Raw genomic sequence first — 57,671 nt, forward strand, 5'->3', positions numbered from 1 at the left:
GGGATTTCAGAACAGAGGTTAATGGGTTATTGCTCCTATCTAAAACCAGGATATACAGACATATTCCTTTAAAACTGCAAATGAATCCATTTCTTAATACGGATTACTTCCACGAACGTCAAAATAAACTTTGTTGTTGAAAGGATCACTCCATTTGAAAAAAAAAAGATTGCTGCCTGATACAGAAAGGGTTATAGAATGCTTGAGCCGTATGAAGGGAAACTTTCACGTACGGTTCTTAGAAGAGGGAGAGCAAGTAATCGCTCTTTCTTATTCAACATGTACACAGATGTAGAAATTATTTGCCGCTTTGCCTGCCCTTATCCAATAAAGGCGAGATCACCATTTAAACTACTGCCATATTGGGAAAATTAGTGGCATTTTTGTGGACATCTGCGGAAGTGGGATGGAGAGAACTAACAAGGAGATTAAAAGAAGAAGCAAGGTGGTAGTGGCATTCCCTAATCAGGAGTCAGTATTGAGACTAATTGTCTCAATACTGATTGATATTAATGAAGAATGGATCACAGGAAATAAGTATTTAATAATGGAACAGTAATCAAAAACAAGAGGAAAAGGGTATACCCACTTTCCGCAGTAAATTTTCGCATATTCGCATTTTTTCCTGCTATCGATTTTCAATAAAACGTGGATTTATTGGACTTTTATGCAGGAGGTAAAGCAGCTATATGGTGTATCAAAGAGACCAAAAAACAATATCATTCAATTTTCACCAGGTTGCAATAAAAGTCCAAATTAATTTTATTTGTTTCAAAAACGCTATCAGGAAAAATAGTAGTTTTTGAAAAAATACTGCGGAATGTAGGGTATAGAGAATTTTACAGAAAATTAGGCACACTGCCGTGATCTAAAACTCGATTGGTATATTCGGAATACTGGATTTAGATAAGCGGCTTTGAGTTTTGGGATCAGCTTTACAACTTAAATTTGAAACCAACACACCTACTATCCAAATGTATAAATGGTTTGAATTTTAAGACAGCCTCTTAAAGAAAAAATACAAAAAAGTTTATCATTTTTCCTTATTCTTTTTCAATATGCTAGATGTTAGCGAACAGAGAGATCGGAATCATAGATTCCTATTGATCACGAGCTTGCTATAATTGCGAAGGATGACAGGCAGAGGAGAGATAAAAAAATCCCCCTTAAAGGGAATAATAGAGATTTCTGCCACCTTTTAAAGGCAGGTAAGTAAATTTACCTTCACGAAGAAAAAAGTCTTTAAAATCGCTTATAATTGGATATTTATTATCAATAGCTTTGCTATATCGCACATAGATCAATTTTTAAAATAGATACAAATAAACATTTTAATCATGTCAGCTGCACAGTGTGGATACTGCGAGATAATGAAAGGACTGTAGATGACTGCATCGGAGCAACAGTAGGTGGTGGTGCAAACTGCCTCAAATTGCTTAAAATCCATAGTAAAGAACCTGCTTTCTTTTTCACACCTATATACGCTCAATTATGGAGGGAAATTCTAAACATAGACAAACTTCATTCTGATCCTGAAAAAGCATTGAAAATGGCGAAAAAGTCAATGACTTAGCAGGATACTCAAGGGCTGCAAAGGTCAATACAGGTCATATGTATGTAAAAGATATCGATGAAAAGATCCAAGAATACGCAAAGCTGTTTGGATACTGTACATTTGAGTTCAGCGGAAACCAAGAGACATTCGAAAAATGCTATCTCTCCATCAAAAAAGGAATCATGAACACGGTTTGATTAAAGGGTCTTTCAATGCCTGTATTAAGTATAGCCAATGCCTCTTTCCTGACAATCTCGATGTTATCCATTCTTCTTTTTAAGCACTGACCTGTGAGCACATTCAATTCGATCTCTTCCATATTCAACCAGCTTCCATGTTGAAAGGGTTATAGAATGCTTTAGCGGTATGACGTGAAAATGTCATGTACCGTTCTTGGAGAAGGGAAGCGGATAACCTCTTTTTCTTATCCGACGCCCCAATTCCTTCGGTTCCTATAAACGATCATAAATTGTGGATCGAAACTCCTGAGCTAGAAGCCGAGCTTAAAAGTGAGGATATAGAAAACATCGATCCTGATATTATAATAGATGAATATCTGGCAGCCATAGCGAATATGGAAAAGGTTTTAAACAGTCCATGTGCAAATACTGAAAGGGCTCATAAGCAATATTGTGTATTGTTTGCTCTTGAAGATAAAATTAAAATATGGGCTTTCATACAAGCCTGTAAAAACCAAAATGTAATTCCGGATCCGGATTTACACAAAAAAAATTGATAACAGGGCCATAAATTTGGCGGCTTTTAAGGCAGGCTTGTTAACTATAAAAAACAAAGACGAATCATGGTAGTAAATACACTTTGAAAACACTCAGAGGGTCCGCGTCCAATCTCAAGCTTTAAGTATAGATGAAATCCAAATTGAGGGAAATTTCAAGTGACCTCAAAAGTTGATTATGGGCTTCGAATTATTCCTTTTTTTTCAGTCTTTTTGTTTGTCTTAAACTTTGATGGGAAATTTAAAAATTATATATTTTTGCCTCTCATTTTATACTGAAATCTGGACTGCATAAGATTCATTATCTTACTTAGGAATGCGAAAATATAATTTCAAACATTTATACTCTATATTGCCATTAATGATATTTGGGAGTGCAATTATAGAGCCATTGCCAAAGTGAAAACTTGAAGTCGTATTTCAACCATTCCTTAACAATAATTTCTCAAGGCTATCCTTTTTCTTCTTTAACTAAATTTTCCAATAAGAGCACTTATGCTCTCACTTGTAACAATACCTATTACGCGATGCTCGGAATCTATCACGGGAAGCGCGGAAATTGAATGTTTTTCCATAATTGAAGATGCATGTTCAATTCTTTCGTCTTCGTAGACATACTTTACATCCCGTGTTATGATTTCATTCAGCTCATAAATTTTACACGCTACTGCTTTTGTGATATCCCAGGAAGTGACTATGCCTTCAAGTTTTCCGTCCTCTAATATGACAGGCAGGTGACTTACGCATTCTTTTACCATCAGCCTTGATGCGTGCTCGATTGTTTCGTCTCTGGAAACCGTATAAAAATTCCGGTTCATGACATCGCTTACGAGGACCTCGGATAGAAAGCTCCTTATCATGTAGCTAAGCTGCCCCTCTTCAAGCAGGAAGGCATCATGCCCGTACTGTGACCTGATTTCTTCGTATCTGGCATCTACTCCATTTGTAGTAAGAGCGGATACAATCTCCTGAGACTGGTATGGAGGATAGAGCCAGTCTGAGGATATGGAAATTACGAGGAATTTTGCAGTAACTCCGGAAAAACCTTCAATAAGGGAGCCGTTCTTTGAAAGGTCAAAATAGTCCACGGCTTTTGTAATGTATAGATATGAATTGGCATCAAAGCGCTTTGTGAAATTATCTCCCTGATGGTTAAGGTAGCTTTCAACCTGGAAGTTCGGAGAGAATCCGTGGGAAAGCTCAGGAGAGAGTTCAGATAAATTAGCGTCTGCCGTACCTGTTGTGCTTGAAGTGCTTGAAGTGCTTGTATTGCCCTCTATATCCGCATCCTTCTGTAACCTCCCGAATTTCTTCTGCATTGAAGCGTCGCTCAGATATGTGATGTGTCCTATCATTCGAGCAAGTGCGAGGCCCTGTGAAGGGATTTTTTTTCCGTAATAGTCCCCTCCGTTCCATTTAGGGTCATCGGTTATGGCTTTCCTGCCGATTGCACCGAATGCGATCTGCTGCGGGGTTGTTGATGCAGTCGTTGCGATTGCAATTGCTTTTTTCACCATTTCGGGATAGCTGACCGTCCACTGTAGCACCTGCATTCCCCCCATGGAGCCTCCCGCAACCGCAAAAAGCTGTTTTACTCCAAGGTATTCAACCAGTTTTTTCTGAGCAGTTACCATGTCCTTGATAGTGATTACAGGAAAGGAAATGGCGTAAACTTTTCCGGTCTCAGGGTCTATGGAAGACGGGCCTGTGGAGCCTTTGCAACCTCCTAAGATATTTGAGCAAATAACACAGTATTTCTCAGTATCAAATGCCTTGTTAGGTCCTATTACAATATCCCACCAGCCGGGTTTTCTGTCACCCTGATGGAAACCAGCAGCATGGGCATCTCCGGTCAGAGCATGGCAGATAAGAATAACGTTGCTTTTATCGGCATTCATTTTCCCGTAGACTTCGTACTCTATACTGACGCCGTAGAGGGTTTTTCCGCTTTCAAGTTCAAAGGGTCCGGGTATTTTATAATTCATGGAGCGGACTATTCCGACACTCTGACCTTTTTTTCCCGAAAAAAGATTTTTAAAAGAAGAGCTTCCGGAAGAAATTGCCATGTACTGTCTCCTTTTTATTTCCGTTTTCGTCCACCATCTCATCTCCAGAATGTATTCAAAAATTTCCTCTGTATTTTTAGGAGCAAACAGGATCTCAGGTATAATCCATATCTGATGCCTGCCATTGCCCTATCTACCTTTCTCTCACGTTTCCTGTTCTGTCTCCTCTAGTTTTCTCATAAACTGTTAAAATGTAAGAAGTGAGAATCGAACTCACATAATTCCGGGTTGCAGCCAGAAGCATAGCCACTTTCCCATTCTGACAGGTTTGTCTTATATAGTCACAATTGTGATTATGTCTTCACAATTGTGATATAAATATAAATAATTATCTCTTCACAGGAGAAAATATAACAGGATAAAAAAGGCGATCTTCTCGTTGATCAGTTATTATTCCCTATTTGCCAAAAAAGTTGCCCGATAACCTTTTTTCCGCAATATATTCGACTGCATCCAGTGGAAAAGAGCAACTGAAAAAACAGCCACATCCCAGGCGCAATTAAGTCCTTATATAATCAGTATCCCAGCCGGCTTGCCTGCAGCCCTGCCAAAAAGAAATAAAAATAAAGGCTAAAAAAGAAAAGCTAAAACGCCCGGGATGAAGTAAAAAAAAGTTTAAAAGAGGGAAGAAGCCCTCATTCCTGCTTTAACTCAGCTTCCGCTGATTTCAATCATCCTGTCAAGCGCCTTTTTTGCTTTCGCTCTTACATGTTCCGGAACATTGGCCTCATATTCCATATTCTCAAGGCTGTTCAGAATTGATTCTAGTGTGATTTTTTTCATATTATAGCATCGAGCCTTTTCTGAAGGAAGATAGAACTTCTTATCCGGGTATTGTCTTTTCAGTTTTTCAAAAAGTTCCTTTTCAGTCCCGATAATAAATTCTTTGGAACCTGATTTTTCCACCTGTTTCACTATTCCGGTGGTGCTTAGAATATGGTCTGCAAGACACAGGACTTCAGGCCTGCATTCAGGATGTGCAAGAAATTCTGCATCTGTGTACAGGTTTTGTAAATGTTTTATGTCGTCTTCGCTGATGTTATCATGAACATGGCAAAATCCGGGCCAGAGATGGATCTTTTTATCGGTATGCAGAGACACAAATGCACCAAGGTTTTTGTCCGGGACAAAAATAATTTCCCTGTTTTTTATCGAATTTACCACATTTACCGCATTTGCAGATGTGCAGCAAATGTCTGATTCCGCTTTTACAGCAGCCGAACTATTTACGTAACAAACAACTGCTGCATCAGGGTGTTTTTCTTTTTCTTCCCTGAGAGCCTTTACTGTGACCATATCTGCCATAGGGCAGCCTGCATCCGGGACAGGTAAAAGGACTAATTTTTTAGGGGAAAGGATAGATGCGGATTCAGCCATAAAATGGACGCCTGCAAAAACTATGACGTCAGCTTTTGAATTCACTGCTGCTTTACAAAGTGAGAGGGAATCCCCTACAAAATCCGCAACTTCCTGCACTTCCCTGCGTGTATAAAAATGTGATAGAATTATCGCGTTTCTTTCTTCTTTGAGTTTTTTAATTTTTTCTACAATTAACTGATTTTCCATATAAATCTCATTCCTAAAATCAAAGGTGTTAACCTGCGAAAAACTGTTTTTCAATCTTATCCATTTATTTTGGTCTGCATCTTATCTATAATCCCGCAGACAGGGCAATTTTCTTGTCTATTAATACTCAGTTCACTGAAAGAGCAGGAAGAGCCGTCCCATAAAAGGAGGCGGTTTTCCAGGAGCTGGCCCTGCCCTGTGAGGTATTTAATTGCTTCATTTGCCTGAATTGAGCCTATTACTCCAGGGGTTGTTCCCAGTACCGGAAATACTTCTTTCTTAAAGGAGTGGAAAATACAGAAAAGGCAGGGAGTTTTTCCCGGAATCACTGTTGTTGCCTGACCTCTGTATCCTGAGACTGCGCCATGGATAAGAGGGATTTTTCTCTTCACGACAAGCCTGTTCAAAACATGCCTTGTCTCAAAATTATCCAGAGCATCTATTATCAGGTCGCAAGAAGGAACTATTGAGTCTGCATTTTCGTCTGTGATCTTTTCTTTAATTGTTTCTACCTTTATGTCGGGGTTCATCGAAAGAAGTTTTTCTTCTGCTGATATGACTTTCTCTCTTCCGAGATCCTTTTCATGATGAAGAAACTGCCTGTTAAGGTTACTTTTTTCTACGCAGTCAAAATCCGCAAGGATTATTTTCCCGACACCTGCAATTGCAAGGTAAGTAGAAATCGGAGATCCGAGCCCCCCTGCCCCGGCAATGAATACAGTTGCTCTCTTCAGTTTTTCCTGGCCTTCTTCTCCAAATAACATTATCTGCCGGACATACTTTTCAGTCTCAATCTTTTCCATATGTATTCCCCAGGCTCCTGTTTATGATATTTTAACAATCAGAGTTATTCTGTCCACGGCTCAAGTCCGCTTTTCTTAAGATAATCATTAATTGCTTCATGAATTGCCTCTTCTGCAAGCATTGAACAGTGCATTTTTATCGGAGGGAGACCATCGAGTGCCTCTGCAACCGCTTTATTTGAAAGCTTCCAGGCTTCTTTTAGGGTTTTTCCTTTGATAAGTTCGGTTGCCATGCTGCTCGATGCAATTGCAGCCCCGCACCCAAAAGTCTGGAACTTCACATCGACAATCCGGTCTTCTTCAACTTTAAGGAAGATTTTCATTATGTCTCCGCACTTTGCGTTCCCTACCTCTCCTACTCCATCACAGTTCTCAATGCTTCCCATGTTTCTGGGGTTCGAAAAATGGTCCATAACTTTAACGCTGTAATCCATGAATTGTCCTCCTGCACTGTATTTCAATATTCATATTATTAAAACGGTTTACTTGATCGGAATTCCTTTTTGTTCAAAGGTTCCTGTATTCCTGGGGGGTCAATGGCGACATATTCCTGAGCTTCTGAACAATCTCAGGCAGGACTTCAAGCACCCTGTCCACGTCTTCCTGAGTATTCATTTTCCCAAGGCTCAACCTAAGAGAACCATGAACGATTTCATGCGGAACTCCACAGGCTGTAAGCACATGTGAGGGCTCAAGGGATGTGGAGTTACATGCGCTTCCTGTGGATGCAAAGATCCCTTTTGCATTCAAGAGCAGCAGAAGAGACTCCCCTTCTATGAATTCAAATGTGATATTCACATTGTTTGCAAGCCTTTCTGTGGGATGACCGTTGAGATGTGTTTTAGGGATTTTCAAAAGCCCTTCAATCAGGCGTTCTCTCATTTCCAGAAGGGTTTTATTCTCTTCTTCAAGCTCATTTGTTGCAAGTTCTATGGCTTTTCCAAGACCCACAATAGCCGGGACATTCTCTGTGCTTGCCCTGCGCTTTCTCTCCTGAGCCCCGCCGTGCAGAAGTGCTTCTATTTTTGTCCCTTTTCTTATGTAAAGCGCCCCGCAGCCCTTCGGTCCTCCGAACTTATGTCCTGAAAGGGATAGGAGGTCAATATTCATTTTTTTAACATCTATAGGGACGTGCCCTATTGCCTGCACCGCATCAGTGTGGAAATATATTCTTTTCTCTCTTGCGATTCTTCCAATTTCCTCAACAGGTTGAATCGTCCCGACCTCATTGTTCGCAAGCATTATGGAAATGAGTATGGTGTCGTCTCTAATCGCATTTCTCAGATCCTCAGGCGATACCATCCCGTATTTGTCTACCGGAAGGTAAGTGACCTCAAACCCCTGCCCTTCGAGCCATGCACAGGCGTGCAGGATGGCATGATGCTCGATAGAGCTTGTGATTATGTGCTTTCCTTTGTTCCTGTTTGCAAAGGCAATTCCCTTTAATGCCCAGTTATCAGACTCCGTGCCTCCTGATGTGAAATAGATCTCGTTCTCTTCAGCCTCTATGGCATCTGCAACCTTTTTTCTTGCTTCTTCTATTGCACGTTTTGAGACTTTGCCCAGGTCATATATGGAAGAAGGGTTTCCGAAGTTTTCTGTCAGGTAGGGAAGCATCTCTTCGACAACTTCTTTTCTTACAGGAGTCGTAGCAGAGTTATCCATGTAAATGGTCCTGTTTTCCACTATCACACTTACACCTTCACAATTGTGAATAATCATAACAATTGTGACTATTTAAGTTTTATCCCTGAAAATATCTGAGATGACGGCCTGATGAAACAGTGAAACCTCAAAATCCGGCAGTTTTTTTAAAATATTGCTTTGCGTGGCAATCTTATTATTATTTTTGATACTGGTAATAAATATATATGTATATAAGATATATTCGTTCTCAATTGTAAAATCTCAAAAAGTGATGGTAATTATGGAAACTCCGTGTCAGAAGATTGTGTGGGATCTGGTTCCCGCAATAAGGGCCAGTCTTGCAATCGAACTTGTAAATAAAGGACAGTCGCAGGCGGCTTCCGCAAAGCTGCTGGGGATTGCCCCGTCGGCAGTTTCCCAGTATATTTCGGGAAAAAGAGGATACAGGATCGAGTTCCAGGGCGAGACAAAGGAATTGATCGAAAAACTTGCTCAAGACCTGATCGATAATACAGCCGACGACTTTGTGGTAAGGGTATGCAAGATTTGTGCAAGTGCAAGAGGAATTGAGAGTAACTGCAGTAGCACCTGCGGCCCTGAAGAGTAAGACAGCAACAGAATGAAACCTAGACCAGATGTTCTCTAAAGTCTCTTTTTGACGGTTCCTAGATCGTTTTCAGACCAATTTAAAATCTTTTAAGTCAAGAAGCTTCTCGATAACTATATATCCAAGATAACCTAAGATAAACATAATTCACAATTGTGAATTTTCATGCAAATTCTATTATGTTGCATGAATGGCATTGCAGAGTTCAAACTCTCTCAAAGCAAGGAACTTGAGAAAAATTCCCTGATGGCTGTAGGTCTGCATGAAAAAAACATGCACTATCGGCCGTTTAAAAATACGCTTGAACGGAATTGACATATAAAGAATCTGGAAAGAAATAAACTGCAAGAAAAGGTGAAAAGTACGGGGCGAATATATTCCGATATAACCTGGACAATAGGCAATACACCGCTTGTCCGGCTGAACCGCATAACGAAAGGTCTTCATGCAGATGTGCTTGTTAAACTGGAATCTTTTAACCCGATGGGGAGTGTAAAGGACAGAATCGGCCTGGCAATGATCGAAGAAGCTGAACGTGAAGGGAAAATCAAGTCTGGAACTACTATTGTTGAACCCACAAGCGGCAATACAGGCATTGCACTTGCAGGCGTATGTGCTGCCCGGGGCTACAAGCTCATACTGGTCATGCCTGAGACAATGACTGTAGAAAGAAGAAAACTGTTGAAGGCACTGGGTGCAGAACTCATCCTGACCCCGGGTCCTGAAGGGATGAAAGGGGCAGTCAACAAAGCAGAGCAGATGGCTGCAGAAGATCCCGCTCTTTACTATCTGCCCCAGCAATTCCAGAACCCGGCAAACCCTGTAGTTCACATAAGAACAACTGCCGAGGAAATATGGAAGGATACGGACGGAAAAGCAGATGTGATTGTAGCAGGCGTGGGAACAGGAGGGACAATTACAGGTGTTGCCAGTGTTCTCAAAAAAAGGAAGCCTGATTTCAGGGCATTTGCTGTCGAACCTGAAGAATCCCCGGTGTTAAGCGGTGGAAAACCGGGACCACACAGGATCCAGGGGATCGGCGCAGGTTTCGTCCCTGATGTGCTTAATTTAGACCTTGTTGATGAAATTATCAGGGTAAACGCAGACGATGCCGTTGCCACAGCCAGAAGGCTTGCAAAGGAAGAAGGCATCCTTGCAGGAATATCATCAGGTGCGGCTGCATACGCGGCATTGCAGGTAGCGTCCAGAGAAGGGATGAGCGGAAAGACAATTGTTGTCATCCTGCCGGATACTGGAGAACGTTATCTGAGCACCGATTTGTTTGATTGATTTATTTAATTGAACTATTTGACTGAACATTTGACAATTAATACCGGAAGATTTCGATGGGTATCAGGGAAGATATAGGAACAGTTTTCAAAAAAGATCCTGCAGCAAGGTCCACACTCGAGGTCCTCTGCTGCTATCCGGGCCTGCACGCTATCTGGATGCACCGCGTGGCACACTCTCTCTGGAATAAACAATTCTTTTTCCTTGCCCGTTTGACGTCTCATATCTCAAGGACGATTACAGGCATTGAAATCCACCCCGGAGCAAAGCTCGGGAAGCGGGTTTTTATTGACCATGGGTCAGGAGTGGTAATTGGAGAAACTGCTGAGGTTGGGGATGATGTCCTCATATACATGGGAGTAGTGCTTGGAGGCACAGCACTTGAGAGGAAAAAGCGCCATCCGACTGTTGAAAATGACGTTGTTCTGGGCTCAGGTGCAATCGTGCTCGGACCGATTACAATAGGAAGAGGAGCAAAAGTAGGCGCAGGCTCGGTTGTGGTCCGGTCAGTTCCTCCAGATGCTACAGTAGTCGGAGTCCCTGCCAAGATTGCCGGAACGCCTCAACCATCCAAACCTTCAGAGCAGCTGGATCACAATAAGCTACCGGACCCTATGCTTACCGTGATGAGTCAGATGCTTGACCGCCTGAGCAGATTAGAGGAACGGTTTCAGGCTCATGAAAAAGCCTCACCAGTACCCGTACAAGTATCCGTTATAACCTCTAAAAAAACCTTGCTCAAAAGAGATGAGCAAATATATTCCGTACTAAAAGACGTGATAGATCCTGAAGTAGGGGTAGATATCGTCAATCTGGGCCTGGTCAAGGAAGTTATTGTGGACGGAGCAAATGTAGACGTAAACCTTGTATTAACAACAACTGCCTGTCCCATGATTGATTACCTTAAAGATCAGGTAAAGAGAAAGGTCATGAGCGTTAATGGGGTAGAAAATGTTACTGTCAATATCCTTGATGAGCCCTGGAAATTGGATAGAGCCAACAGGCAGGCATTTCATTAAGATACGTTTAACAGTTCAGACACCCTAATTTCTTTATCAGAATTTCACTTCGGGAGTATACAGTCTTTTTCGGTTTACTGGCGGTTCGACAATGTGCGATCCTCTTCCAGAAAAAAGTCAGCAAATAAAAATACACTAAAAGGCGTTAGTACCTCCCTCATCCAGTGAGGGAATCTATCGATTTTACGAATAGATGTAATCCCAATCTGAGAATTTTTTTACAGCATTAAGATCACGATCAGCTTGAATTTTTTATTTCCGAATAATATTAATGAATTTAATGAATTTTCTGGTTTCCTTTCTTACATCGTCGCTATATACTACTGCAGAAATTGCAGCAGGGCTATCAGCCCCATTTTCAACAACGCTCCTGCATTTCTCTTTGTTTATTCCGCGGATAGCAACTATGGGAACTTTTATCGTACTCTTCACTTCTTTTATTCTGGAAGGCCCTATTACCTTTCTTGTGTCTTTTGTTTAATCTGGCAAATCGTCAGCGTTTCTAATCAATCGTCAGAGATCTGCAGCCAAGCACTGAAAACTTTTAATCAGGCTTGCTCCTGATTCCTGACTCTTTCTGCGCCTGTATAGATGTTCATCTTCTGGCTTCGGACAAAACCGATAATAGTAAGGCCGGCTTTCTCTGCCATGCTTATTGCAAGTGTTGTGGTTGCACCTCTGGATGCGATAACAGGGACATTAGCCATAAGGCACTTCCTTACCATTTCAGAGGAAAGTCTTCCCGAGCAGGTCACAATTGTCCTGGAAAAGTCCACACCATGCTTCAGCCCATAACCTATTACCTTGTCAAGAGCGTTGTGCCTGCCTATATCTTCTATTACACATATCTTTCCATCCGGCTCGAAAAGCCCTACAATATGTATGCCGCCCGTTCTTATATGGAGGTCTGAAATCAGGGCTTCTTTCATAATACTTTTTATTGTTGAGACATCGATAACCAGATCCGATTGGATTTTAGGAAGTCTCTCAGCATCCACATACGATGTATCGCCACCACATCCTGACAGGACGGTTTTCCCTGAAAGCATTATCGAAAAAGGGTCTTTTGTCAGGACACTGGCACTTAAAGCAGGAGCACTATTTTCGTCTTTATTTTTATCTTTTCTTTCTTCTATACGCAGAGATTCGATATCTTCAATTTTCCGGATAATCCTTTCCGTGTATAAAAATCCTGTTACAAATTCTTTAAGCATTGTCGGGCTTATCATTGCAGTAAGAGCATGGCGGCCGTTAACGAAGACCGCAAGGGGAACTTCCATTACAACCTCATGAGATGATAGGACCATTGCTCCGTTATCGTATTTTATACAGGGAACCGTAATGTACATCTTACACCATACTCCTCATACCATGCGAACTATTTCTTCGATTATTTCAATAAGCAGGTCAACCTCTTCCAGGGTATTATACAGGTAAAGGCTTGCCCTCACAGTTCCGTTTTCAAGCCCGAGATACTTCATTAACGGGATGCAGCAATGATCTCCCGAACGGACGAGAATTGCTGCTCTTTCGTCAAGCAAATAAGCTGCTTCATGAGGGTGAATCCTGTCTATAGTGAAAGAGACAACTCCTATTCTGTTTTTAGTATCCTGAGGTCCGTAAATACTGACATTATCTATTCCGGCAAGCCCTGTGAGAAGACGTTCAGATAACTTCTGTTCATGCCTGAATATGTTATCCATTCCCAGATTTTCAAGATATTTCACTGCCTTTGCCAGCCCGATTGCTCCAGAAATATGTGGTGTGCCAGCTTCATAGCGCTTATAGCCCTCAGTTAAAATATACCCTTCAGAAGTAGCATCTTCGATATCCACATCATCAACTGTGCCTCCCCCTACCATAAAAGGAGAAATTACCGCATCCTTCATCCACAGAGCACCGGTACCGGTTGGTCCAAGCATTTTGTGCCCTGAAAAACACAGAAAGTCACATCCCATATCCTGAACATTTATGGGAAAATGGGGGACGGACTGCGCCCCATCAACCAGGAAATACGCCCCGCGCTCTTTGCAGAGTGCAGAAATTTCGTGGATAGGCTGCACGGTACCAAGGGCATTTGAAACATGGCTGATTGCAACCAGTTTCGTGTCAACAGTAACTGCTTCACTGAAGGCTTCCATATCAAAGATGCCTTCCGAATTCGGCTGAAGAACAACTACTTCAACACCTCTTTGACGCAATCTGAGCCAGGGAAGCAGGTTAGAGTGGTGCTCCATAACTGTTGTCACTATCCGGTCTCCGGGCCGCCAGTCAAGTCCTGCTGCAACCATGTTGATGGCTTCTGTGGTGTTTCTGGTAAAGACTGTTGTGCCTTCCATCCCGCCAATGAAATTGCTGACTATGTCGTGTGCGTCCTGATATTTCTGTGTTGCAACCCTTGTAAGCCTGTGCATCCCTCTTCCCACGTTCGCGCGGTACTGCCGGTCATATTCGTTCATTGAAGTTATGACTGGCTCAGGGATAAGGCTGGTCGCGGCGCTGTCCATATAATGGAGGTGCTGAGGTATCTGGAAGTCAGCCAGACAGTCCTCAATATTCATAATACTTCATCCATGCTGCCGCTTCTGTATCCTTTAAGGTCAAGTGTAATATATGAAAATCCGAAGCCTTCCAGTGCTTCAACGATTTTATGCCGGACGCCCATTGCCCTTTCAAGTTCTTCAGGTATCAGTTCTATCCTTGCAATCTTGCCATGAAGCCGTACACGCAGCTGGGAAAAGCCCAAATTCTGCATGAAATCTTCTGCCTTTTCTATCATCTGCAATTTCTCAGATGTAATTTCTTCCCCATATGGGATCCGGGATGCAAGGCATGAGGAAGAGGGTTTGTTCCAGATCTCAAGCCCGCAGTCCTGAGCTATCTTTCTTATTTCTGCTTTCTGAACTCCTGATGAGAGAAAGGGGTGGATGATTCCTTCTTCGATGCTTGCTTTAAGCCCGGGGCGGTATTCTTTAAGGTCAGAAGCATTAATGCCGTCCGCGATATTTGGAATTCCAAGCTTATCAGCATAATCTCGCAGCATCTTGGCAGATAGTTTTTTGCAGATATAACAGCGGTCAGGACTGTTTTTCCTGAACTCTTCATTTTCCATTACAGAGAAATGCATTATTTCGCAGGATAAACCCAGCTTGTGCGCATTTTCCACTGCATCGCTGACACCTCTTCGCGGGACAATGGGAGCATCAAAGAGTACACATTTAACCCTTTCAGGGAGCGCTTTTTGAGCAAGTACTGCAAGCAATGTGCTGTCTATGCCCCCGGAATATGCGATAAGCAGGCATTCCATTCCTACAAGCTCTCTTATCAATTCATCACGTACATTTTCTTTTTGCATGAATATATGCCACCCATTTGATTTGATACCAATCGCTTGATTTGGATTGTTTTGTTCTGCCAGTTCCACAAGCTTTAAATTTTCGAACCGCATTCACAATTGTGAATATTCTGGAAAGGGCACTTATTGGTAAAATACTTTTTGTCACAGGACAGCCCGCACTTTAAGAATATGCTACTACGAAGCTATGTACAATGCCAGGTGAGAACCATGAAAATCAGGATACGAACCTTTGCTAAAGTAAAGGACATTCTCGGAGCGGATAGTTTTCTTGAATGTCAGGACGGCACCTCAATGAAGGAACTTCTTAAAGCACTTCGCGAGAGAGCCGGAAAATCTGAAGATCAGCTATTTTCAAGGGATGGAGACCTGCACAGTAATCTGGTTTTGATGATGAATGGTGCACGAATTTATGAAGAAGACATCGATTCTCTAACAGTTTCAGAAGGAGATGAAATTACACTTTTTTCTCCGGTATCAGGAGGATAATCCTTAACGAAAAAATATCGGAGAACAAAATCAGTTTCCACATAAATCTTATTCGTAAAAATTGAACTTGAGAATTAGCCTATACCCCATTTATATGATAAAATACTAAGAGATGACTTTTATGACAGATGCAAGAGTGCTTCTTATGATGGGATGTCCTGAGGTCCCGATTCAAACCAGTATTGCCCTGTACCTTTCGCATAAGCTGACTACCTCAGGATTCGATGTAACCGTTGCCGGGACAGCAGCTGCAAGCAAGCTTTTGAAGGTATCTGATTCTGACGGATATTATGCAAAAAAGCTGGTGGATCTCGATAAAACCATAGAGGATATAATTGAAAAAAGAACGGATTTCGATAAGTGCTTCGCCTTTATGCATAATGATGCCGGAATGACTTATGCAGCGACCATGAGCTCCATTTCTAAGGCAAAAATTTATTCAATTGTCTTTGGCAGGCACGCTGAAGAATTAGCCCAGACAATAGAGTTCGATTGCGATAAAATCGTTACACCGGATGTTCACAATCCTGTTCGTCTCAAGAACAAGCTGGATAAAATAATGGAGGAGATAGCAAAATGAGCTGTATTGAACAGATGAAGTACACGATCCTCCTGGAAAGGATAAGCTTTAAGGAAGCCAGAGAGTACATTGAGAAAAACTCGGATGAAGTCTATTATGTATCCCCGGGTTACAAGATCTTCAAGGACTACTATATAATAGGAATACCACCCGTTGCTGTGGGTTCTAAGGGCAACGCTCTCGTTTTTACCTATACTAAGCCCTGTCACGGAAGTTTTGTCCTTAGCATAGACAATGAAGATAGTATAAAGGAGATAAATCGGCTCAGGGAATCGGAAAAAGAAAAGGCAACAGCTTCAGTAAAGAAGGGAATAACTCCTGAAAGCTCCAGGGCATCCACAACCAGCTACCAGGATCTATGGAAAGAGTAAAATCTCTGGACGCAATGATGATAACAGAAATAGGTCCAATATAGAGTAAATATAGAGTAAAAGGAATTTCCTCTCTATGTTCTACAAACTTTTTGGATCAGTTATCGCGTAAATCTTCTTTTTTGCATTATGCCGACTATTCAATTTGATGCTACCGTCTGATTTGGACAGTTCTGTTTTGCTATTCCATAACCTTTAAATTTTTGAATAGCATTCACAATTGTGAATATTCTGAAAAAGGGCACTTAATGATAAAATACTCTTTGCTACAGGGTAGCCCGCACTTAAGAAGATGCTTGACAATCCGAGTACAAGCGATGTGAGAATAATGAAAATCAGATGCGAACCTTTGATAAGGTAAAGGAGATTCTCGGAGAGAGTAGTTTTCTTGAGGATTTTTATTCAGATCTGCTGGAGCGATAAGTAACTAAAAAATAGAGGTGTTTGTTCTGGAAAACGCTGTATCAAAATTATCATTTCTGGATCGTTATTTAACCTTATGGATTTTTCTGGCTATGTTTGCAGGTGTAAGCTTAGGCTTTGTTTTTCCCGGCTTTGCAGACTTTTTAAAAAGCCTATCAATTGGTACCACATCTATTCCCATTGCCATTGGTTTAATAGTTATGATGTATCCTCCTCTGGCAAGGGTTAAATATGAGGAATTGGGCAAAGTGTTCAAAAATCGTAAGGTGTTGAGCTTATCCTTGTTACAAAACTGGATTATTGGCCCGGTTCTGATGTTCATCCTGGCGGTTATATTTCTCAGAGAATATCCGGAATATATGGCAGGTATCATTCTAATTGGGCTGGCAAGGTGCATCGCCATGGTGATAGTCTGGAATACCCTGGCATATGGAGACAATGAATATGCAGCTGCTCTGGTCGCCTTCAATTCTATATTTCAGGTAATTTTTTACTCAGTATTTGCTTATGTATTCATAACTCTGCTGCCTGAATGGCTGGGGCTTAGCGGTATGGAAGTAAATGTTTCTATGGGAGAGGTTGCCCAGAGTGTTGCCATTTATCTCGGTATCCCCTTTGCCGCTGGTTTTTTAACCCGCTACTTCTTGCGTCCTTTTAAGGGAGTCGAATGGTACGATGGAAAATTCGTTCCAAAATCCAGCCCGATTGCTCTTTACGCCTTGCTGTTTACGATTATCGTGATGTTCTCTTTAAAAGGTGAATATATTGTTACCCTGCCGTTAGATGTGGTAAGGATTTCTATCCCTCTCTTAATCTATTTTGTAATTATGTTTTGTGTCTCTTTTTTTGTCGCTAGGAAAATAGGGATAAACTACGGACAGACGACATCACTTTCTTTTACAGCGGCAAGTAACAACTTCGAACTGGCAATTGCCGTAGCGGTAGCTGTTTTTGGCATAAATTCCGGGCAGGCGTTTGCAGCAGTTATAGGTCCTTTGATTGAAGTGCCTGTAATGATCGGTCTTGTAAACGTAGCCCTCTACTGGAGAAACAGGTATTTTACAGAAAACTACAATCCAGACTTAAATTACAGTTCAGCCTGAAAAACAGAAACAAAAAAACCCTGAAACTGGTTTTGAAGTCAACTATGCTGCATATATCTATCAGTAGGATTTACACACTTGAGGACAAAATCAAGTACATTAGACATAAGTACAATAGATATCGCGATTAAATGTGTGTTTTAGAGAGTTAAAGGTTTAAAGCATACTAATTTTTCAGTTCAACCGCGTAAGTCCTATATCAGTAAAGAGGATCTCAAATTAATCCTTATAACCTCTCATAAAATTGGAGTCTTTTTAATTTTTTATGGTTCTTCTCCAATTTTAAAAAAACAATTGAATTTCACCCAAATCCCTTAACATTTTTCCTCATTTTGGAAAAGTCGCTCCACTAATATCTAGATTTTGTACATCAATTTCTTATTTTTGCCATAATTATTCGATAGCTACCGCTGTAAAGCTGCAGATTAAAACTGAAAGTTTCCATTTACTCTTTACTTTTATCCATACTGGAATCTTGCCCTCATTAAGGGTGAGAATCCTTTCCATTTACCAGTACTGAAACACCGTTTGTTGAAATAAGTAAATAAATTGTAACAAAAATTAGTTAGGCCACTATCGGTTTTAAATGATCTTGCTTTGTCTACGATATCACCTATCAAAGAAAATATCTGTTCCATTGTATTATCTGTCTCAGGTGTAAACCCTTTTTTCAAGAAGCTTACATTTTTCTTGAAAATCTCTTCTGCATAAGAAATCGCTTTCTGAGACGCTTTTGAAAGTTCCAGATTAGAGTAGAATTCTCGTATCTTTTGAATACATACAACAGCACTGATGACCGTATCAGAACGTATCAACTGATATATTTCATTGGACACAACCTTATCATTATCTGGAATATCTTCAACAGAGTTGAATTCTTCATAGTATCTCTTGCTAACGTTTTTTAATTGATGAAACACACAAAAGGAGTGAGCTACTTCAGGGAAGACACTCTTTACAGCTCCAATGATTGCTTTATCTTCATCAGAAACAATTTTTTGTATTTTGCCTTCAGGAAATCGGTTTTTTATTCGTCTGAAAAGAGGAATCAGAGCTTCAATCGTTGGTAATCTGTCAGTTACCTCAAAATCCAAAACTACCTTTTCTTTAGTAGCAATAACGTAAACAGATTGATATCGCATTTTTTTCCATTCTTTTTCTGTAAGCTTTCTTCCAATCAACTCTTCAAGTCTCTTTTTCCAGCCTTTTTTGATCCAATCCCCATCAACATACAATGTTTCATCAAAGCCAATCTCTTGATCTAAAAGTTCTTGCTTTGAAAGTTCTGCATGTTTCTGTTCATATAACCATAATGAAGTTGCACAAGGAGCTCTACCACAGAAGGCTGTCAAGCCTTCTGTATATGTTTCTCCAATTTGCCGAGAATTGTGTAGACTGCATCGTCCATCATATCTAACATTCATTTGTTTATCATAATATTCAGAACTGTAATTTGCAGAACCAGGAACACCAATAATCTGATCATGAAAAGGTTTCTTACAAACAGGACAAAACCAGTATGTAACATTGAGAGCTATAGTGCCGTGACTTGATAAAATAAAACGAGTGTAGTGAGAGTTCACATGTAACTTATTGCCACAATCAGCACAATGAGTAGGAGATAATACGGAAAACATAGGATAGTATCGATTTCCAACCAAAACTTTTGGCAAAGGAATCATTATTTTACCGTCAACTACCGTTTTTATCATTGACTTATCTATTGCGACATTTCCTTTTCCCATAAATAGAAAATTTATCTCAATATAATTAAAATTTTATTGTTTTGCATGATTTATGGAGAAAATATGAAGACCAGAAAATAATAAAAAGTCTCGAATTTCTTGAATGGACTTATTTATTGAATTCACAGCTGTCACCAAGTAACAAAAAAAATAAGCTTGAGAAATTACTTGATAAATATAGTTATAATTATTTTTATCAAGATTATATTTTCATACCTGGAAAGCAGCAAAAGTTAATATTTCCATCAAATCCCCGTAATAGAGATGACGTAATAAACTATCAATTAAACGAATATTTCGGGGATTATTTTGAGTTTAATATCGACCCGATTGTCCGGAAAATTACACCGGATGTACTTAATTGGTTACTGTGGAAAGTTAAAAGGATCGATGGTGGATTTGTTGGAATACCTCTTCAAATTACTGATATAGATGAGTATGACTCATCAGCTCGATTAAATGGTGGAACACTTAGAGTTAGTACCAATGGAGTTGAAGATAATCCACATTCTATGTTATCAATGGCATGTGAAGGGCAGTGTCACGGACTTGGCTTATCATTGATATACAACGGAGATCGATTCTCATTTGATTTGTTTGTAGAAGGTGGCTATATACCAAAATGGAGAAAAGTTCCTAGGTACAATGATAATATTGAAATTAATAGAATACTAGTTATAAACAAAATCAGTCAAGAAATAATTCCATTTATTTATAAACAATATTTCCGCGGTAAAAAAGATTGGGATATATTAAAACCACAAATTAAGAGTGATTTAAGACAAGAAGTAAGTTCATTGCTATAATTCATTCTTTGAGATCAGCGGTAAAAATTTATCAGGCTAAACACAACCCAAATGTGTATCTAGTATACATACTATTTCTAATTTTCATTTTCTTTAGCATGCAATATATTACCAATTATTTAAAAATATGAATAACACGTATGAGTTATGTCATGTTAACTCCGAGCTTATCCCAAAACTAAGAATTACTTCCTAAATCTCGAATTTGTAATAATCAATTGATCTTCTGATTCGAGGAATAGATCTGAAAATCTTATTGGTGTGAAAATAAACCTGGTTTTGATGAGCTCTATTATAATATTGAGCGCCCTACAAAGATAATCTCAATATTTATGCCGCTTTCAGCTGCAGTTTTACTGGTTTCCATTTTATTTTACCTCACTTGCTTCCCCGAGTCTGGCATCGAAAGCCCGGAGAAAAACCTCCAGCGAATCCTCAGGGATGCGCGCTCCTGCTGCAACAGGGTGCCCGCCGCCGCTTCCTCCAAACCTGGGTGCAACCGAACGAAGGATATGGTTTATATCCATATTTCCACGGGAACGTATGCTAAGATCATATACGCCTTTTCTCTCGCGGTATTCGGCTGCAATTCCAACTTCCCTATGTCCGTAGGAGGCGGCATAGATCGCTGCCTTTGAAATGGAGTTATTCGTATTTACAATATACGCGCTGTTTCTCAGGACTTCTACATGTTCTTTTACAAAAAGCCGGATTTTCTCTTCATTAATTGCAGCTTTCCTGGCAAGCTCAAGCAAATCAGGGATATTTGAAGGAATCGTGTCTTTTGATAATGGTTCAAGCAGGGTTCTTTTAAACTCGTATTCTTTTCCTTTATGAATTATTGCCTGGATCAGGGCTCCAGCCTGGAAATAGAGGCTTCTTTTATCCCAGTCTTTTACCCAGCTTTTTACACAGGGCGTGTTATCACAGAAATCGCCTATAGCCCCGTAAATTGCTACTCTTCTCATTTCCTGGCTTAGAAAGTCTTCAAAAACCCTGTATGTCAGTTCTGAGGAACATACTCCCGTATCATGGTAAAACCATTCTTCTTTTCCGCAACTTTCCGGAAGGGGGTGGTGGTCTATGTAGTATAGATTGCATTTTTCCGAAAAATCCTCAAGTACTGAATGGAGTTCTGAGCAGTGCCTTTCCTCGATTGCAATGTCACAGATTATGAGGGTTTCGACGTCTTCTATAAGGTTTAATTTGTCAAGAAGACTGACAGGGCTTGTAAAGTATACATATGCATTAGGGTAAGCACTTTTTGCAATTGCCCCCGAACATATCCCGTCAGAGTCTCCATGGGTAAGGATCAGGGTTTTTGCTTTAAGCCGGTTCTGGGGTTCCTTCATGATCCAATTCCTTTTTTTGCTGTTAGAATGTATACTTTATTTTTGATCTCTTTGTAAGGCATCGATTTTCTCACTTTATGTTCGATTATAGAAGAGTTCTATCATTCGGACTGCAGATTTATTAATCTATTATTCTAATTGGATTCATTCTAATTGGATTCTAATTTGTTGGCAGCTCCTTATTAATCAGTTGATAATATTCCTAAATATCCGAAAAATAAGATTTTTCAGTTTTCTCTTCGGTGCCGCATAGGTCTGTAGCTGAACTCAAATCGAAAAAACAACACGTGAAACTATAATGCTATTAAAGAAAGCTGATGCTGTGGATAATACAACTCAGGATGAGAAATACTTCTTTTTACATAGGTGAGGAAAAAATAGGACAGGCAGGTAAAAAAGGTAACCATGCAGGAAAATTAACAGCCTCATATGCCTTGTCTTGCAGTCTGGTAAATGCAGGAGCCAGATGACAAAAAAAGGATTCTCCGAAAAACCCGGGAGAATCCAGAACAACAGTTAACTGTTTTAGTCTTTCAGGCGCGTCTCTTCCTCATGAACCCTGTAACCGCCAGAATTCCTGCTACTGCAAGGAAGAAACCGAATCCCGGTGTATCCCCATAGTCTTCTTCCGTACCGCCTGTATTCGCCTGGCTCGAAGGTTCATTTTTCTCCTGGTTGGACTCGGTTGATCCTCCCGGTTGTGCGCTGCTTCCTTCAAGTGTCATCGGCGTTCCGACATAAACAACAGGAGTCTCTGAGCTGACCTCTCCTGAATATTTATCGAGGTCAAGGAAAGTTGCTTTACAGGCAGGAATCTTGATTTCCCCTTCTTTATGCATTTGCAGAATATAAGTGATGGTTTTTGAGCCACCCTTTTTTTCAAGAACCTGCTTGAAGCTAGTATCTCCACTAATAAGCTTAGCTTCAGAAGGTATTGTATCGGTTACTGTTACACTTGCATCAACGTTTCCTGTGTTCTTTGTGATGACCGTTACAGTCAGTTCGTCTCCAGAGTTTAGCTGCTGCTTGTCAACAGTTTTCGTAATTTCAATATAGGGCCCGTAGATCATTATCTTTTCCGAAGAGTTAGAGGTGATTTTTCCACTCTCTCCATTGGGAAGAGTGAAAGTAGCTACAATTGCCGGGAATGTAAACTCCCCTGGCTTCTCTGGAATGAGGGCGTACTTAAAAATATCCTCAACTGTTTCCCCAGACTTTAGAGAAATTTTTTTTTCAAGTGTTGCATCGTTTTGAAGGTGCATATTGGACATAATCGAGTCTTTAAGTACGATATCATTTATGTTACAGAGCCCAGAATTCCTTGCATTGACTGAGACAGGGATAATATCTCCCATATGACGTTCTTTGACAAAATTCTTTGATATAGTAAGATCCCATTTTTTTGATACTGTTATATTTTTATAACCTATGCTTTCGTACTTCTTGCCCCCAATGTCCTCACAAGTGGTTTTTACAGTTATATTATAATGGGTATCTTCCCACGGGGCAGATGCTTTGAGCGTGAGATTTACAGGCTGAACAGTTCCTTTCTTAGGAATCTCTGTATATGTATGCTTCATTTTTCCGTTGATCACTTCCAGTCCACAAGTATCTACATTTAGTACAACATTTTCTGCCTTTGCTTCACCATCATTTTTAATAGTTATTTTTAGATCGATCCTGCTATCAGAATCATACCTATCTTTTTTAGTTTCAACATCTATGTCAAAACTTGGCTTTCCTCTTACGAGAATATCCAGTTGAGCATATGGATTCCAGTTTCCGGTCTTAAATTCCTTTCCATCTTTTTTGATTATTTCATAATTAGGGTCCACATTCTGGGCATAAACCTTTATCTCATTATTATAATCGAATTCCAACCCTGCCGTAAGAGGAGAAGTCTTTAATTTTTCCCCGTCCTTTGAGATTGAAACGAAAACCATCTTATTTTCATTGAAATCCTCTGCTTTTATTTCATAACCTTCTACAACTATCGTATTTCCCCAGTAAAGTTTTGCCGCATCTTTTTTCTCCACCCATTCTACTTCATCTGCCGCGAAAGCAGTAATTGAAAGGACGGAAAAGATAAAAACGGCAAGTAATGCAATCAGTGCAATTCTTTTAGCCATGGTTACCTTCCTTGATTTTGATGCTGTTTACAACAGATCCGGGGAACCGGAAACGTGCATTTTGTACTTCTGTGAAATTTATAGCTCACTAAAGTATAACTTACTAAATGTTGTGATAACATAAAGATATATTTTTTAGATATGATATGTGATTACAGTCAAATTATATTTTTATTCAATATTATTTTCGCCCCCAACATACCCCATATGAGCAAATTATATTCAGATCTGTATTTCCAGTATTATTTTTATAAATATGAACTTTATCGCTTTTTGGCAGTATTTTCATTTTTATTCCTATGGTTTTTGAAATATTCAAATTTCCTTAATTTTTTTCAAAGAATTCATCTCTTAAAAATAACTTATTCAAGTCTCTAGAAAATATCTTCATATATTCTATTTTAATTTTTGCTAATATTTTAGCAAACATCCTGAAAAAACTATATTCTTTAGAATGGAATAGTCCTTGATCCTACTGAAGTAAAGAAGAAAAAAGCCATAGGTAAGATTAACAGAAAAGCCTGTCAGGACCTAAACAGAACTGAGTTTAGAGGCATAAATCAAACCAATGATCACAATAATTAGTCAGAAAAGTCAGATAATTAAGAATAAAATGGCTTTTGGGATAATCTCCATAACTGACATTTCAGTAAGGGCTGGAATTAAATGTTATAAACACTTAATCTGGATTTAGCCGGAGAAAACCAGTAATTTTAACTTTCCCGGTCTGCGGAGATTTTTTCCATGAAGCTTATAAAAATTGTGCAGGTTCTTGAAAAGATAGCTCCAGCTGAGCTTGCGGATGACTTTGATAAGGGCAAGATCGGGCTGGTCCTTGGTCTTAAAGATGACGTAAACAGGGTTGCGGTCGCCCTGGATGCAAACCCATATACCCTTAAAAAAGCTGCAGAAATTGGAGCGGAAATACTGATTACCCATCACACTCTGATCTTTCATCCAGTAAATATGATTTCAAAATCCCTGGCAGCCTCCCTTAAAATTGCTCTTGAAAACGGGATATCCCTTTACAGCATGCATACTAATTACGATCGAGCCGAAGGAGGGATCAATGATGCTCTTGCCGCCCGCCTGAGACTCAAAAATACCAGGGCTGTAGAAACAGGCAGGATAGGGGAAATTGAATCCTGCTCTTCAGCTGAACTGGCAGCCCATGTTTCGGATTGCCTGCAGACCCCTGTCATGTACTCAGGGGAAAAGCAGGAAATCAAAAAGGTAATGGTTGTAGGAGGCAGCGGCTTTCGAAATGAATACCTTGAAATCGCCAGGAAAAATGGAGTTGACGCATTTATCTCATCAGAGCTCAAGCATGATATTCTCCGGGCGTACGAAGATCTTTGCCTGGTTGACGCAACCCATTATGCCACGGAGAACCCGGGTATGGAAGCCCTATGTCCCAGGCTGCGCAGCCTTCTTGAAATTGAAGTGGAATTCATTGACCAGCCTTCCGGACTCAGGGCAGTTAACTGCACGGTTGACAAAAATAAAGCTGCGTTCGACGTAAAAGAAGGATCATGTAAGCAGGAAGAAACTGGAAAGGATTCTCTTGAGTTAATACTTGAAAAACAGTTAAAAAACCAGATACGCTCAGATTACCGGCGCAGCCTGGGAAATGAAAATCGCAGGAGATATATCGAGTGAGATGTTTCAACCAATGACAATTTGACCAAGGATGCTTCAACCAATACTACTTCGGCCAATGATGCTTTAACCAATATTACCTTGAGTACGGTTCAATATAGATTTCAATACGATAGCTTACACATCTCAAATATCTATATGGGCAATATGTTTCGAAGAAGCTTTCCAGGAGCCGGCTTATTTAAGACTTAATTTCCGATTTTAATGTTTACTGCCACTTTCTCTGGCCCCTGATTCTATTGAATTCAAATAGCTTTCAAAATGCCATTTCAAAACGTCCGTTTCTTTTGTTTCAGGCAGGCAGGACATAATTACCTCCAGATATCCGTACTCTTTAAGAAGGGAAAAAGTTGCAGAAAAGTTTATATCAAAAATCCAGCTAAGACGGAGAAGTTTCACATCATTTCTATTTTTCATATCCCCAATTTTTGCCATTCTGTTACCCAAGATCTCTGATACTATAGGCTCCGAATACCCCAGGGCATCTGGCAGATATAGTTCAAGCGCCGGGTTATGGCGTTTTCCTTCTTCCAAATATTCTTCGCTGGCAAGCCTCAGGATGTCAATTTTATCTGCATCCCTTATCAGCTTTGAGTAAAAATAAAGTTTACTGAAGGTTTTTATATACTCCGGAATCTCCATCAGGTTATGATATTCTACAGCTTTCAGGATGATGTTTTCTTCTTCTCCTGAAAGACGGGAGAGAACCCTTTCCTCATTCAGAATTCTTATGCCCAGCAAGGCATGGTTTTCCGATTCAGAATCTCTAAACGTTTTATATTTCATGAACTGTTCAAAACGTCCCAGGTCATGAAACAGGGCTATTGTCTCAGCAAGCATGCACTCCTTTTCGCTTATCTTCTCAGACTTTGCAAGTAAAAGGATATTTTCACAAACTCTCCCGGTGTGTTCTATCTTTAGCTCAATATTTTCCTTAATAAGAGAGTCAGGAGAAAAGAATCTATTTACATACTCGAAAAACCATTTCCGGAAAAAATCCAGGTCTTCTTTCTGCATACTTCTGCAATAAGAAATATTGATGTATATACTTTACGCATAATACTTTACGCATAATGCTTAAAACATAATGCTTTAAACATAATGCTTTAAACATATTTTAATGATGTTATACTGAAAAGGTTTTTGCTGTTTTAATAACAATACTAATTGCCCAGGCAAAATAAGGGAATTATAATTCCCCCATAATAAAAAACTTGCAATGTACTGGAACTTAACCGTAACCAGTAAGCATTATAACTAACTTTAATAAATTTAATGTTTCCTGTGAATCTAATAGTTTCCTGTGAATAGAACATTCTGAGAAATATAACAATAAGATGAGAATTTAACAGTCTTATGAGAGTCTTATGGGAGTTCTATAAAAATAGTAAAAATATGATAACCATTCATTGGTCATCGGTTAAGGAAAAATCGTTATCACTTGCATTGATTTTCATAAAATTTGTTAAATTATTCATCAAATGCAAAACTGGAATCTGATATCGATTTCAATTTAAACACTAAACATTTGGGTTTGAGTTTTTCCGTCGAAATCGAGATCCGCAGCTCAAAATCCTTAACCGAATACAAATGGATAACCATTATATAATCCGGATAATTTCGACCCAAACTGCATAAATTATATAAGGAAGGAACTCCTCAAATTAAATGAGTATTTGCTGGGAGATTATAGGACGAAATTAGGCCCAGGCTGGATAATTATCTATGGGGGGAGCAAAAGGAATTTATTTCGTTACTTTTATATCTGAATGTTCTCGTTTACATTGTTTAAGAAATTACATATCAGAGTGACTTTAAATTATACTGATAACTAATAGACTACTGACAGACTGCTTATAAAAATTTTTCGCAGGAACTCATTAGAATAAATCGGGGTATTTAATGAGCTCAATTCAAAAAATTTATTTGATCATTTGTTCTTTCATTCTTCTGGCCTTTGTTTTATCTTTTACCTCAGGTTTTTTACCTGCAGCAGGAGCGGCTGAGAGCCAGAAGAATATTGTAGAAGATAACGTACCTGTTGCTCTCACTCTTGAAGAGGTACTTGCGCAGCGTCCGGCTTCTGTAGAAGGCCTGTTAAGTAAAGGCAATAATCTCTATTCTCTCAAAGAATATGAGCTTTCTATAGGATGCTTTGAAGATGCACTTAAAATGGATTCTAACTCATCGATGGCATGGTATGGAAAAGGATGTGCTCTGGCCGCGCTGGAGAGATACGAAGAATCAATTGTCTGCTATGACAGGGCTATCGAAACCTTCCCGGTTTCTTACGGTGTCTGGTACGAAAAGGGTAATGAGCAGCTTAAGACACAAAATTATGTAGAGGCTATCAACTCTTACGAAAAAAGTCTCGCTATGGATAACTACCTTTCCAGAGTCTGGTTCCAGAAAGCAATTGCTTCTGAGAAACTCAGTCTTGATCAGGAGGCTTTAGCCTCTTATGAGAGATCAATTGAACTTGGCTCCAACTCTTCCGAAACTCTCCAAATGCAGGGAAAAGCTTACGCAGGACTTGAGAAATACAAAGAAGCAATGAGCTGTTTTGAGATGGCTCTTAATATTACTCCTGACGATTTTGAACTCCTGACTCAGAAAGGAACAATGTATGATATGTCAGGAGATTATGAAGCTGCAATAAAGTGTTACGATCAGGCTATCTCCCTTAATCCTGACCTTGTAGAGGCCTGGTATAATAAAGGTGTAGACCTTGAGAGGATGGAAATGTATCAGGATGCCCTGACCTGTTATGAATTTGTCCTCCTTTCAGAGCCTGAAAACCTTAATGCCCTGCAGAAGAAAGGATCCTGCCTCGAACAGCTTGGTAGAAATGAAGAGGCTTTGCATTGCTATGATGAGATACTTGTTTACAGCCCTGACAACACCGAGGCATGGTACGGCAAAGGTTCCGTGCTTAATGAGATGGGAGAATACGACGCTGCAATAGTCTGCTATGATAGGGCCCTTAATCCTAATGTGGGAGTTGAGGTAGAGGAAGCTGGCGAGGGTCTTCTCGAAAAGCTTAATGCTTACGACTCTTCACTTGCCAGTTACTCTGAAACTCCCGAGTTTAAATCCCCTGCAATTAAAATATGGTACGATAAAGGACTGGCTTTTGACAAGCTTGAGAATTATGAGTCTGCCCTTGAATGTTATGATCGGATTCTTGAAACCGAATCAGGACATGCAACGGTCTGGTACATGAAGGGTCAGGACCTTGACAGACTTAACAGATATGCAGAAGCTGCTGATTGCTACGATAAAGCCCTTAAACTGGATTCCGGATATGCCAAAGTCTGGTATAAAAAAGGCTATGATTCTTCAAAACTTGAGCAGTACAAAGATGCTGTAAAAAGTTATAACGAAGCCATTGATCTTGATGAAAATTACACGCTTGCATGGTACGGTAAAGCTTTTGCCCTGGTAAAAACAGGAGAATACGAAGGAGCTCTGGAGTGTTATGACAGAGTTCTTGCCGTTGCCCCTGATAGTGCCGAAATCTGGTACAACAAAGGTCTTCTCCTTGATCAGCTCGAAAGATACCAGGAAGCTTCAGACTGTTACAGTCAGGCTCTCCAGATAAATTCAGGGTATTCTATTGCCCGTTTCAGATTGAACAAGAATATGGAATTGTTATCTGGAAACTCGACCTCCAGAACAGTTGAAGGTAAAAGTATGGATGTCAGCCCACAGAAGGCAATTTCAGGAGGTTTCTGGACTTACCTTCAGGGCTACAAGTACTTAAGTTCTGAAAACAGCTCGGACTTTTCAGGAAACTTTAACGACCTGAGTCCGGAGTTCGGTTACGATGCAGCATGGTACGGCAAAGCTTCAACCTACAGCAAACTTGAGATGTATGAGGACGCGCTTTATTCTTACGACATGGCTCTTGCAATTAATCCTGTACGCACTGAAGCCTGGTATGAGAAAGGCTCTGCCCTTGACAAACTCGGACGGAGCGAAGAAGCTCTGGAATGTTATAAAAAAGCCCTGGACATTGACCCGCAGTCGAGTAATGCCTGGTATGGTATAGCTTCTACCTCGAGTAATCTTGGAAGGTCTGAAGAAGCAGTTGCTTACTATGATCAATTACTTGCTCTTAACTCCAGTGATCCTGAAGCTCTCCAGGGTAAATCTCTTGCCCTTGTAAGCCTCGGTAGGTATGAGGAAGCAGTCGCCTGTTTCAATCCTCTTCTTGAACTTGAGCCTGAAAACATAGAGGCTCTGGAAGGCAGAGCTTTTGCTTTAGCCAGATCTGAAAGGCAGGAAGAGGCTCTTGAAGATTATGATAGAATCATGGAGCTTGATCCTACCAATTCGAAGGTGCTGGCTGAGAAAGCCTCTTTGTTTGAAGAACTTGGCAGGTATGAGGAAGCCTCTTCAACATATGGGGAGATTCTTAAGATTACGCCTGAAAACAGAGAGATAATGTACCGGCAGGGCAAGGCTCTGGAAGCTGCGGGAAATTTCGAAGCGGCAATTGCCTGTTATGATCAAATTCTTACGCTGGACCCGAAAAATGTTGATGCGATTAATAACAAGGGTTTTGCGTTCTCTAAAATGGAGAGATATCAGGAAGCAATTGCCAGCTATGACAAAGCCCTCGAATACTCTCCAGACAACGCCGCAGCCTGGTATTTCAAAGGGTGCGCTTATTTCGCAATAAGCAGTAACAATGCCGCTCTTGATTGCTTTAATAAAACAGTGCAGTTAAAGCCGGACTGCATAACGGCATGGTATAATAAGGGATATCTGCATAATGTAATGGGAGAAGTTAATGAGTCGGTTAACTCCTATGACAGTGCTCTTGCAATAAATCCCAATTCGCCTTCTGCCCTTTATAATAAGCGTTTTGCCCACTACCGCATAAAGGATTACGATGAAGCTTCGATATGCAAGGCAAGACTTGATGCCATGGACCCTGGCTTTGTAGCAGCCCTTCAGAACAGAGGAACCCGTATCTTCATCCCCGAAGCATATAGAGGCGACATCAACTATCCGCTGCCCTCGAGATGGTATGGTGGAGAGGAAAATATTTTAGAGAACGCCAGCATAAACATAACTGAAATTTCTCAGCAGCTAAACAACAATTCCTCTGCATCTGGGGAGAAATATAAAGGCACTGATGAGTATAATGCTGGGTCTTCTGAAGATACAGGATACTGGTATATTCCTGAACCCGAAGAAGATGAGAAAAATGAAAATGAAAATGAAAACTGGTATGTTCCAGAGCCCGATGAGGTCTAAAGGGTTAAAATAAGCTAAAGGGTTAAAATAAGCTGAAAAAAAGATTCCGGTATGCACGTAAAATTCAGGCATACCGGAAAAATTATTTTCAAAGAGAGCAGATAAAAGTTGTTCCTGTTAGCAAATTTTCTATATTTTATTATACAACTGTAGTTCTCTTTACAATCTAAAGTTACTGAATTGAATTCAGGTTCTTTTTTGACTGAATTTTCAGGAATGGCTCATATTGCAACCCGATTTTGCTATGCTTGCATGCGAGCGGTCTTTCTATGAAAAAAGGACATTAGAGAAACCAAACATATAAAAGCATAAAAAATACGTAAATCAAATAAGTTAAAAAAATCTGTAAGTGTATGAAAAAGAATCAAATACCTGAAAAAAATAAAACTAATAAAAAACAGAACAAAATAAAAGTTGCAATAAAAAAAGTGGGTTGCCTGAATGTTGCCAGAAACGGCCGTTCCCTCTTTTTCCTCCAGTCCCTTCCAGATCCGCCTCTTGATATGGCAGGTAGCCGGATTGCTTTCCTGAAACTGCTGTTTCCTTGTTGGTTTCCGACACCCGCGAACCAGTTCTCAGATTGCAAGAGGGTGGTGCGAATGTTGGCCAGAAGCCTTGAGGGCTCCCTTGTTTGTTTCGACACCGGTGCTGGGCGGCAAGAATGTTGGCCAGAAACCCCTGGCGGGCTTCCTTGTTGGTTTCTGACACCCATGCCTTTTCTCTAGGGGGTTCAGACTTCGAGGTCTGCCCCAAGGATTCTCGCTTCGACAGATCCTTTTTCTGGGCTCGGCTTTCCGATAGCGGTCCCGAGCAAAACGATCCAGCCAACAGGAAACAGTATCAGCAGAAGGCTATAAGCAGCAATTGCTGTTACTATCGATTTTCCTGCAAGCTTTTTCAGAGTATCCATTGGTACTCCACCCCTGGCGTGGTTGTCTTTTATTACTTGCGTCGTTTCGATAGGTGGGCAATATTTACCCAGTCTTACCCAATGTCTTCAATATTGTGCGTAGTACACAATAGCATACAATACTATACAGGTCCTGACTTATATAGATTTTCCAAAAATAATATTACCGTCGGTATATTTTTTGTACTGATTAACAATGATAGACTACCAGGACAATTTCTCATGTTTTTTAATATTCTTTCATATACATACAGTAATTCCCACAATTCTCAAAACAACGGTGTATTTAAAGTTTTCTACCGGTCCCCCGTATATTGCCACCATACCCTGTTTCCAGTTATTCCAGGAAAAAATCTTTTTTCTGAAAGCTTTAAACCATTTGTCACTAACCGTTAGTATATCTAACCATTAGCATATATGACAGGCAATTCTGACAAGGTCGAAACGGACCTAAAATTCTATTGATAAAGGGATAAAAAGAGATAATAAGAACATGCATGACGATTCTACAAACAGTATGGATAATAAGGGTTCCGAGAAACAGGCAAACGTTGTTATAGTCCGATATGGGGAGCTTGCCCTCAAAAGTCCGGGAGTTCGGAACTGGTATGAGAAAATACTTATGAAGAACATTGCCGCAATGCTGGACTCAAGAGGCGTTCTATACTCTTTGATGCGAAGAGAATGGGGCAGGATATTTATTGAGACAAAAGATCAACGTGCAGCTGGAGCGGCAGCAGATGTTTTTGGGGTTGTCTCAACATCCTCTGCATTAATAACAGGATCGGACCTTGAGAGCGCAGCCGGAACCTGTGCCCTTATTGGAACAGATCTTATTCGAGAAGGAGAGTCTTTTGCTATCCGGGCCAGAAGAAGCGGAAACCATTCTTTCTCATCAGCGGATGTAGGGAGAACCTGCGGAGATGCTGTCTGGAACGCGCTTGAAAAAGCAGGAAAAAATCCCAGGGTTGATCTAAGTTCTCCTGATAAAGAAATTTTTGTAGAGATGCGGCAGAATCTGGCTTATGTTTATCTGGAAACAGTTAAAGGAGTGGGAGGGCTTCCTCTTGGCACCCAGGGTAATATGGTGGTGCTCATGTCAGGAGGTCTCGATTCCCCTGTTGCTGCATGGCTGATGATGAAGCGTGGTGTAATGATCACCCCTATTTACTGCAACAACTCTCCTTATGCAGAAAACGCGGCAAAAGAACGTGCTTTTGACTGCATCCGACAGCTCCAGGCATGGGCACCGGGGCATCAGTTCACGACTTATGAGATCCCTCACGGCCCTAATCTTAGATCTTTTATAGAAATATGTGACCGAAAAAACACCTGCCTTCTCTGCAAACGCATGATGTACAGGGAAGCCTATGAGATCATGAAAAAAGAAGGTGCAAGCGGAATTATTACTGGCTCGTCCCTCGGACAGGTAGCCTCCCAGACTGCGGCCAATATGCATGCCGAGATATACCAGCTTGCTATTCCGATTTATCACCCTTTAATTGCCTTTGACAAAAGTGAGATCGTGGATATTGCCCGCAGAATTGGAACTTATGATATCTCTACAAGGTCAGCAGGAGGCTGCACTGCAGTTCCGGAGCGTCCAGAAGTCAAGGCAAACTATGATCTCATAGTTCTTGAAGAGAAAAAACTCGAAGTTGAAACTATGGTTAGCGAGGCTTTGAAAACTGCAAAAGTTCTCAAGCTCTAAATATATTCTCAAATTTTTTAATAGAGACTTTTAGCGTTAAATACCGCTTTGACTCTCTTAACTATTTTTAATGCTGTTGGCACACAACTCACATATATTTTAATTATATACATTGAAAAAAATATAAAAGTGGAATGCTTTATATAAGATATCTTACTTTTAATATTCTGGGCGTTATACTTCTAATGGAGTTTATAATCCAACCTCCAGTTCAATCCACAGGTTCAATCCACAATCGCAACTTTTATAATGCAGTTAACGCCCTTCTCTTTATTGAATCACAATTTAAACAATACTTCCATAGATTTTATATAATGAGAGGGAACTTTCTCCAAAATGGACTAATTTAAAAAATTATTTATTTTGTCTTCTCCTAATCTATCCTATGAATCGTTTTCCCAATGGTTTTCCCCGCTCAGATCCAAAGGCTTCCAGAGTACGAACAGCTTTACTTTTAATTACTATTGCAAGTTTCCTGTCGATGACCGCAGGCTCACTATATATCGATATGTACCCGAATAATCCAGTCAAAGGCGAGTTTCTTATAAATACTGCAGGTCCCATATTCTGGTTCTTTGGGGGTCTCTGGCTTTTTTTCAATATAGCTACTATTCTGAACTCCAGGCGCTAGAAAGTCTTATTCGAGCCTCATTAAATCGGCTGGTCAAGGCAGGCTTTAGTTTTGGCACTGTTATTTTAAAACTTTAGAATTTATTTAAAAAATGAGTCAGGCAGAAGGGTGTCAAAATATAACCAGGTTCAAAAAAGCAACATCATTAATCATGTAATACTGCATTTTTCCCGGAGATCAGTTCGATCTTTTAAAAAGAAGCAAAGAGATGAAAAGTTGACAGAAGAAAAGCAAATTAAAGCTGCGAAAAAATCTGTAAGGGTACAAACGATAGAATCAGATAATATCTAAAAAATATTTTTTTTTCAAGCCCTTTCTGTTTTTCAAGTCTTTTACGTTTTTTCAAGCCTTTTCTGTTTCTTTCAGAGGCGCTCTTGTTCAAACTTCATTTTGTTTTTTAATTTCTTGCAGGCGTCGCCAGTTTATCTGGCGGGAAAACTTTAAATATTGTAAATTGAAAATTGGTTTATAGGGCAGGAAAAACGCTTCTCAGAGCCCGCATTGTGAGGTTTTTGCTCATAACATATAGCTAACATTCCCTTCTCTTCTACCCGTCTTCTGCAAAGTTAAATGGACTTCTTATTTTCCTTCATCTACTCTTTTTGATCTGTTTTTATGGATAGCCACTTCTATCTCATTGTAAAGGTCATCTTCGTTGAAGGGTTTAGAAATATACCCTGCAGGCTCTGTTAGTTTTGCCCTTTCCAGGGTTTCAATATCAGAATAAGCAGTAAGGTAAATAACAGATATTGAAAAGCGAGATTTGATGATCCGGGCTGCTTCAATCCCGTCCATATCTCCCTTCAACATGATGTCCATCAAAACAAGATCAGGATTTGTAAGCTCTACTTTTCTTATTGCCTCTTCCCCTGAAATAGCAGTAGTGGGAACATCATACCCCAGGCTTTTTAACCTGTTTCTAATGTTTAGGGCCACGATGTTCTGATCGTCAACGACCAGAATTTTTGCTTTGTCCATTTTTCCACCCCGTTTTTCTTAGCTTTGAATTACTTGAGACTCATCCCGGTTCACTTCCGGTTGCTATCACTTTTCTATGAGTTTAGAATTAACTCTATCACGAATGACCTCAGATTCAGTCTTTTTTCTCAATTTCAATGACGCATATAATTGTGCTTCCTGGACACGACTATTTTTCCAGGACACGACTATTTCTCCAGGACACGATTATTTCTCCAGGACACGACTAATTCACTGAACAAATCTCCGTGAAAAATTCTTATGTCCCGGAACTATAAAAAGGAAAAATTCAGTTAAAACATGAGTGATATACATCTTTTAGAATTGTTATTTTATAAGATCTCTTTTAGAATATCTCTTAAATTCAAGTTTGGAAAATGTATCTGTTTTAATCGGATACAGATTCCGTTAAAGCATTTGAAGAGTCTTATTCATCACTACTGGAGCTCTCAATTTCTTTTTTTTCGGCTCTGTGTTTATGTAGCGCCATCTCAATATTGCTGTGCAGGTCTTCTTCTTTAAAAGGTTTGGAAATATATCCTGCCGGTTCTGTCATTTTAGCCCTTTCAAGGGTTTCATCGTCAGTATAAGCGGTCAGATATAGTACAGGAATTTTAAGGCGGGTTTTTATTTCACGGGCAGCTTCAATTCCATCCATATCCCCTTTCAACATAATGTCCATCAAAACAAGATCCGCATTCGTCAGCTCCGCTTTTCTAATTGCTTCCTCTCCTGTGGATGCAGTGCCAGGTACAGTATAACCCAGGTTTTTGAGCTTGTTTCTGATGTTTAGAGCGACGATGTTCTGGTCTTCAACGACCAGAATTTTTGCCTTTTTCATTGTATCTCCCCTTTGATACTGGATACATTTTCAGATGACTGGCAGGGCTCCTTAAACCAGATTTTGAATTTAGTCCCTGAACCGCTTTCAAGTTCAACCGTACCCTCCAGCTGCTCGACAAGTATATTTACAAGTTGCAGGCCCAGAGAGTTTGTGTTCCTGAAATCAACGTTTTCCGGAAAACCCAACCCATTGTCCGAAACTACCAGTGTGTACTGGATATTTTTGTCAACTGAACTCTTAGCACCAATATTATTAGTGCTATTACTTATACTTTTATTCTCGGCATTTTCTTCTATCCTGCAAAGTTTGATACGAATTTTTCCTCTCCTGCCTGATGGAAATGCATGCTTCAGGGAATTGGATACAAGCTCATTGATAATTATCCCCAGAGGAACCGCAGTATCCATTCCCAGGAAAATTTCTTCAATATCGAGCTGCATAGTGACATTCCCTTTTCTGACAGTGTATGAGTGAAACAGGTCCGACGTCAGTTTCTGAAGATAAGCTGAGAAGTCCAGGGTTTCATTATCTCTTGACCTGTAAAGCTCCTCATGGATTATTGCCATTGTAGCAACACGGTTCTGGCTCTCACGAAAAGCTTCCAGAACTTCCGTATCGTCAAATCTTTCTGCCTGAAGTTCAAGAAGGCTTGAGATTACCTGCAGATTATTTTTAATCCTATGATGTATTTCCTTTTTACGGATTTCTTCCACTTTTGCAAGAGATTCTTCAGCTTCTTTTTGTTTGCTTATATCGTAAACCGCACCCTGCAAAATTCTATTTTTCCCTGTAGCGTCGAAAACATTCTGAAAAACCTCGCGGACCCACTTTACTGCTCCATCTTTGTGTACTATTCTGTAATCATGTTCTATGAAGAGCAATGGATCTTTTATCAATTTATCCCTATTATCAAAAAGACTTTTCATGCTTTCGGGATGAACAATCTGGTACCAGTTAACATTTCCGGAAATAAAGTCCTCTCTTCTGTACCCCGTAGTCTCTTCTATACTGCCGTCTATGAGGATCAGGGTGAAATCAAGCCCCATCTGGAAAGCAATTCCTCTGAAGTTTTTCATAAAGGACCTGTAGCGCGCTTCACTTTCTTTCAGTTTTTCCGAAGCAAGTTTTATGCCTGTAATATCTTTCATTACTCCGAAAGCTTTTCGAATGCTTCCGTTTTTATTCCTCAGATAGACTCCGCTATCTTCCAGATAGATATAGCTCCCATCCTTCTTCCTGAACCTGTACTCAACACGGAAGTTATTTGCTTTTTCTTGAAATGTCCTGAGTTCACCAAGCGCTCTTTTTCTGTCTTCAGGATGAATATGATCTGCCCATGAATTGCCGAGTTTATTAAATTCTTCTACTGTATACCCCGTGACATCCTGGATAGCGCCTGCCCACTTGATATTTTTCTCCTGGTGATCATGTTCAAATACTATCTGTCCGGTCTGCTCGGCAGCTATCCTGAATCTTTCTTCACTTTCCAGAAGCTTTTCCTGTGCAGACCTCTTCTCCGTGATGTCTTTTATCACTCCGGCTGCCAAATACACGCAGCCTTTTTCATCTTTCAGGTAAACTCCCTCATCCTCTACATAGAAGTAACTTCCATCCTTTCTCCTGAATCTGTAGTTCTGATAGAAATCACCCCCATAATGCATACAATATTCGTGAGCAGCCCTTACCTTCTGGAGGTCTTCCGGGTGGATCAGGCACATCCAATCATTAACTCTGACTTTCTGGAACTCCTCATAACTATACCCTGTAATCTGAGGAATTGCTCCTGCCCAATCAGTTTTGTCATCCGCATAGTTATCGAAATATAAAAGCATTTTAGTTTTTTCTGCGATTAAACGGTAGCGTTTCTCACTCTGTTCCAGTCTATTGTGAGCAAGTTTCCTATCAGTGATATCTTTTATTATCCCTAGAACCCTGCATATGCCTCTATTTTCGGCTTTCAGGTAAATTCCGCCGTCTTCAACGCAGATGTAGCTTCCATCTTTTTTTCTGAACCTGTATTCTTCAAAATATTTCCCCCCATTTTTAATGCACTCTTCATGGGCTTTTACTGCTTTTTCCCGGTCTTCAGGGTGAACGTGCTGAGCCCATACTTCGGGAGTGAAGCCCTGGAACTCTTCTAAACTATACCCTGTAAGTTCTTCAATTGCTCCTGCCCACGAACTGTGATTATTTTCAACATTATAATCATAAACGAGTTGCCCGGTCTGTTCTGCTGTTATGCGGAATCTTTCCTCGCTTCTCTCGAGAATTTCTCCGACGAATTTTCTTTCTGTAATATCTTTTATTACTCCGACAACCCGGTAAACCTGGTTAAGATTATCCTGAAGGCACACGCCGTTATCTTCTACATAGAAGTAGCTTCCGTCTTTCCTTCTAAACCTGTATTCTTCAAGATATCTCCCCCCGTTTTTCATACACTTTTCATGTGCTTTCCGTGCCTTATCGCGGTCTTCAGGATGGATGTGTTCTATCCAGCTTTCCATGTCTACCTGCCTGAACTCTTGAGGACTGCAGCCTGTAAGCTGCGGGATCGCTCCAGCCCAGTCAATTTGTTTTGATTCAGTCTCATAATCATAAACTAGCTGGCCTGTCTGCTCGGCAACAATCCTGTATCTCTCCTCACTTTTTCTGAAAAATTTTTCAGCTTCTTTGCGCGGAGTAATATCCAGCATTACGCCCACAATTCCGGCAACTTCTCCGGAACTATTTTCGTAGGTGGCCTTATGAAACAGAAAGTCTCTGCTTACGCCGTCAGCGCAGATAACCCTGGTCTCGTAATAATGGCTTCCCCCATTATTGAGAAGTTCCCTGTCATGTTTGTAATATATTTCAGCCAGTTCTTTTGGAACTCTCTTCTGAAACTCGGAGAATGATCCCCCTATAACCATCTCCTTTGGAAGACCCATAATTTGCCTGGCAAAACTCTCGTTACAGTTCACATAAATCTCATTAAGGTCCCTCTGGAATACAGAGCTTGGAATGTTGTCAAGAAGTGTTTCAAGAAACTGAAGATTATTCTGAAGGGTCTTTTCAATCCTCTTTCTCTCGGTTACTTCCTGTGCAAGTTTCTCGTTTGCTTCTATGTACTCAAAGGTCCTCAACCCAACAAGGTTTTCCAGTCTCTCATGCTGGGACATAAGTTTTTCTTCAGCCCGTACCCTGTAGCTTATGTCAAACCCATAGATATCTGTGAATCCATCTTTCGAATGAGGATAAAGCTTTAGAGCGTATGTAGCACTCCCAATGTTGATTTCAAGGTTTTCAGGCTTTTTTTGCGAAAGAATCCTTCTTATACCGTGCCTCAGTGATTGAGGAAGCTCTTCTCCTTCTTTTATGCCCCAGTGCTCAAGAAGAAAGCAGGCTGCTCTATTGGCATAAAGAACCTTTCCATTCTTTCCTACCCTGAGAACAGGATTAGGGTTCTCTGAAGGGAGGGGCTCTGTTATTTTTTCATGAATCGCCATTGAGTTTTCCTGTTCTAATTCTCCAGCCTCTTCTTTCTTCCCGGGAAAGCTGTTACTCTTAATAACTTCCAGTCCCCCATTTTTTACTTTTTGCCTTAGTCTCTATATCTCAGAGCGAAAAATCAATTTTCACTTAAAAACAGGGTTAAAAATAGCCTTTTGCGGATTTTCCCATTTTTCCGCTATTTATTCCCTTCAATCCGATATATAGGGGTTCTATTGTAAAAAAAATATACGCTGGTCTGTTATGTATCCATTATTTAAAAAGCATATGATGTGTTACCGGATTTTTAAAAGTTAAGATCTATAAATAATTAAACCTAATGTTTTATAAATATTTTTTTCTGGGTAAAAAATTTAAGGAACTTTTTATAGTAGTTAACTAGGTTTATATTGTTTTTTCAGAAAAACAAACATCAAGAAAGCAAAAGCAATAAAAGAGAATTCAAATATAAGCTTAAAACGCCACGAGATAGAAAAGCTCAACTGAAAAATTCTCTATTTAAAAAGATTTTCGTATATTAGAGTGGCCAGGGGGAGCTTCAACTTTCCCTGGCCATCTGAGGGGGTTATTCTAGCGTGGGATAACCACACTAATATTTAAAAAGAGTTATTTGTATTTAATTCTTTGCTATTTTTAGAAAGTTAAATAATGCATCTTTGCCTTTATCGGACTCAAAGGGACATATATTCCGTCAAAAATCTGATAGATTTTTAAAATGTCTATAAAAAATTAACAGTGTAGTCCAGTTATATTGATTATCACTTATATCAATTTAAGCCTTAGCAACCAGCATCAAATACTCCTGAAATTCTGCCTGCTGAAGACGCAACCACCAGCCCGTTTGATGTCCATCGAAAAAAGAGAAATCAGAAAGAATTTAAAATATCTAAAAAAAGTTTCAAGAGATTCAAAAAGAGTTTTTTTCATTCAGTACTGATAGAGCCGATCCAAAAACTCAAAATTGATTTTCTGAATAGCGAATTCAGAATAATAAATGGAGTTTCCGATCGTGGAAACTCGACTCTGATTACTTAATTAATGGACTCGGCGGGATTTGAACCCGCGGCCTTTACGTTGCGAACGTAACGATCTTCCCCTGATCTACGAGCCCTTTTACGAAAAAGAGAATGATGAAAAAAGTTTTCCGGAAACGTTATCCGGTTCTTTTTTCCTTCTCAGATGCGGTAGGCTTCCAGAACCTGAACATTCTCGACGCCGGAAACTTTTGCAAAGGCTTCTTCTGCAGGTTCAGTTCCACCTTCTTCGTCATTAACGATTAATGTTACAATCAGAGCCTTCAAGCCAAAAGCGATAGGCTCCTCAACGACATCTCCGTGAAGGTCTGCCCCTGCAGGAATTACGGCTTTTATTTTCTCTTTCAATTCTGCAAGGTCGGTTTCAACGCTTTCTGGCATAATTTTAATTTTTGCTGCAACATCGCCCATTTTAATCCCTCTTATAATCTATATGATACTGTTGACCAGTTTTAAGCTGCTTTCACAATGCTCTTCTTGATCTTTCGGCATTCAGGCCAAAATCAGGGAGCTTTGAATCCGCACTTCGGGCAGGTGTATACGTTACCCTGCTGCCTGCAACTTGTACATCTCCCGATCTCTGCTCCGCACTGGGGGCAGGGAAACTTTACATAGCCTTTCTCCACAAGACGAATTCCGCATGAGGTACAGTATTCAATTTTCTGTGATGACATTTTTCTTCTCCTTAATTATTCCTTATAGTGAACTGTAATGAATTAACCGGTAAATCAGGCACCTTACTTAAGCTTCGGTATCCTGCTCTTTTTTTGGCACCTTTATTAACATCAACAAATCTGATGAACTGAATGTAATGATGCTTTTTGGATACGGTTTGCTTCTCTCCCCTAGTCATATACGATATACAATTTAAATATTCCCCTTTACCGCCGTACAGGGTACAGGCTTCCCGTACACCGCCTGAATTACTCTTTCAGGAAATTTCCCGTTTGTAATTACGCACTGCATTTTGTTTTTCTGAAGGAATCCGGGCAGGAAAGGGTCAATGCAGCTTTCAAAATTTTCGGGAAAATCGGAGGCAAAAATTTCTCTGCTCAGTTCTCCTTCCCTGAATATCCCGTCAACATCTGTAGCCTTAATGAACAGGGCTCCTGTCTGCTTCGCGACCCAAGCAGCAATTGTGTCCGAAGTAACTTCCCATGAGTGAGGCAGAGGATCTTCTTCCTTCAACAACCTGTAAGGAAAAAGAATTGAAACGCCCGGAGGCAGTTCTGTTATTGAATCCGTACCTACTGCACCGCTTTTGTCCCGCAAATAGCAGGCGTATTGCTCCATGCCAAGCACAGCCATCCAGTGAGCTGCATCGTCTCCAAGTCCGAACCTCAAGTCAGCTCTCCTTACTGCATCTGCAAATATCCCTCCTCCGGGTACTATAAGGATGGAAAACAGAATTCTTTCGGAAACCCTCTCATCAGGGGCAGTCCCCGAATGTCCTGAGCCAAATTCTTTTACGAGCCTGTCAATAAGTTCTGGAGCTTCGCTGATCAGACTCCCTCCTACTTTGATGACTACCCTCACAGCTTTCATTGAGATTTCTCGTCCGTTAGGTTTTTCCTCAATTCTAATGATTTTCAGTCATATTACTAATTTCTTCAGGGAAACAGAAATATCAGAGACTCAGTTTAAGAGACTAAGATTAAGAGACTCAATTTTTAGACTTTTCGGCTTCCAGAAGATGGGCGGCAGCATATGCCGGAAAGACCTTCGAGATCTCTCCTCCCCAGCGCCCTGAAACAGAAATGCATTCAAGTCCGAGCCTCTCTGCAGCTTCCTTTATAAGGAACTCTCCAAGTCCTGCTGCTGCAATCTTCTTAAGTCCATTTCTTTCCGCAACTTCGAAGATCGCTTCAGCCAGAGTAGAGATCTGTTTTTCTTTTACCTGCTCTGCAATCTCGTATATTTCCTTTCCCTCTACCTCTGAAAGGTCTGCGCAGATCAGCCTTGCAATTCTGCGCATGGCATCTGTTTTGTTCCTGCCTGCTCCGTCGGCAGTCTCACATGTGTATGCAGCTTCATCGATTTTCCCGAGAATGAGATAAGCATCTGCTGTCGTTGCAAAAAGTTCCGAGGATGTCCTGCATATGCCTTTATCAAGCTTTACCTTTTCAAGAAGTGCAGCAAGATTTGTCCTGAGTGTGCCTGCATATACAAGTTCACTCCTGAGCAAGCGTTCAAAGTCCGTAAGCCCCGCCCTGTGCTCCCCTGATATGATCGGAATAATATCACTTGTAGTACTGCCAACATCAACAAAAACACAGTCTCCTATCTCCTCCCCTATCAGTCTGGCCGAGGCTGCCCAGTTTGCGGCAGCAAGCTCCCTCAGGGAGCCATCTTCACTATGGAACCTTCCCTGACTGTTTATATAATATACTTTTTCGGGACCGAAAGCAGAATCAACAGTATCTTTTATAAAGTGAATGCCCTGCTCTTTGTCTTCAAAACAGTCTGCAAGTTCTCCTGTCATCACAACAGCAACTCTTTCAGGCTTCAGCCTTTGTGCAATTTCTTTTAAGACTTTCGGAAGCCTGGTATTCTTCCAGAGAGGCAGGTAGTGAAGTTCCACAAGAGTTCCGTTCGAGGAAGCAAGCTTTGTGTTCGCCCCTCCAATGTCAAGCCCTATAATTTTTGAATGCATTTTTAATTCCGTTCCGTATTTTTTCCAGGTTTATAACTAAGGTCTGTAACTAAGATCTATAACTAAAGTTTATAACTAAAGTCTATAATTAAAGTCTATGACTAAAGTCTATAATTAAAGTCTATAACTAAGATCCGTAATTGTTCACACTATCCATATTTTCAGCTCTTCCCGAAAAGTTCGCCAAGCATATCTTTTGAAAAGTGATACTCCCCTTCTATTCGTACCGAATCAGGGAGTTCTCCGAATCTATTCATTAGAAGAAGTTCGCCTATTTCCTCCTTCATGACCCTGTTAATCCCGAATAACGAGGCTGTAGGCCTTGGATTTACATCCACCACATACGGAAGATCGGAAAGTACGATGTCCACACCTACATACCCAAAACAGTCCAGGCATTTTACTGTAGATATTGCAGTTTCATAGAGTTCATTCACTCTGGAAGTCTGGTAAGGAGTCAGGCTGCCATTGTATTTTATACCCGATACTCTATTTTTCTTCGGATTTTCGCCTTCCACATCCTTTTTATCTTCAAACTCAATAAACTGGTGGTTTACCGTAAGTAGAAGAGGTTTTTTTCCCGCAATCAAGCTTACACTCAGATGTTTTCCTTCAATGTATTCGCTTGCTATGAATTCCTCTGTCTTTTCGAACTCTGTAACCAGATATGTTGCCTCTGCCCCGCATCCGAATCTTGGTTTTATAACGTACTTTCTACCTTCTCTGGCCTTTTCCGCAATTTCAGGAGCGTTAATCCCGGCTTTTTTCAGGATGTGCGTACACATGAGTTTATCTGCACAGCAGGCTGCAGAACTTGGAGAGCACCCTAGGTTCACAGTATTCTCTTCAAGGATCCTGTTCAGTTCCGAAAGCATTCCGTCAGGAGCAATAAGCAATCCCGCATCACACTTCTTTGCCTCTCTTTCAATTACCTGCCTGAAGTTTTCAGCCGTTGATTTCAATGGTGTGCCTGCACCTATGTCTGTGCCTGCAGAAGGATAATACACTTCATGCCCCACGCGGACAAAACTTTCCGCAAGTGTCTTTAGCATAGCTGCCCCTTCCGGGATCAGGGACTTTTCAATATCCGTACCGACAGCGAATTCTGCAATAAGGATTTTCATCGGAAAAGAAAAACCCGGTCATTTTATATTACTTTTTGTCCTGCATGGAAGGAAAACAATTTTTGGGTAAGCTTAAGAAAAGGGACTCTGAGAAGTAAGAAGAGAGAAATGGCTATAGAAAATTAAGTAAATAAATTTATAGAGAAATATGAAGGAAAAAAGGAAAGTAAGAAACTAATCCGGAGATTTAAGTAAAAGTTTATATAATTTATATAGTTTATAGTTTAAAAGTGATTGTTACAATATTTGATGGTGGCTGGTAAAATCAACAGCAAAAACCCAAATTCTCAGTCTTTGTTTGAAAATCCTTTTGTCAAAACCCTCGCTATTGCAGTTCTTATGGGTATATTCCTGGTTGACATGGGGCTAGGGTTATTTGATATATTCTCTACTAAATCAAGTCCCCTGCCGTCGGCATTCGTACTCATGATCTTTGCCGTGATTTTTATAGGGGGAATGGTATTTTATGAGAGGCAGGGCCTTGACACCCTGAGTTCCATTATAGGAGGAGCATTGGCAGGTTTTGGGCTCTCCTTCGTGTTTGTTTCTCTCGTAGGAGGCGTTCAATTTGCGTTAGATGGAGGAATTTCCGTTCTTGGATGGGAACAGGTAATTTCGGCAGTTGCAGCCTGTATGATTGCAGGCGTTATAATGCTCAAAGCACTATCTTATAAACTTCAAAACCACTTTTACTGATTTTTCTTTTTTTTGCTTTTTCAGGGAGATATCCTGTCCGCAGCTCCGAAAAGTATTTATAGAATTACAAACAATCACAGATCAAGACGAGTGTTACATTTAAAATAATTTCATGGGGATTGATAAATGAAGAAGTCCAGTAAAAAAGAAAATATGCATTCAAAAGAAGAGAGCCGGATGCAAGCTGAAAATTCAGAAGCTCAGAACTCTGGATCTTCGGTTGATAAAGCCGATGAAACAACAGCAAGTCCTGAAAATGAACCTGTAAGTTCCGGAGCTGAAAAGAGCCCGGAAGCTGCATGCAGGGAGGAAAACGAACTTCTCAAGGATCAGCTTTTTCGGCTTGCAGCGGATTTTGATAACTTCAGAAAAAGAACTGCCCGTCAGATGGAAGAGAACCGAAAAGCTGCACTTGAGCAGGTGCTTCTTGACTTTGTCGAAGTAACAGATAACTTTGATCGCGCCTTGAAATCTGCACGTACTGCAGAAGACATGAGTTCAATTGTAAGTGGAATCGAGCAGCTTTCAAAGCAGTTTTTCTCTATCCTGGAAAAGTACGGACTTGAGAGGATAAAATGCGAAAAGGCAGGCGAATTTGATCCTCACAGGCATGAGGCTGTCCAGCACGTAGAAACCTCCGACGTTCCTGACAATACTATAGTTGAGGTTTATAAATCAGGATATGCTTTAAACGAGAGAGTTGTCAGACCTGCTCTGGTTTCAGTGGCAAGAAGCCCTGAAGAGATAGAGAAATAAAATGAATTACTCAAAAATAAACCTGTACTAAACTGAGTTTACCTTTAAATTAGTTATTAGTATTAGACTCAAAATTACGTCAATTCTCAAAAGAAAAATCAAAACTTGTAACCCTGTGAGTAACAGAAGAACTTTATTAAATAACTTGAATTAATAGTTTAATTGAGAAGTAACTTGCTAATCTCTCTGACTAACTAATTCAACGAAATATTTAACTAAATAAAATAGGACTAATTACAGATTAAGTGAATTTGGCAAGTATTTTTACCGGTTAATTTAACCAGAAATTTAACTCACTAGAAATTTACAAGACATTTAACTCACTAATCCAATAAGCAACCTAATCAAGTAATCTAACTATAATTAATTGATAATTAACTATGAGGATATAATATGGCAAAGATACTGGGTATTGACCTTGGTACTACTAATTCGTGCATGGCAGTGATGGAAGGCGGGGATGCTGTCGTGATCCCGAACGCCGAAGGCAGCAGAACAACTCCTTCAGTCGTTGGGTTCTCTAAGAAAGGGGAGAAACTCGTGGGTCAGGTCGCTAAGCGGCAGGCTATATCAAACCCTGAGAATACGGTCTATTCCATTAAAAGGCACATGGGAGAAGCCAGCTATAAAGTCACTCTTAACGGGAAGGCATATGCTCCGCAGGAAATTTCTGCGATGATCCTCCAGAAGCTCAAAACAGATGCAGAGGCTTATCTTGGAGAAACCATAAAACAGGCTGTTATTACAGTTCCTGCTTATTTCAATGATTCACAGAGGCAGGCTACAAAGGATGCAGGTTCGATTGCAGGGCTTGAAGTCCTCAGGATCATTAATGAACCGACTGCTGCATCCCTGGCTTACGGGCTTGACAAAGGAGACATAGACCAGAAGATTCTTGTCTACGACCTTGGAGGCGGAACCTTTGACGTATCCATTCTGGAACTCGGAGGCGGAGTATTCGAAGTAAAGTCCACAAGTGGAGATACGCACCTTGGAGGCGACGACTTCGACCAGCGCATTATTGATTACCTGCTTGCCGAATTCAGGAAAACGGAAGGAATCGACCTTTCCAAGGACAGGGCTGTACTCCAGCGCCTGAAGGATGCAGCTGAAAAAGCCAAGATAGAGCTTTCAGGCGTTGCCAGCACTAACGTCAACCTCCCCTTCCTTACAGTAGGCCCTGATGGGGACCCAAAGCACATGGATGTTGACCTGACAAGAGCCCAGTTCCAGAAAATGACTGAAGATCTCCTGGAAAAGACCCTTGTATCCATGCGCCGTGCACTCAGCGATTCAAAGTTTACATCAAATGACCTTGACAAAGTGATTCTTGTCGGAGGCGCAACAAGAATGCCTGCCGTGGTTGAACTTGTGGAGAATTTCACAGGCAAGAAGCCATACAAGAATATCAATCCTGACGAGGCAGTTGCAATCGGCGCAGCCATCCAGGCAGGAGTCCTGGGCGGAGAGGTAAAAGATGTCCTTCTGCTCGATGTCAATCCTCTTACCCTGGGTATCGAGACCCTTGGAGGCATTGCAACCCCGCTTATCCAGAGGAATACAACCATCCCTACTAAAAAGAGCCAGATCTTCTCAACTGCTGCTGACAACCAGCCCTCAGTAGAGATCCATGTCCTGCAGGGAGAGCGCGGAATCGCTTCCGAAAACAAGACCCTGGGCAGGTTCACCCTTGACGGCATACCCCCGGCTCCTAGAGGCATTCCTCAGATTGAGGTTACCTTTGACATTGACGCAAACGGTATCCTCCACGTGGGTGCAAAGGACCTGGGCACAGGCAAGAATCAGTCCATTTCTATCCAGAAACCCGGCGGACTTTCTGATGCAGAAATCGAGCGCATGGTCAAGGATGCGGAACTGCATGCAGAAGAGGACAAAAAGCGCAGGGAAGAAGTCGAGACAAGAAATAACGCCGAAGCCCTTATCAATGCCTCGGAAAAGACTATCAAGGAAGCCGGAGATCTGGCTACCGAAGACCAGAAGTCAAAAGTCAATGCTGCAATCGAAGACCTGAAGAAAGCCCTTGAAGGCAAGGATGCCGAAGAGATTAAAGCAAAGACAGAAGCTCTTCAGGAATCGGTATACCCGATTTCGACAGCTATGTATCAGAAAGCCCAGCAGGCTCAACAGGCTGCAGGCGAAGCAGGAAGCACTGATGCGAGAGGCCCTGATGAGACAGTGGTTGACGCCGACTATGAGGTAGTTGACGACGAAAAGCGTAAGTAATTAAAGAGAATTAACACTAACAAAAAGCGCCTGATAATTTGCAGGCATGACCGGAAACCTGCTCGCAGGTTCCGGGTTTTTATCCTTTTTTAAAACAACAGGGAATCCTGATGGCTACCACACGTGATTATTACGAAATTCTCGGATTATCCAAAGATGCTTCAGTCGAGGATATAAAGAAGACTTACCGGAAGCTTGCACTGCAGTACCATCCTGACAGGAACAAGGAAGCCGGGGCTGAGGAAAAATTCAAGGAAATATCCGAGGCTTACGCCGTTCTTTCAGACACTGAAAAACGTGCTCAGTACGACCGCTTCGGGCATGCCGGAATCGATGGTCAATACAGTGCAGAGGACATTTTCCGGGGCGCGGATTTTGGCGGGTTCGGAGACATTTTTGAAATGTTTTTCGGAGGCGGCAGAAGAGGAGGCCCTATGGGGCCGAGGAGAGGTTCAGACCTCCAGTACGACCTCTACATAACCTTCGAAGAAGCTGCTTTTGGAGTTCATAAAGATATTGATATTCCAAGGACAGAAAGATGTTCTGCCTGCTCGGGAACAGGAGCAAAGGAGGGCACAAGCCCAAAGCGCTGCCCTACCTGCGGCGGCACAGGGCAGGTTCGCACTACCCGTTCAACTTTGGGAATGCAGTTCGTGAGCACCACAACCTGCAATACCTGTCACGGCAGAGGTCAGATAATTGAGTCCCCATGCCCGGTCTGTAGCGGTGCAGGCAGAGTCCGGAGCAGAAGAACAATAACAGTCAATGTCCCTGCAGGAGCAGACTCAGGCATGACCCTCAGGCTCAGCGGAGAAGGGGATGCAGGAGAACCAGGTGCGCCTTCCGGAGACCTTTATATAATTATCCATGTGATGGAGCACAGGTACTTCAAGCGTGTCGATTACGATGTAATCTCCGAACTGTCAATACCATTCACCCAGGCTGCACTCGGGGCTGATGTTATGGTTGATACCCTCTACGGCCAGGTCAAAATGAATATCCCTGCAGGTACTCAAACCCATTCCGTCTTCAGACTCAAGGACAAAGGCATACAGCACATTCACGGGCACGGTAAAGGAGACCAGCTCGTAAGAGTAATAATCAAGACCCCGACAAAACTTACTCAGGAACAGAAGGAGCTTCTTCGCCAGTTCGAATACCTGAGCAATGGAAAGAAGACCGAAGGAGACGAAAAAAGTAAAGCTGAGAAGCAAAAGAGCGAGAAATCCAGAAAAAGCAAAGGGCTTTTCGAAAAGGTAAAAGATGCCTTTGAGGGTTAAGAAAGCTCTGGCCCGGTTTTCACTCATTTATCGAGTATTACTAATATCTATCCTTTTTTCCTTTTTTCAAGAATAATTTTTCTTAGAGAATTCCTTTTTGGTTTGATTTTTTCCGGAACGGAAGCTCGAAAACATTTATATATACCTGTTTAATTCTATGGTTAAGAATCGTATTTGATATGCAAAAGCATAGGTTTGAGAATTCTGGTTTGCAAAACGTTTAATTTCCAGAGATGGTAAATACGCTGATAAACTTTGCTACAAATAATCGAGTTTCAGGCAACATCCAACACTTCAATATTTTGCCTGGTATTTTTTTAATGTTTATTTTAGCTTTGATTACTTTTATTTTGACTGCTTTCAAGTCAGTTATTTTTGTTTTGAATTTTGTCATCTTAGTTATTTTTATGTTGAGTCTTCACTCTTCAATTAATTTTAATTTAATCAATCCTATGCTCATGCATTCTGGTTCAATAGATTCCTGTCGTGCAGATTCATTAAAAACAGTTTTTTGAGGGTGTTCTATGAAGGCTGTAATTATTGGTGCAGGGGAAGTAGGCTATCACATTGCAAAAGCCCTCTCTCCTAAAAATGATGTGGTAATTATAGAGAAAGACGAGGAAGCGTCAAAAAGGGTAGATGAACTTGACGTGCTCGTAATTGAAGGAAATGGTGCAAACGCTGATATCCTTTCAAAAGTCCTGCAGAATGCTGACCTTCTCGTGGCTGTTACAGGCGTTGATGAGGTCAACATTGTTGCCTGTATGACCACCAAGCTGATCACAAGGAGCAAACCCGGCTGGAAGGATACTAAGACCATAGCAAGAGTTAGTAATCCCGATTATATAGATTCGCCAGTTACATCAAGGGCTCAGGTTGGCGTTGACCTTATGATCTGCCCTGAGCTTGCGCTCGCATCGGAAGTTGCTGATGTGCTCTCAAGTCCTTCTGCAATAGATGCGGAAATGTTTGCCGAAGGAAAAGTAAAGATGACTGAGTTTGCAATAAATCCGGAAAGCAGACTTGTGGGAAAGCAGATGCAGGACCTTCGGCTTGCTGACTGTTGCATTGTCAGCGCGGTTTTTCGCGAAAACGAAATAATAATTCCTCACGGAGACGATTTGATCAAAGCAAATGACCACATGGTGGTTGTGGGCAAGCCTGAAGCTATGGAAAACCTTGAGAACGTCTTCGGGAGCCAGGTACCCCACAAAAACAGGATTCTCCTTATTGGCTGCGGAATTGTAGGTTTCTATCTGGCAAAGCTGATCGACAGAGAAGAAAACGCGGACCTGAGGATCATTGAGAACAGGAAGAGCCGCTGTATAGAAGTGGCTGAGATGCTGGAAAACGCCCTTGTGCTCAACGGGGACGGCACTGATGTCAGCCTTCTCAGGGAAGAAAATATTGAGGATATGGACGTTGTTGTTGCAGTTACGGACAGCGATGAAAAGAACCTTCTCTGCGCTCTTCTTGCAAAGCAGCTAGGAGCAAAGAAGGTGATTGCAAGAGCTGACCGCTCGGATTACCTTCCTCTTTTTGAGATGGTTGGGATAGATATGGCTGTAAGTCCCAGGGAAGCAACCGTAAACGAAGTCCTCAAACTTACCATGGGAAAAGGCATACAAACGCTCACTACTATCGAAGGCGAGAAAGCTGAAATCATAGAATATACGGCTTCCGAGAAATCTAAGGTTGTCGGCAAGCCTTTAAACAAAGTAAAATTCCCTAAAGGAGCTCTCATTAACATGGTAGTACGCGGAAAAGAAACTATAATTCCAAGGGGGGATTTCGTTGTCAACAACGGAGATCGTGTAGTTATTTTCTCCATGGCCTCTGCGGTTTCCGAAGTTGAAAAGTTTTTCAGGTAAGTTTTCCAAGATCGGAGTAATTTTATGGATAATAAAGTCGTTTTTAATGCATTAGGGAAGATTATCACACTTCTTGCTTTTACAATGCTCGTTCCCCTTTTAGTAGCTTTATACTATCGGGAGCCTCTGGAACCTTTTATTGTCTCTATTTTAGTAACTCTTCTTGCTGGTTTGCTTCTTACACACATCAAAAGTAGTGTTGAATGGCAGCAGAAAGAAGCTCTTGCCATTGTGGCTCTGGCCTGGCTTGCAGCAGCTATTTTTGGCGGGATTCCTTTCCTTTTTGAGGAAGTCTCTTTTCTTGATGCCGTGTTTGAAACAATGTCGGGTTTTACTTCAACGGGTTCGACAATTCTTGTGGATATAGAGAGTTATTCCAGAAGTCTTCTTTTCTGGCGGTCTTTTACCCAGTGGCTTGGAGGCATGGGAATTATCGTGCTCTTCATTGCTATCCTGCCCAAACTAGGAGTTGCCGGTCGCCAGCTTTTCAGGGCCGAGGCTCCGGGACCCACCGAAGATAAACTGAAACCGAGAATAAAAGATACGGCAAAGATCCTGTGGGCGCTTTACGTCCTTATCTCTGCTATTGAGGTTGTGGCTCTGATGCTTGCCGGAATGTCCCTTTACGATGCCCTTACGCATACTTTTGCCGGCATGGCTTGCGGGGGTTTTTCTCCTTACGGAGCCGGGATCGAAGCTTTTGGAAGCCCTCTTATCGAGTTTATTCTTACGTTTTTCATGTTTGCGGCCGGGGCGAACTTTGCCCTCTATTACCGGGCTATCAAAATTGATAAGAACCTCCTGTTCAAAGACGAAGAATTCAGGGTTTATACCTATATTCTTCTGGGATTTTCAGGCTTGCTCACCCTGGTTCTGTACAAAGATATGGAGTTTTCGCTCTTCAATTCTTTCCGCTATGCCATATTCCAGATTACCTCTATTATGACAGCTACGGGCTTTGCTTCAACTGATTTTAACCTGTGGAAAGATTCGGCGAAGATTTTGGTTTTTGCAGTCATGTTTATAGGAGGCTGTGCAGGTTCTACAGGAGGCGGCATGAAAGTCGTGCGTTTTATGCTGATGTTAAAGTATGCGAGGAGGGAATTGTTTAAATTTATTCATCCGAGACTTGTCAAGCCTATCAGATTTAATAACAAAGCAGTACCTGATGATGTTTTACAGTCCATACTTTCTTTTGTTGTGATCTATATATCAGTTTTTATTTTCAGTGCGGTACTCCTGACTTTGCTTGGAGTCGACATGATCAGTTCTGCCACAGCTTCGATCGCTACTCTTGGAAATATAGGGCCTGGCTTTAATGTCGTCGGACCTATGGCAAACTTTGAAATGCTTCCTCCCCTGGGGAAAATCGTCCTGATTAACAATATGTGGGTCGGAAGGCTTGAGGTTTATACTGTGCTGGTGCTCTTTACAAGTGATTTCTGGCACTCATGAATGAGAACTTTTACCGGTTAATTCCTACAGGTAAACTCTCACATACTCAAAAAACAGATATCTCTGAACTTTTTCAGACTCTGTTTTTCCCCAGATATTCAGGTTTCTAACTTCCATTACCCATCTGTGTATATGCTTTGGATCTTATTAATCTTAATTTTTTATTTTTTGTTTGTTATTAATTCTACCACTACACCATTTATTAGAAATCCGCCCATTTACGTTTTTTTTCTCCAAAGACTACTTAAGCAAGCAGGGTAATCTATCTGGAAATAGTCTTTTCTTCGAGGGAATCTTATGAAAGCAGTGGTCATCGGCGCAGGAGAAGTTGGATATCATATCGCAAAGTTTCTTTCCCTCACACATGATGTGATTGTTATCGAAAAAGACGAAGACGCCCTGAGAAGGGCGGATGAGCTTGATGTTCAGGTCGTGGAAGGAAACGGTGCAAATGCCGATATTCTTGCAAGTGTCCTTTCCAATGTGGATATTCTCGTGGCTGTCACCGGGGTTGATGAAGTTAACATTGTTGCCTGTATGACCGCAAAATTGATCATAAGGTCCCATCAAGGCTGGAGAGAAACAAAAACTATTGCAAGAGTTAGTAACCCTGACTATATTGATGTGCCTGTTACTTCCAGAGCTCAGGTTGGTGTGGACATTATGATCTGTCCTGAACTCGCTCTCGCCTCGGAAGTTGCAGAGGTTCTTTCAAACCCTTCTGCAATAGATGCGGAAATGTTTGCAGGAGGTAAAGTCCAGATGATGGAATTTGCCATCCGCCCCGATAACAGGTTTGTAGGAAAGCATATGCAGGACCTCAAGCTTGACGACTGCTGTATTGTCAGTGCGATTTTTCGGGAAAAAGAAATAATCATCCCTCGAGGAGACGATTTAATCAAAGCAAATGACCACATGGTAATTGTGGGCAAGCCCAGAGCCATGGAAAATCTCGAGGGCATTTTCGGGAACGAAGAACACCACAGAAATAGAATTCTCCTTATTGGCTGCGGAATTGTGGGGTTTTACCTTGCCAAGATTATTGATAAGGATGAAAATGCGGATCTCAAGGTCATTGAGAACAGAAAGAGTCGCTGCATAGAAGTAGCCGAGGTACTGGAGAATGCCCTTATACTAAACGGGGACGGCACTGATGTCAGCCTTCTCAGGGAAGAAAATATTGAGGATATGGATGTTGTTATTGCAGTTACGGACAGCGACGAAAAGAACCTTCTCTGCGCTCTTCTGGCAAAGCAAATGGGCGCCAAAAAAGTGATTGCAAGAGCTGACCGTTCGGAGTATGTACCTCTTTTCGAGATGGTGGGAATCGATATTGCAGTAAGCCCGAGGGCAGCAACCGTAAACGAGGTCCTCAAACTTACAATGGGGAAAGGCATAGAGGCCCTTGCAACTCTTGAGGGCGAAAAAGCCGAAATTATCGAATATACGGCATCCAGTCAGTCAAAAATTGTAGGAAAACCGCTCAATAAGGTCAAGTTTCCCAAAGGTGCAATCATTACCATGGTTGTCCACAAGGATGAGGTCATTATCCCCAGAGGAGAGTTTGTCATCCGTGAAGGGGATAGAGTCATTGTTTTTGCTCTATCTTCCGCTGTCCCGCACGTTGAAAAATTATTTGTAGTCAAATCCTAAAATAATTCACTAATTTCAAATGAAAACTCCGATGTTTCCGTGGTATAGCGCATCTTGGGAGTTAAGTGTAAATATCTACGTCCGAAACTATAAGTAAGGAATAAATACGAATACATTAAAAGGGTCATAAGCTGCAAAAACAGAGGATCGGCATGAATATTAAGATTGTTTTTTATGTGCTTGGCGGTTTACTCAGGCTTCTCGGGATGCTCATGGTTGTTCCTCTCGGAGTCTCGTACTATTACGGGGAAAATCTGACACCTTTTCTTGTGTCTATAGTAATAACCGTCCTTACAGGTTTAATCCTGCTTTCCTATAAAACCGACGAAGACTGGATGCGCAAAGAAGGCTTTGCAATCGTTGCCCTGGGCTGGCTTGCTGCTGCGGTTTTCGGGGCAATACCTTTCGTCCTGGAAGGAATTTCCCCCCTCAATTCTCTTTTTGAATCCATGTCGGCTTTTACCACTACTGGTTCGACAATCCTTACTGATATAGAAAGCTATCCTAAAGGCATTCTCTTCTGGCGGTCCATGATGCAATGGCTGGGCGGTATGGGAATTATTGTACTGTTCATTGCTATCCTACCCAAACTCGGAGTTGCCGGACGACAACTCTTCCGGGCTGAAGCCCCAGGCCCGACAGAAGATAAATTGAAACCAAGAATAAGGGAAACCGCAAAGATTCTGTGGATGGTCTATTTTGTAATCTCATTCGTGGAGGTTATTGCTCTCCTGCTTGCAGGACTTTCGCTATATGATGCAGTAACTCACACGTTTACTACAATGGCCTGCGGAGGTTTCTCGCCTTATGGGCTGAGCATTGAAGCCTTTAACAGCCCTCTTGTTGAATTCATAATAACTTTTTTCATGTTCATCGCAGGCGCAAACTTTGCCCTACATTACAGGGCGATTTATGTTGACAAGGACTTCCTTCTTAGAGATGATGAATTCCGCTTCTACACAGCCCTCACCCTTGCAGCAACCGGGCTTTTGACTCTCCTGCTCTATCGCGACCTTGGTACAGGTCTTTTTGACTCTTTCAGGCTTTCGATCTTTCAAGTAGTTTCCATTATGACAACTACCGGGTTTGCTACAACGGACTTTAACCTCTGGTCCGAATCTGGTAAAATGGTGCTGCTCCTTGTTATGTTTGTTGGCGGTTGTGCCGGCTCTACAGGCGGAGGCATTAAGGTTGTGCGCGTCCTTATGCTCCTCAGACATGGAAGAGTAGAACTTTTCAAAGCCCTTCATCCGAGAGCCGTAAGAAGTGTAAAATTCAATAATAAAAACGTGCCAGACGAGGTTATAAATTCTATTTTCTCTTTTGTGGTGATCTACCTTCTTATTTTTATCTCAAGCGCACTTATCCTCTCGGTACTGGGTATGGATATTATAAGTTCTATCACTGCCTCCATAGCTACTCTCGGGAACGTAGGTCCAGGCCTTAATGTGGTAGGCCCGATGGGTACTTTTGACCCGATCCCTCCTCTCGGAAAATTAATCCTGATAGCAAATATGTGGATTGGACGGCTTGAAGTCTACACCGTAATTGTGCTCTTTACGCCGGAGTTCTGGAACAAATGATTTTTCAGTAATACCCCTTTTCAGCTTCAAGCAAAAATGGAATGAAGAGTTAACTGAGCGAAGCTGGACAGCAATTCCTGACCAGTCAGTTGATATTTACGAATATGCGAAAATACATATTTTTATGTTTTCCCTGCGCCTCGGAGAGCTACAGCCGCCCTGCCAGATAGATGCTACGGAGAAACTACACTCCATGGCAGAAAAGCAATTTCTTATCCCCGGAAACTGCTTTTCAACTCACACTTATAAAATGCTCTGCCAGCTTATCTGACGGTTCGTCAAAAAAGAAGTAAAAATAAAGATGAAAAAGAGTGTTTTGCGCAGTAATATCTTTAATTTAGTCCTCTTGAGCGGAGCGAAAAGGACCTCGTGCTGTTGCACTTGCAGTGCAACTTCCAAAAAATATCTGATTTCCTGTGATCCCGAGACGCAATTCAGGAAGCAAAACCTGTGATTTTATAAATTAGACATGTTATAAATGATTTTTTATATTCGATTTTTTCATCAAGGGGAATTATTATGAAAAAGCCGCGCTGATAGCGCGGTAAATTTCCATGAATATGCCTAAAAGGTTTTTTTGCTCCTCAACCCAAAAACTCTTCCTTCCCTTTTCGCATAGACCGATAAAAATCCATAGCCACAGCTACCTTTTTTCAATCATTTTTCTCAGTTCCCCCTCTCAATTTACTTTATCCCGGTATCTGGAACGGTCTTTTGTTCTTTTCTACAGACCAGATAATCCTTATCATCTTTTTAGCTGATGCACAGAGTGCAGTATTGTAGTGCTTCCCCTCACTCATTTTCTTCATAAAATACTGCTCTATTACCGGATTAAACAGCTTTGCTTGCACAACAGCTCTCCCCAAAACCCATCTTAGCAGTTTTGATCCCTTTTTGTTAGGTCCTGAAATAACTTCCTTGTTCCCAGATTGTTTTACTTTTGGATCATATCCTGCAAAAGCAACGATCTGGTCAGGATGCTGAAAGTTTTCCACATCTCCAAGTTCAGCCCAGATCATAGCTGCCATTAAATCGCTGATTCCCGGAATTGTCTGAAGATAATGCTTATCCTTCACCGTTTTCCATGCAGCCGAAATCCTGGTTTCCACTTCTTTTATCTGGTTTTCTATATATTCAATCAGTTTCAGCAGAGACTCAACTTCAAATAGTAAAGCCTCCTCAATAAAGTCAGGAGAAACTGAATCTTTCGCCATTTCTAAAAGTTCTCTTGCTTTCTCAGGACTGTAATGATTCCTGCTCGTTTTTCTCATCAATTCAAAGAGCCTTTCTTCTCCCATTTCAAGCATATCAAAGGGTCTTGGTGCTTCATTTAGAATAGCTATTGATGTTTTTGTGAATATGCTTGAAAACATCTGGTCATATCCAGGAAAAATAAGATGCATGTTGCGTATTACCCGCTTCTTCAGGTTAGCCACCTCTGATTTCAGTTTGAAATGGAATCTACAGTATTCCTTCAGTTCCATTCTCATTTTATCGCCATAACAGATTTTTGGGGCTTGCCCGAATCGAAGCATTCCAGCAATTGTTTTTGCATCGATTTGATCTGTTTTTGCTCCCCTAACGTTGACTGCTGCAAACCCCCTTACCTGAGAAGGATTGTAAAGATGGATTTCATAGTGTTTCGAAAGTTCACAATATATGGTATACCAGTATATTCCAGTGGCTTCCATTCCAATCCTTGGAATTAGATCTAATTCACCTGCGGTTGATTTTACACGTTCTCTGAACTTCTCAATACTGCTTTTTAAATTCTTAATTTTGATGTATTTTCCAATCTGTTCTCCCTTATCGTTCAGAATACAGGCTTCATGTATATTCTTAGCAACATCAATACCAACATTCAAATACACTTATAAGAGCCCCCACGACACTATTTTATAGACTGGGAACCAAATATCCCTCTGCTCTCTACAGACCGTAAGCTCGTGGAAAATCGCCAGACTCTGTGAACACAGAGCTGTAACATGTTAAATTGCCGGAGAGCCGTAGGAGTGAGGGTGGTAGTCTAAGATAGCCGGACAAAGCCGTAAGTCTGCAAAACTACCCTCCCAGCCTACGTATCGTTTTTATGAAAATGCAGCTATAAAAAGCTGCAATTATCCTTTATACGAGTCTGCTTGAACGAGCGAAGCGAGTGAAACAGACCTCGTGCTCCCGAAGCGAAACTCGGGA

48 protein-coding genes, 1 tRNA gene and 3 pseudogenes (1 of these 52 running past the window's edge) are annotated in these 57,671 nt (G+C 41.1%); 26 read left to right on the forward strand and 26 right to left on the reverse strand.

Annotated features, from left to right (window positions below; translation table 11 throughout):
• The 4 genes and pseudogenes from ACZ5A8_RS07395 to ACZ5A8_RS07410 all read left to right on the forward strand — a co-directional run.
• Positions 1–140 carry the final stretch of a group II intron maturase-specific domain-containing protein gene (locus tag ACZ5A8_RS07395; RefSeq protein WP_464533093.1) on the forward strand. Its footprint begins 478 nt before the window's first position, so only the last 140 of its 618 coding nucleotides appear in the window; its start codon lies off the left edge, out of view; its stop codon occupies positions 138–140.
• A 266-nt stretch (positions 141–406) separates the two neighbouring features.
• Positions 407–559, forward strand: a pseudogene (locus ACZ5A8_RS07400) (transposase); the annotation flags it as partial.
• Between the two features lie 792 nt (positions 560–1,351).
• A complete protein-coding gene (locus ACZ5A8_RS07405) occupies positions 1,352–1,573 on the forward strand; it encodes a DUF1638 domain-containing protein (RefSeq protein ID WP_464533094.1) in 222 nt (73 codons plus the stop codon).
• Positions 1,574–1,611: 38 nt separating this feature from the next.
• Positions 1,612–1,752, forward strand: coding sequence for a hypothetical protein (locus tag ACZ5A8_RS07410; protein ID WP_464533096.1), 141 nt, complete (start codon positions 1,612–1,614; stop codon positions 1,750–1,752).
• Positions 1,753–1,775: 23 nt separating this feature from the next.
• Here ACZ5A8_RS07410 and ACZ5A8_RS07415 read toward each other — a convergent pair.
• A pseudogene (locus ACZ5A8_RS07415) lies at positions 1,776–1,895 on the reverse strand (IS630 family transposase); the annotation flags it as partial.
• A 129-nt stretch (positions 1,896–2,024) separates the two neighbouring features.
• Between ACZ5A8_RS07415 and ACZ5A8_RS07420 the strand changes: the two are divergent.
• Positions 2,025–2,291, forward strand: a complete 267-nt coding sequence (locus ACZ5A8_RS07420) for a hypothetical protein (RefSeq protein ID WP_464533097.1) — start codon at positions 2,025–2,027, stop codon at positions 2,289–2,291.
• 467 nt (positions 2,292–2,758) lie between these two features.
• Here ACZ5A8_RS07420 and metX read toward each other — a convergent pair whose 3' ends face one another.
• From metX to nifS, 5 genes are all read right to left on the reverse strand, one after another.
• A complete protein-coding gene (gene metX, locus ACZ5A8_RS07425) occupies positions 2,759–4,357 on the reverse strand; it encodes a homoserine O-acetyltransferase MetX (RefSeq protein ID WP_464533099.1) in 1,599 nt (532 codons plus the stop codon).
• Positions 4,358–5,008: 651 nt separating this feature from the next.
• The gene (nadA, locus tag ACZ5A8_RS07430; protein WP_464533101.1) at positions 5,009–5,923 is read right to left on the reverse strand and encodes a quinolinate synthase NadA; all 915 of its coding nucleotides are present in this window, start codon (positions 5,921–5,923) and stop codon (positions 5,009–5,011) included.
• 56 nt (positions 5,924–5,979) lie between these two features.
• Positions 5,980–6,726, reverse strand: a complete 747-nt coding sequence (locus tag ACZ5A8_RS07435) for a HesA/MoeB/ThiF family protein (protein WP_464533102.1) — start codon at positions 6,724–6,726, stop codon at positions 5,980–5,982.
• Positions 6,727–6,770: 44 nt separating this feature from the next.
• Positions 6,771–7,160 (reverse strand): Fe-S cluster assembly scaffold protein NifU, encoded by a 390-nt coding sequence (gene nifU, locus ACZ5A8_RS07440; protein ID WP_464533104.1) that lies wholly within the window; start codon positions 7,158–7,160, stop codon positions 6,771–6,773.
• Positions 7,161–7,233: 73 nt separating this feature from the next.
• Positions 7,234–8,448, reverse strand: coding sequence for a cysteine desulfurase NifS (nifS, locus tag ACZ5A8_RS07445; RefSeq protein WP_464533105.1), 1,215 nt, complete (start codon positions 8,446–8,448; stop codon positions 7,234–7,236).
• Between the two features lie 205 nt (positions 8,449–8,653).
• Here nifS and ACZ5A8_RS07450 point away from each other — a divergent pair, with 205 nt between their 5' ends.
• The 4 genes from ACZ5A8_RS07450 to cysE all read left to right on the forward strand — a co-directional run bounded on the left by ACZ5A8_RS07450 (position 8,654) and on the right by cysE (position 11,289).
• Entirely contained in the window at positions 8,654–8,980 is a 327-nt protein-coding gene (locus ACZ5A8_RS07450; protein ID WP_464533106.1) for a transcriptional regulator, read from the forward strand.
• A 186-nt stretch (positions 8,981–9,166) separates the two neighbouring features.
• Positions 9,167–9,295, forward strand: a complete 129-nt coding sequence (locus ACZ5A8_RS07455; RefSeq protein WP_464533108.1) for a hypothetical protein — start codon at positions 9,167–9,169, stop codon at positions 9,293–9,295.
• 39 nt (positions 9,296–9,334) lie between these two features.
• Positions 9,335–10,270 (forward strand): cysteine synthase A, encoded by a 936-nt coding sequence (gene cysK, locus ACZ5A8_RS07460; protein ID WP_464533109.1) that lies wholly within the window; start codon positions 9,335–9,337, stop codon positions 10,268–10,270.
• Positions 10,271–10,326: 56 nt separating this feature from the next.
• Entirely contained in the window at positions 10,327–11,289 is a 963-nt protein-coding gene (gene cysE, locus ACZ5A8_RS07465; protein ID WP_464533110.1) for a serine O-acetyltransferase, read from the forward strand.
• 252 nt (positions 11,290–11,541) lie between these two features.
• Here cysE and ACZ5A8_RS07470 read toward each other — a convergent pair.
• From ACZ5A8_RS07470 to larE, 4 genes and pseudogenes are all read right to left on the reverse strand, one after another.
• Positions 11,542–11,754: pseudogene (locus tag ACZ5A8_RS07470) on the reverse strand (thiamine phosphate synthase); the annotation flags it as partial.
• 83 nt (positions 11,755–11,837) lie between these two features.
• Positions 11,838–12,638: a formate dehydrogenase accessory sulfurtransferase FdhD gene (gene fdhD / locus ACZ5A8_RS07475; RefSeq protein ID WP_464533112.1), complete on the reverse strand. Its 801-nt coding sequence runs from the start codon at positions 12,636–12,638 to the stop codon at positions 11,838–11,840.
• 15 nt (positions 12,639–12,653) lie between these two features.
• Positions 12,654–13,850: a cysteine desulfurase gene (locus tag ACZ5A8_RS07480; RefSeq protein ID WP_464533113.1), complete on the reverse strand. Its 1,197-nt coding sequence runs from the start codon at positions 13,848–13,850 to the stop codon at positions 12,654–12,656.
• Positions 13,847–14,644 carry an ATP-dependent sacrificial sulfur transferase LarE gene (larE, locus tag ACZ5A8_RS07485; RefSeq protein WP_464533114.1) on the reverse strand — a complete coding sequence of 266 codons (798 nt, stop codon included), beginning with the start codon at positions 14,642–14,644 and terminating at the stop codon, positions 13,847–13,849. The genes ACZ5A8_RS07480 and larE overlap by 4 nt, the downstream gene beginning before the upstream one ends.
• A gap of 210 nt (positions 14,645–14,854) precedes the next feature.
• On the opposite strand from larE, the gene ACZ5A8_RS07490 reads away from it, so the two are divergent.
• The 4 genes from ACZ5A8_RS07490 (at position 14,855) to arsB (ending at position 17,610) form a co-directional block, all read left to right on the forward strand.
• A complete protein-coding gene (locus ACZ5A8_RS07490; protein WP_464533116.1) occupies positions 14,855–15,133 on the forward strand; it encodes a MoaD/ThiS family protein in 279 nt (92 codons plus the stop codon).
• Positions 15,134–15,254: 121 nt separating this feature from the next.
• Positions 15,255–15,713 (forward strand): DUF1890 family protein, encoded by a 459-nt coding sequence (locus ACZ5A8_RS07495; protein ID WP_464533117.1) that lies wholly within the window; start codon positions 15,255–15,257, stop codon positions 15,711–15,713.
• Positions 15,710–16,084, forward strand: coding sequence for a DUF1894 domain-containing protein (locus ACZ5A8_RS07500; RefSeq protein ID WP_464533119.1), 375 nt, complete (start codon positions 15,710–15,712; stop codon positions 16,082–16,084). The genes ACZ5A8_RS07495 and ACZ5A8_RS07500 overlap by 4 nt, the downstream gene beginning before the upstream one ends.
• A gap of 515 nt (positions 16,085–16,599) precedes the next feature.
• A complete protein-coding gene (arsB, locus tag ACZ5A8_RS07505; RefSeq protein WP_464534053.1) occupies positions 16,600–17,610 on the forward strand; it encodes an ACR3 family arsenite efflux transporter in 1,011 nt (336 codons plus the stop codon).
• Positions 17,611–18,068: 458 nt separating this feature from the next.
• Here arsB and ACZ5A8_RS07510 read toward each other — a convergent pair whose 3' ends face one another.
• Positions 18,069–19,355, reverse strand: coding sequence for a transposase (locus ACZ5A8_RS07510; RefSeq protein ID WP_464529292.1), 1,287 nt, complete (start codon positions 19,353–19,355; stop codon positions 18,069–18,071).
• A 41-nt stretch (positions 19,356–19,396) separates the two neighbouring features.
• Between ACZ5A8_RS07510 and ACZ5A8_RS07515 the strand changes: the two genes are divergently transcribed.
• The gene (locus ACZ5A8_RS07515) at positions 19,397–20,161 is read left to right on the forward strand and encodes a hypothetical protein (RefSeq protein WP_464533120.1); all 765 of its coding nucleotides are present in this window, start codon (positions 19,397–19,399) and stop codon (positions 20,159–20,161) included.
• Positions 20,162–20,529: 368 nt separating this feature from the next.
• Here the strand turns inward: ACZ5A8_RS07515 and ACZ5A8_RS07520 are convergent, their stop codons facing one another.
• Complete coding sequence (locus ACZ5A8_RS07520; protein ID WP_464533122.1) at positions 20,530–21,513, reverse strand: DHHA1 domain-containing protein; 984 nt, start codon at positions 21,511–21,513, stop codon at positions 20,530–20,532.
• 341 nt (positions 21,514–21,854) lie between these two features.
• Between ACZ5A8_RS07520 and ACZ5A8_RS07525 the strand changes: the two genes are divergently transcribed.
• On the forward strand, positions 21,855–21,983 hold the full coding sequence (locus tag ACZ5A8_RS07525) for a hypothetical protein (protein WP_464533123.1): 129 nt from the start codon (positions 21,855–21,857) through the stop codon (positions 21,981–21,983).
• 63 nt (positions 21,984–22,046) lie between these two features.
• On the opposite strand, the gene ACZ5A8_RS07530 is transcribed toward ACZ5A8_RS07525, so the two are convergent.
• Positions 22,047–23,642, reverse strand: coding sequence for a BatD family protein (locus tag ACZ5A8_RS07530; RefSeq protein ID WP_464533125.1), 1,596 nt, complete (start codon positions 23,640–23,642; stop codon positions 22,047–22,049).
• A gap of 744 nt (positions 23,643–24,386) precedes the next feature.
• On the opposite strand from ACZ5A8_RS07530, the gene ACZ5A8_RS07535 reads away from it, so the two are divergent.
• Entirely contained in the window at positions 24,387–25,301 is a 915-nt protein-coding gene (locus ACZ5A8_RS07535; protein WP_464533126.1) for a Nif3-like dinuclear metal center hexameric protein, read from the forward strand.
• Positions 25,302–25,502: 201 nt separating this feature from the next.
• On the opposite strand, the gene ACZ5A8_RS07540 is transcribed toward ACZ5A8_RS07535, so the two are convergent.
• On the reverse strand, positions 25,503–26,318 hold the full coding sequence (locus ACZ5A8_RS07540) for an HD domain-containing protein (RefSeq protein ID WP_464533127.1): 816 nt from the start codon (positions 26,316–26,318) through the stop codon (positions 25,503–25,505).
• An 885-nt stretch (positions 26,319–27,203) separates the two neighbouring features.
• Between ACZ5A8_RS07540 and ACZ5A8_RS07545 the strand changes: the two genes are divergently transcribed.
• A complete protein-coding gene (locus tag ACZ5A8_RS07545; protein ID WP_464533129.1) occupies positions 27,204–30,566 on the forward strand; it encodes a tetratricopeptide repeat protein in 3,363 nt (1,120 codons plus the stop codon).
• Between the two features lie 730 nt (positions 30,567–31,296).
• Here the strand turns inward: ACZ5A8_RS07545 and ACZ5A8_RS07550 are convergent.
• Positions 31,297–31,476: a hypothetical protein gene (locus ACZ5A8_RS07550; protein ID WP_229391926.1), complete on the reverse strand. Its 180-nt coding sequence runs from the start codon at positions 31,474–31,476 to the stop codon at positions 31,297–31,299.
• 493 nt (positions 31,477–31,969) lie between these two features.
• Here ACZ5A8_RS07550 and thiI point away from each other — a divergent pair, with 493 nt between their 5' ends.
• Positions 31,970–33,187 carry a tRNA uracil 4-sulfurtransferase ThiI gene (gene thiI / locus ACZ5A8_RS07555; protein WP_464533131.1) on the forward strand — a complete coding sequence of 406 codons (1,218 nt, stop codon included), beginning with the start codon at positions 31,970–31,972 and terminating at the stop codon, positions 33,185–33,187.
• 378 nt (positions 33,188–33,565) lie between these two features.
• Here the strand turns inward: thiI and ACZ5A8_RS07560 are convergent, their stop codons facing one another.
• The 10 genes from ACZ5A8_RS07560 to ACZ5A8_RS07605 all read right to left on the reverse strand — a co-directional run bounded on the left by ACZ5A8_RS07560 (position 33,566) and on the right by ACZ5A8_RS07605 (position 43,940).
• Complete coding sequence (locus ACZ5A8_RS07560; protein ID WP_464533132.1) at positions 33,566–33,787, reverse strand: hypothetical protein; 222 nt, start codon at positions 33,785–33,787, stop codon at positions 33,566–33,568.
• Between the two features lie 610 nt (positions 33,788–34,397).
• Positions 34,398–34,796, reverse strand: coding sequence for a response regulator (locus ACZ5A8_RS07565; RefSeq protein ID WP_464533134.1), 399 nt, complete (start codon positions 34,794–34,796; stop codon positions 34,398–34,400).
• A gap of 427 nt (positions 34,797–35,223) precedes the next feature.
• Positions 35,224–35,637, reverse strand: a complete 414-nt coding sequence (locus ACZ5A8_RS07570; RefSeq protein WP_229391923.1) for a response regulator — start codon at positions 35,635–35,637, stop codon at positions 35,224–35,226.
• A complete protein-coding gene (locus ACZ5A8_RS07575) occupies positions 35,634–39,125 on the reverse strand; it encodes a PAS domain-containing protein (RefSeq protein ID WP_464533136.1) in 3,492 nt (1,163 codons plus the stop codon). The genes ACZ5A8_RS07570 and ACZ5A8_RS07575 overlap by 4 nt, the downstream gene beginning before the upstream one ends.
• Before the next feature lie 1,043 nt (positions 39,126–40,168).
• Positions 40,169–40,240, reverse strand: a tRNA-Ala gene (locus ACZ5A8_RS07580).
• Between the two features lie 64 nt (positions 40,241–40,304).
• Positions 40,305–40,574, reverse strand: coding sequence for an elongation factor 1-beta (locus ACZ5A8_RS07585; protein WP_229391921.1), 270 nt, complete (start codon positions 40,572–40,574; stop codon positions 40,305–40,307).
• Between the two features lie 92 nt (positions 40,575–40,666).
• On the reverse strand, positions 40,667–40,837 hold the full coding sequence (locus ACZ5A8_RS07590) for a zinc finger domain-containing protein (protein ID WP_048133068.1): 171 nt from the start codon (positions 40,835–40,837) through the stop codon (positions 40,667–40,669).
• Positions 40,838–41,030: 193 nt separating this feature from the next.
• Complete coding sequence (locus ACZ5A8_RS07595) at positions 41,031–41,708, reverse strand: amino acid kinase family protein (protein ID WP_464533138.1); 678 nt, start codon at positions 41,706–41,708, stop codon at positions 41,031–41,033.
• 118 nt (positions 41,709–41,826) lie between these two features.
• Complete coding sequence (locus ACZ5A8_RS07600; protein WP_464533139.1) at positions 41,827–42,816, reverse strand: hydantoinase/oxoprolinase family protein; 990 nt, start codon at positions 42,814–42,816, stop codon at positions 41,827–41,829.
• A 161-nt stretch (positions 42,817–42,977) separates the two neighbouring features.
• A complete protein-coding gene (locus ACZ5A8_RS07605) occupies positions 42,978–43,940 on the reverse strand; it encodes an ATP-grasp domain-containing protein (RefSeq protein WP_464533140.1) in 963 nt (320 codons plus the stop codon).
• 294 nt (positions 43,941–44,234) lie between these two features.
• Here ACZ5A8_RS07605 and ACZ5A8_RS07610 point away from each other — a divergent pair, with 294 nt between their 5' ends.
• From ACZ5A8_RS07610 to ACZ5A8_RS07645, 8 genes are all read left to right on the forward strand, one after another.
• Positions 44,235–44,636, forward strand: coding sequence for a heat-shock protein (locus ACZ5A8_RS07610; protein ID WP_322222461.1), 402 nt, complete (start codon positions 44,235–44,237; stop codon positions 44,634–44,636).
• Positions 44,637–44,762: 126 nt separating this feature from the next.
• Positions 44,763–45,392 carry a nucleotide exchange factor GrpE gene (grpE, locus tag ACZ5A8_RS07615; RefSeq protein WP_322222460.1) on the forward strand — a complete coding sequence of 210 codons (630 nt, stop codon included), beginning with the start codon at positions 44,763–44,765 and terminating at the stop codon, positions 45,390–45,392.
• Between the two features lie 393 nt (positions 45,393–45,785).
• Entirely contained in the window at positions 45,786–47,636 is a 1,851-nt protein-coding gene (gene dnaK / locus ACZ5A8_RS07620) for a molecular chaperone DnaK (protein WP_464533142.1), read from the forward strand.
• Between the two features lie 110 nt (positions 47,637–47,746).
• Positions 47,747–48,916, forward strand: coding sequence for a molecular chaperone DnaJ (dnaJ, locus tag ACZ5A8_RS07625; protein ID WP_464533143.1), 1,170 nt, complete (start codon positions 47,747–47,749; stop codon positions 48,914–48,916).
• Between the two features lie 524 nt (positions 48,917–49,440).
• Entirely contained in the window at positions 49,441–50,787 is a 1,347-nt protein-coding gene (gene trkA / locus ACZ5A8_RS07630) for a Trk system potassium transporter TrkA (protein ID WP_464533144.1), read from the forward strand.
• A gap of 24 nt (positions 50,788–50,811) precedes the next feature.
• Complete coding sequence (locus ACZ5A8_RS07635; RefSeq protein WP_464533146.1) at positions 50,812–52,242, forward strand: TrkH family potassium uptake protein; 1,431 nt, start codon at positions 50,812–50,814, stop codon at positions 52,240–52,242.
• A gap of 297 nt (positions 52,243–52,539) precedes the next feature.
• The gene (gene trkA / locus ACZ5A8_RS07640) at positions 52,540–53,895 is read left to right on the forward strand and encodes a Trk system potassium transporter TrkA (RefSeq protein ID WP_229391911.1); all 1,356 of its coding nucleotides are present in this window, start codon (positions 52,540–52,542) and stop codon (positions 53,893–53,895) included.
• A 152-nt stretch (positions 53,896–54,047) separates the two neighbouring features.
• A complete protein-coding gene (locus tag ACZ5A8_RS07645; protein WP_229391910.1) occupies positions 54,048–55,478 on the forward strand; it encodes a TrkH family potassium uptake protein in 1,431 nt (476 codons plus the stop codon).
• A gap of 689 nt (positions 55,479–56,167) precedes the next feature.
• Here ACZ5A8_RS07645 and ACZ5A8_RS07650 read toward each other — a convergent pair.
• The gene (locus tag ACZ5A8_RS07650) at positions 56,168–57,349 is read right to left on the reverse strand and encodes an IS110 family RNA-guided transposase (RefSeq protein ID WP_464529245.1); all 1,182 of its coding nucleotides are present in this window, start codon (positions 57,347–57,349) and stop codon (positions 56,168–56,170) included.
• Positions 57,350–57,671: the final 322 nt, after the last annotated feature.

The organism is Methanosarcina subterranea (assembly GCF_055385895.1).

Coding starts and splice junctions, on each gene's coding strand:
- ACZ5A8_RS07410 (WP_464533096.1), top strand. CDS start 1,612: ATGTATGTAAAAGATATCGATGAAAAGATCCAAGAATACGCAAAGCTG.
- metX (WP_464533099.1), bottom strand. CDS start 4,357: ATGGCAATTTCTTCCGGAAGCTCTTCTTTTAAAAATCTTTTTTCGGGA.
- nadA (WP_464533101.1), bottom strand. CDS start 5,923: ATGGAAAATCAGTTAATTGTAGAAAAAATTAAAAAACTCAAAGAAGAA.
- ACZ5A8_RS07435 (WP_464533102.1), bottom strand. CDS start 6,726: ATGGAAAAGATTGAGACTGAAAAGTATGTCCGGCAGATAATGTTATTT.
- nifU (WP_464533104.1), bottom strand. CDS start 7,160: ATGGATTACAGCGTTAAAGTTATGGACCATTTTTCGAACCCCAGAAAC.
- nifS (WP_464533105.1), bottom strand. CDS start 8,448: ATGATTATTCACAATTGTGAAGGTGTAAGTGTGATAGTGGAAAACAGG.
- ACZ5A8_RS07450 (WP_464533106.1), top strand. CDS start 8,654: ATGGAAACTCCGTGTCAGAAGATTGTGTGGGATCTGGTTCCCGCAATA.
- ACZ5A8_RS07455 (WP_464533108.1), top strand. CDS start 9,167: ATGAATGGCATTGCAGAGTTCAAACTCTCTCAAAGCAAGGAACTTGAG.
- cysE (WP_464533110.1), top strand. CDS start 10,327: ATGGGTATCAGGGAAGATATAGGAACAGTTTTCAAAAAAGATCCTGCA.
- fdhD (WP_464533112.1), bottom strand. CDS start 12,638: ATGTACATTACGGTTCCCTGTATAAAATACGATAACGGAGCAATGGTC.
- ACZ5A8_RS07480 (WP_464533113.1), bottom strand. CDS start 13,850: ATGAATATTGAGGACTGTCTGGCTGACTTCCAGATACCTCAGCACCTC.
- larE (WP_464533114.1), bottom strand. CDS start 14,644: ATGCAAAAAGAAAATGTACGTGATGAATTGATAAGAGAGCTTGTAGGA.
- ACZ5A8_RS07490 (WP_464533116.1), top strand. CDS start 14,855: ATGAAAATCAGGATACGAACCTTTGCTAAAGTAAAGGACATTCTCGGA.
- ACZ5A8_RS07495 (WP_464533117.1), top strand. CDS start 15,255: ATGACAGATGCAAGAGTGCTTCTTATGATGGGATGTCCTGAGGTCCCG.
- ACZ5A8_RS07500 (WP_464533119.1), top strand. CDS start 15,710: ATGAGCTGTATTGAACAGATGAAGTACACGATCCTCCTGGAAAGGATA.
- arsB (WP_464534053.1), top strand. CDS start 16,600: ATGTTTGCAGGTGTAAGCTTAGGCTTTGTTTTTCCCGGCTTTGCAGAC.
- ACZ5A8_RS07510 (WP_464529292.1), bottom strand. CDS start 19,355: ATGGGAAAAGGAAATGTCGCAATAGATAAGTCAATGATAAAAACGGTA.
- ACZ5A8_RS07520 (WP_464533122.1), bottom strand. CDS start 21,513: ATGAAGGAACCCCAGAACCGGCTTAAAGCAAAAACCCTGATCCTTACC.
- ACZ5A8_RS07525 (WP_464533123.1), top strand. CDS start 21,855: ATGAGAAATACTTCTTTTTACATAGGTGAGGAAAAAATAGGACAGGCA.
- ACZ5A8_RS07530 (WP_464533125.1), bottom strand. CDS start 23,642: ATGGCTAAAAGAATTGCACTGATTGCATTACTTGCCGTTTTTATCTTT.
- ACZ5A8_RS07535 (WP_464533126.1), top strand. CDS start 24,387: ATGAAGCTTATAAAAATTGTGCAGGTTCTTGAAAAGATAGCTCCAGCT.
- ACZ5A8_RS07540 (WP_464533127.1), bottom strand. CDS start 26,318: ATGCAGAAAGAAGACCTGGATTTTTTCCGGAAATGGTTTTTCGAGTAT.
- ACZ5A8_RS07545 (WP_464533129.1), top strand. CDS start 27,204: ATGAGCTCAATTCAAAAAATTTATTTGATCATTTGTTCTTTCATTCTT.
- ACZ5A8_RS07550 (WP_229391926.1), bottom strand. CDS start 31,476: ATGGATACTCTGAAAAAGCTTGCAGGAAAATCGATAGTAACAGCAATT.
- thiI (WP_464533131.1), top strand. CDS start 31,970: ATGCATGACGATTCTACAAACAGTATGGATAATAAGGGTTCCGAGAAA.
- ACZ5A8_RS07565 (WP_464533134.1), bottom strand. CDS start 34,796: ATGGACAAAGCAAAAATTCTGGTCGTTGACGATCAGAACATCGTGGCC.
- ACZ5A8_RS07570 (WP_229391923.1), bottom strand. CDS start 35,637: ATGAAAAAGGCAAAAATTCTGGTCGTTGAAGACCAGAACATCGTCGCT.
- ACZ5A8_RS07575 (WP_464533136.1), bottom strand. CDS start 39,125: ATGGCGATTCATGAAAAAATAACAGAGCCCCTCCCTTCAGAGAACCCT.
- ACZ5A8_RS07585 (WP_229391921.1), bottom strand. CDS start 40,574: ATGGGCGATGTTGCAGCAAAAATTAAAATTATGCCAGAAAGCGTTGAA.
- ACZ5A8_RS07590 (WP_048133068.1), bottom strand. CDS start 40,837: ATGTCATCACAGAAAATTGAATACTGTACCTCATGCGGAATTCGTCTT.
- ACZ5A8_RS07595 (WP_464533138.1), bottom strand. CDS start 41,708: ATGAAAGCTGTGAGGGTAGTCATCAAAGTAGGAGGGAGTCTGATCAGC.
- ACZ5A8_RS07600 (WP_464533139.1), bottom strand. CDS start 42,816: ATGCATTCAAAAATTATAGGGCTTGACATTGGAGGGGCGAACACAAAG.
- ACZ5A8_RS07605 (WP_464533140.1), bottom strand. CDS start 43,940: ATGAAAATCCTTATTGCAGAATTCGCTGTCGGTACGGATATTGAAAAG.
- grpE (WP_322222460.1), top strand. CDS start 44,763: ATGAAGAAGTCCAGTAAAAAAGAAAATATGCATTCAAAAGAAGAGAGC.
- dnaK (WP_464533142.1), top strand. CDS start 45,786: ATGGCAAAGATACTGGGTATTGACCTTGGTACTACTAATTCGTGCATG.
- dnaJ (WP_464533143.1), top strand. CDS start 47,747: ATGGCTACCACACGTGATTATTACGAAATTCTCGGATTATCCAAAGAT.
- trkA (WP_464533144.1), top strand. CDS start 49,441: ATGAAGGCTGTAATTATTGGTGCAGGGGAAGTAGGCTATCACATTGCA.
- ACZ5A8_RS07635 (WP_464533146.1), top strand. CDS start 50,812: ATGGATAATAAAGTCGTTTTTAATGCATTAGGGAAGATTATCACACTT.
- trkA (WP_229391911.1), top strand. CDS start 52,540: ATGAAAGCAGTGGTCATCGGCGCAGGAGAAGTTGGATATCATATCGCA.
- ACZ5A8_RS07645 (WP_229391910.1), top strand. CDS start 54,048: ATGAATATTAAGATTGTTTTTTATGTGCTTGGCGGTTTACTCAGGCTT.